50 protein-coding genes and 2 tRNA genes (1 of these 52 only partly in view) are annotated in these 56,889 nt (G+C 70.9%); 11 read left to right on the forward strand and 41 right to left on the reverse strand.

The genetic code is table 11. From position 1 onward, the window contains the following. Positions 1-32: 32 nt before the first annotated feature. From ACWCQM_RS24920 to ACWCQM_RS24945, 6 genes are all read right to left on the reverse strand, one after another. On the reverse strand, positions 33-863 hold the full coding sequence (locus tag ACWCQM_RS24920) for a shikimate dehydrogenase (protein WP_450917371.1): 831 nt from the start codon (positions 861-863) through the stop codon (positions 33-35). Then, complete coding sequence (gene mltG, locus ACWCQM_RS24925) at positions 860-2,587, reverse strand: endolytic transglycosylase MltG (RefSeq protein WP_450917372.1); 1,728 nt, start codon at positions 2,585-2,587, stop codon at positions 860-862. The genes ACWCQM_RS24920 and mltG overlap by 4 nt, the downstream gene beginning before the upstream one ends. Before the next feature lie 100 nt (positions 2,588-2,687). Beyond that, positions 2,688-3,161, reverse strand: coding sequence for a Holliday junction resolvase RuvX (gene ruvX, locus ACWCQM_RS24930; RefSeq protein ID WP_450917513.1), 474 nt, complete (start codon positions 3,159-3,161; stop codon positions 2,688-2,690). Between the two features lie 8 nt (positions 3,162-3,169). Next, the gene (gene alaS / locus ACWCQM_RS24935) at positions 3,170-5,839 is read right to left on the reverse strand and encodes an alanine--tRNA ligase (RefSeq protein ID WP_450917373.1); all 2,670 of its coding nucleotides are present in this window, start codon (positions 5,837-5,839) and stop codon (positions 3,170-3,172) included. Next, a complete protein-coding gene (locus tag ACWCQM_RS24940; RefSeq protein WP_450917374.1) occupies positions 5,839-6,135 on the reverse strand; it encodes a DUF6167 family protein in 297 nt (98 codons plus the stop codon). The genes alaS and ACWCQM_RS24940 overlap by 1 nt, the downstream gene beginning before the upstream one ends. A 7-nt stretch (positions 6,136-6,142) precedes the next feature. Continuing rightward, positions 6,143-6,592 carry a DUF948 domain-containing protein gene (locus tag ACWCQM_RS24945; RefSeq protein WP_450917375.1) on the reverse strand — a complete coding sequence of 150 codons (450 nt, stop codon included), beginning with the start codon at positions 6,590-6,592 and terminating at the stop codon, positions 6,143-6,145. A gap of 276 nt (positions 6,593-6,868) precedes the next feature. Between ACWCQM_RS24945 and ACWCQM_RS24950 the strand changes: the two genes are divergently transcribed. After that, positions 6,869-9,064, forward strand: coding sequence for an ATP-binding protein (locus tag ACWCQM_RS24950; protein ID WP_450917376.1), 2,196 nt, complete (start codon positions 6,869-6,871; stop codon positions 9,062-9,064). A 14-nt stretch (positions 9,065-9,078) separates the two neighbouring features. Here the strand turns inward: ACWCQM_RS24950 and rpsD are convergent, their stop codons facing one another. Next, positions 9,079-9,693: a 30S ribosomal protein S4 gene (gene rpsD, locus ACWCQM_RS24955; RefSeq protein ID WP_014157362.1), complete on the reverse strand. Its 615-nt coding sequence runs from the start codon at positions 9,691-9,693 to the stop codon at positions 9,079-9,081. Positions 9,694-9,881: 188 nt separating this feature from the next. Here rpsD and ACWCQM_RS24960 point away from each other — a divergent pair, with 188 nt between their 5' ends. Beyond that, on the forward strand, positions 9,882-10,583 hold the full coding sequence (locus tag ACWCQM_RS24960) for a DUF2470 domain-containing protein (RefSeq protein WP_450917377.1): 702 nt from the start codon (positions 9,882-9,884) through the stop codon (positions 10,581-10,583). A gap of 39 nt (positions 10,584-10,622) precedes the next feature. On the opposite strand, the gene ACWCQM_RS24965 is transcribed toward ACWCQM_RS24960, so the two are convergent. The 4 genes from ACWCQM_RS24965 to ACWCQM_RS24980 form a co-directional block, all read right to left on the reverse strand. Continuing rightward, positions 10,623-11,996: a replication-associated recombination protein A gene (locus tag ACWCQM_RS24965; RefSeq protein ID WP_450917378.1), complete on the reverse strand. Its 1,374-nt coding sequence runs from the start codon at positions 11,994-11,996 to the stop codon at positions 10,623-10,625. Between the two features lie 44 nt (positions 11,997-12,040). Further along, positions 12,041-12,676 carry a vitamin K epoxide reductase family protein gene (locus tag ACWCQM_RS24970; protein WP_450917379.1) on the reverse strand — a complete coding sequence of 212 codons (636 nt, stop codon included), beginning with the start codon at positions 12,674-12,676 and terminating at the stop codon, positions 12,041-12,043. Between the two features lie 332 nt (positions 12,677-13,008). After that, complete coding sequence (gene hisS / locus ACWCQM_RS24975; RefSeq protein WP_450917380.1) at positions 13,009-14,271, reverse strand: histidine--tRNA ligase; 1,263 nt, start codon at positions 14,269-14,271, stop codon at positions 13,009-13,011. Between the two features lie 15 nt (positions 14,272-14,286). Then, positions 14,287-14,973: an MBL fold metallo-hydrolase gene (locus tag ACWCQM_RS24980; RefSeq protein ID WP_450917381.1), complete on the reverse strand. Its 687-nt coding sequence runs from the start codon at positions 14,971-14,973 to the stop codon at positions 14,287-14,289. A gap of 148 nt (positions 14,974-15,121) precedes the next feature. On the opposite strand from ACWCQM_RS24980, the gene ACWCQM_RS24985 reads away from it, so the two are divergent. Together ACWCQM_RS24985 and ACWCQM_RS24990 are read left to right on the forward strand one after the other, a co-directional pair. Continuing rightward, positions 15,122-15,910: a peptidylprolyl isomerase gene (locus tag ACWCQM_RS24985; protein ID WP_450917382.1), complete on the forward strand. Its 789-nt coding sequence runs from the start codon at positions 15,122-15,124 to the stop codon at positions 15,908-15,910. 188 nt (positions 15,911-16,098) lie between these two features. After that, entirely contained in the window at positions 16,099-17,328 is a 1,230-nt protein-coding gene (locus tag ACWCQM_RS24990; RefSeq protein WP_450917383.1) for a DUF349 domain-containing protein, read from the forward strand. Positions 17,329-17,431: 103 nt separating this feature from the next. Here ACWCQM_RS24990 and ACWCQM_RS24995 read toward each other — a convergent pair whose 3' ends face one another. The 15 genes from ACWCQM_RS24995 to pgsA form a co-directional block, all read right to left on the reverse strand. Then, complete coding sequence (locus tag ACWCQM_RS24995) at positions 17,432-20,089, reverse strand: RelA/SpoT family protein (protein ID WP_450917384.1); 2,658 nt, start codon at positions 20,087-20,089, stop codon at positions 17,432-17,434. 170 nt (positions 20,090-20,259) lie between these two features. Beyond that, positions 20,260-20,817 carry an adenine phosphoribosyltransferase gene (locus ACWCQM_RS25000; RefSeq protein ID WP_450917385.1) on the reverse strand — a complete coding sequence of 186 codons (558 nt, stop codon included), beginning with the start codon at positions 20,815-20,817 and terminating at the stop codon, positions 20,260-20,262. Continuing rightward, positions 20,814-21,920, reverse strand: coding sequence for a protein translocase subunit SecF (gene secF, locus ACWCQM_RS25005; protein ID WP_450917386.1), 1,107 nt, complete (start codon positions 21,918-21,920; stop codon positions 20,814-20,816). The genes ACWCQM_RS25000 and secF overlap by 4 nt, the downstream gene beginning before the upstream one ends. Position 21,921: 1 nt before the next feature. Beyond that, complete coding sequence (gene secD, locus ACWCQM_RS25010) at positions 21,922-23,682, reverse strand: protein translocase subunit SecD (protein WP_450917387.1); 1,761 nt, start codon at positions 23,680-23,682, stop codon at positions 21,922-21,924. A gap of 147 nt (positions 23,683-23,829) precedes the next feature. After that, positions 23,830-24,315 (reverse strand): preprotein translocase subunit YajC, encoded by a 486-nt coding sequence (gene yajC / locus ACWCQM_RS25015; protein ID WP_450917388.1) that lies wholly within the window; start codon positions 24,313-24,315, stop codon positions 23,830-23,832. A gap of 168 nt (positions 24,316-24,483) precedes the next feature. Beyond that, positions 24,484-25,569: a Holliday junction branch migration DNA helicase RuvB gene (gene ruvB / locus ACWCQM_RS25020; protein WP_450917389.1), complete on the reverse strand. Its 1,086-nt coding sequence runs from the start codon at positions 25,567-25,569 to the stop codon at positions 24,484-24,486. 83 nt (positions 25,570-25,652) lie between these two features. Beyond that, the gene (gene ruvA, locus ACWCQM_RS25025; RefSeq protein WP_073751674.1) at positions 25,653-26,279 is read right to left on the reverse strand and encodes a Holliday junction branch migration protein RuvA; all 627 of its coding nucleotides are present in this window, start codon (positions 26,277-26,279) and stop codon (positions 25,653-25,655) included. Then, complete coding sequence (gene ruvC / locus ACWCQM_RS25030; protein WP_450917390.1) at positions 26,276-26,809, reverse strand: crossover junction endodeoxyribonuclease RuvC; 534 nt, start codon at positions 26,807-26,809, stop codon at positions 26,276-26,278. Before ruvC ends, ruvA begins: the two co-directional genes overlap by 4 nt. A gap of 112 nt (positions 26,810-26,921) precedes the next feature. After that, positions 26,922-27,674 carry a YebC/PmpR family DNA-binding transcriptional regulator gene (locus ACWCQM_RS25035; RefSeq protein WP_073751670.1) on the reverse strand — a complete coding sequence of 251 codons (753 nt, stop codon included), beginning with the start codon at positions 27,672-27,674 and terminating at the stop codon, positions 26,922-26,924. 61 nt (positions 27,675-27,735) lie between these two features. Further along, positions 27,736-28,329 carry a pyridoxal 5'-phosphate synthase glutaminase subunit PdxT gene (gene pdxT / locus ACWCQM_RS25040; protein WP_450917391.1) on the reverse strand — a complete coding sequence of 198 codons (594 nt, stop codon included), beginning with the start codon at positions 28,327-28,329 and terminating at the stop codon, positions 27,736-27,738. Positions 28,330-28,335: 6 nt separating this feature from the next. After that, positions 28,336-29,256, reverse strand: coding sequence for a pyridoxal 5'-phosphate synthase lyase subunit PdxS (pdxS, locus tag ACWCQM_RS25045; protein WP_450917392.1), 921 nt, complete (start codon positions 29,254-29,256; stop codon positions 28,336-28,338). Between the two features lie 135 nt (positions 29,257-29,391). Then, positions 29,392-29,937 (reverse strand): hypothetical protein, encoded by a 546-nt coding sequence (locus ACWCQM_RS25050; protein WP_450917393.1) that lies wholly within the window; start codon positions 29,935-29,937, stop codon positions 29,392-29,394. A 182-nt stretch (positions 29,938-30,119) separates the two neighbouring features. Further along, positions 30,120-31,280 (reverse strand): glycosyltransferase family 4 protein, encoded by a 1,161-nt coding sequence (locus ACWCQM_RS25055; RefSeq protein ID WP_450917394.1) that lies wholly within the window; start codon positions 31,278-31,280, stop codon positions 30,120-30,122. Further along, entirely contained in the window at positions 31,277-32,200 is a 924-nt protein-coding gene (locus ACWCQM_RS25060) for a phosphatidylinositol mannoside acyltransferase (protein WP_450917395.1), read from the reverse strand. The genes ACWCQM_RS25055 and ACWCQM_RS25060 overlap by 4 nt, the downstream gene beginning before the upstream one ends. After that, positions 32,197-32,868, reverse strand: a complete 672-nt coding sequence (gene pgsA / locus ACWCQM_RS25065) for a phosphatidylinositol phosphate synthase (protein WP_450917396.1) — start codon at positions 32,866-32,868, stop codon at positions 32,197-32,199. Before pgsA ends, ACWCQM_RS25060 begins: the two co-directional genes overlap by 4 nt. Before the next feature lie 277 nt (positions 32,869-33,145). Here pgsA and ACWCQM_RS25070 point away from each other — a divergent pair, with 277 nt between their 5' ends. Then, the gene (locus tag ACWCQM_RS25070; RefSeq protein ID WP_450917397.1) at positions 33,146-35,371 is read left to right on the forward strand and encodes an elongation factor G-like protein EF-G2; all 2,226 of its coding nucleotides are present in this window, start codon (positions 33,146-33,148) and stop codon (positions 35,369-35,371) included. A 156-nt stretch (positions 35,372-35,527) separates the two neighbouring features. Then, positions 35,528-37,198, forward strand: a complete 1,671-nt coding sequence (locus ACWCQM_RS25075) for a hypothetical protein (protein ID WP_450917398.1) — start codon at positions 35,528-35,530, stop codon at positions 37,196-37,198. 33 nt (positions 37,199-37,231) lie between these two features. Here the strand turns inward: ACWCQM_RS25075 and ACWCQM_RS25080 are convergent, their stop codons facing one another. Then, the gene (locus ACWCQM_RS25080; RefSeq protein ID WP_073751652.1) at positions 37,232-37,804 is read right to left on the reverse strand and encodes an HIT family protein; all 573 of its coding nucleotides are present in this window, start codon (positions 37,802-37,804) and stop codon (positions 37,232-37,234) included. A 66-nt stretch (positions 37,805-37,870) separates the two neighbouring features. On the opposite strand from ACWCQM_RS25080, the gene ACWCQM_RS25085 reads away from it, so the two are divergent. Next, entirely contained in the window at positions 37,871-38,551 is a 681-nt protein-coding gene (locus ACWCQM_RS25085) for a potassium channel family protein (protein ID WP_450917399.1), read from the forward strand. A 29-nt stretch (positions 38,552-38,580) separates the two neighbouring features. Here the strand turns inward: ACWCQM_RS25085 and thrS are convergent, their stop codons facing one another. From thrS to ACWCQM_RS25100, 3 genes are all read right to left on the reverse strand, one after another. After that, complete coding sequence (gene thrS / locus ACWCQM_RS25090) at positions 38,581-40,557, reverse strand: threonine--tRNA ligase (protein ID WP_073751648.1); 1,977 nt, start codon at positions 40,555-40,557, stop codon at positions 38,581-38,583. A gap of 101 nt (positions 40,558-40,658) precedes the next feature. Then, complete coding sequence (locus ACWCQM_RS25095) at positions 40,659-41,900, reverse strand: hypothetical protein (protein WP_450917400.1); 1,242 nt, start codon at positions 41,898-41,900, stop codon at positions 40,659-40,661. Further along, complete coding sequence (locus ACWCQM_RS25100) at positions 41,900-42,499, reverse strand: DUF4365 domain-containing protein (RefSeq protein ID WP_073751613.1); 600 nt, start codon at positions 42,497-42,499, stop codon at positions 41,900-41,902. The genes ACWCQM_RS25095 and ACWCQM_RS25100 overlap by 1 nt, the downstream gene beginning before the upstream one ends. A gap of 194 nt (positions 42,500-42,693) precedes the next feature. On the opposite strand from ACWCQM_RS25100, the gene ACWCQM_RS25105 reads away from it, so the two are divergent. Beyond that, complete coding sequence (locus tag ACWCQM_RS25105) at positions 42,694-43,419, forward strand: exonuclease domain-containing protein (protein ID WP_450917401.1); 726 nt, start codon at positions 42,694-42,696, stop codon at positions 43,417-43,419. Between the two features lie 60 nt (positions 43,420-43,479). Here ACWCQM_RS25105 and ACWCQM_RS25110 read toward each other — a convergent pair. Next, positions 43,480-43,551 (reverse strand) — tRNA-Val (locus tag ACWCQM_RS25110). 115 nt (positions 43,552-43,666) lie between these two features. Between ACWCQM_RS25110 and ACWCQM_RS25115 the strand changes: the two genes are divergently transcribed. After that, a complete protein-coding gene (locus ACWCQM_RS25115) occupies positions 43,667-46,081 on the forward strand; it encodes an SCO7613 C-terminal domain-containing membrane protein (RefSeq protein WP_450917402.1) in 2,415 nt (804 codons plus the stop codon). Positions 46,082-46,100: 19 nt separating this feature from the next. Here ACWCQM_RS25115 and ACWCQM_RS25120 read toward each other — a convergent pair whose 3' ends face one another. From ACWCQM_RS25120 to ACWCQM_RS25150, 7 genes are all read right to left on the reverse strand, one after another. Next, the gene (locus ACWCQM_RS25120; protein WP_450917403.1) at positions 46,101-48,845 is read right to left on the reverse strand and encodes an exo-rhamnogalacturonan lyase family protein; all 2,745 of its coding nucleotides are present in this window, start codon (positions 48,843-48,845) and stop codon (positions 46,101-46,103) included. Between the two features lie 58 nt (positions 48,846-48,903). After that, positions 48,904-49,494 carry a hypothetical protein gene (locus ACWCQM_RS25125; RefSeq protein ID WP_450917404.1) on the reverse strand — a complete coding sequence of 197 codons (591 nt, stop codon included), beginning with the start codon at positions 49,492-49,494 and terminating at the stop codon, positions 48,904-48,906. Between the two features lie 6 nt (positions 49,495-49,500). Next, positions 49,501-50,361 (reverse strand): carbohydrate ABC transporter permease, encoded by an 861-nt coding sequence (locus ACWCQM_RS25130; RefSeq protein ID WP_267076774.1) that lies wholly within the window; start codon positions 50,359-50,361, stop codon positions 49,501-49,503. Then, positions 50,358-51,350 carry a carbohydrate ABC transporter permease gene (locus tag ACWCQM_RS25135; RefSeq protein WP_450917405.1) on the reverse strand — a complete coding sequence of 331 codons (993 nt, stop codon included), beginning with the start codon at positions 51,348-51,350 and terminating at the stop codon, positions 50,358-50,360. The genes ACWCQM_RS25130 and ACWCQM_RS25135 overlap by 4 nt, the downstream gene beginning before the upstream one ends. Before the next feature lie 10 nt (positions 51,351-51,360). Continuing rightward, the gene (locus ACWCQM_RS25140) at positions 51,361-52,650 is read right to left on the reverse strand and encodes an ABC transporter substrate-binding protein (RefSeq protein ID WP_267076772.1); all 1,290 of its coding nucleotides are present in this window, start codon (positions 52,648-52,650) and stop codon (positions 51,361-51,363) included. Between the two features lie 210 nt (positions 52,651-52,860). Next, a tRNA-Val gene (locus tag ACWCQM_RS25145) sits at positions 52,861-52,932 on the reverse strand. 54 nt (positions 52,933-52,986) lie between these two features. Further along, positions 52,987-53,442, reverse strand: coding sequence for a TIGR02611 family protein (locus ACWCQM_RS25150; RefSeq protein WP_450917406.1), 456 nt, complete (start codon positions 53,440-53,442; stop codon positions 52,987-52,989). Positions 53,443-53,632: 190 nt separating this feature from the next. Here ACWCQM_RS25150 and ACWCQM_RS25155 point away from each other — a divergent pair, with 190 nt between their 5' ends. Then, entirely contained in the window at positions 53,633-54,046 is a 414-nt protein-coding gene (locus ACWCQM_RS25155) for an SsgA family sporulation/cell division regulator (RefSeq protein ID WP_003959770.1), read from the forward strand. 487 nt (positions 54,047-54,533) lie between these two features. Further along, entirely contained in the window at positions 54,534-55,091 is a 558-nt protein-coding gene (locus ACWCQM_RS25160) for a CGNR zinc finger domain-containing protein (protein WP_450917407.1), read from the forward strand. Between the two features lie 47 nt (positions 55,092-55,138). Here the strand turns inward: ACWCQM_RS25160 and ACWCQM_RS25165 are convergent, their stop codons facing one another. The 3 genes from ACWCQM_RS25165 to ACWCQM_RS25175 form a co-directional block, all read right to left on the reverse strand. After that, positions 55,139-55,294: a hypothetical protein gene (locus ACWCQM_RS25165; protein WP_198959817.1), complete on the reverse strand. Its 156-nt coding sequence runs from the start codon at positions 55,292-55,294 to the stop codon at positions 55,139-55,141. A 154-nt stretch (positions 55,295-55,448) separates the two neighbouring features. Then, positions 55,449-56,468, reverse strand: a complete 1,020-nt coding sequence (locus ACWCQM_RS25170; protein WP_267076769.1) for a LacI family DNA-binding transcriptional regulator — start codon at positions 56,466-56,468, stop codon at positions 55,449-55,451. Between the two features lie 307 nt (positions 56,469-56,775). Beyond that, positions 56,776-56,889 carry the 3' portion of a hypothetical protein gene (locus ACWCQM_RS25175; RefSeq protein ID WP_450917408.1) on the reverse strand. 348 nt of this gene lie beyond the right edge of the window, so 114 of the gene's 462 nt are visible here — the last part of the coding sequence; its start codon lies beyond the right edge, outside the window; its stop codon occupies positions 56,776-56,778.

The raw sequence follows: 56,889 nt of genomic DNA on the forward strand, positions 1-56,889 counted from the left end.
GGTGCCCACCACCACATCGGCGGTGGTCCTGCTCAGGTCCTGGATGATCCTCGCGTCGGTGAACTTGCTGTACTGGGCGTAGAACTCCTCCTGGCCAGACCGGTCATCTGTTCCACCTGGAGGACCGCCTGGTGGACGAGGAGGTCGAGGCCTCCCACGACACCGGCGCCCGTGGCCGCCCAGCGCGAGGCCAGGGCGGTCGGCCAGGGCTCGTACAGCACGTCGAAGAGGGTTCCGGGGGCCGGCGGGACCACGTCCGCCAGCGCGTCCGTGGTGCCGGCCGGGGTGGTGGCGATGACCAGGGGGGCGTGCAGCGCCTCCTCGGCCCGGGCCCAGTCCGCGACGCGGACGTCGGCCCCGAGGCGTTCGCCCCAGCCGCGCATCTCGTCGGCCCGTGTCGCGCTGCGCACATAGGCCGTGACGGGCCCGGTGCAGATCTCGGCGAGGGCGGCCAGCGCGGAGGACGCGGTCGCTCCGGCTCCGAGGACGGCCGCGGACTCCACCTTCTCGACCCCGCGCTCGCGCAGGGCCGCGATCATCCCGGGGATGTCCGTGTTGTCGCCGAGGCGCCGGCCGTCCTCGGTGAGGACCAGGGTGTTGACGGCCTCGACCGACGCCGCCGTCGGACTGATCTCGTCCAGCAGCGGGATCACCGCGCGCTTGAGCGGCATGGTCAGGGAGAGCCCCGCCCAGGAGGAGTCCAGCCCCTCGACGAAGCCGGGCAGCGCCGCCTCGTCGATGTCGAAGCTGTCGTACGACCAGCCCTCCAGGCCGAGCTCCGCGTACGCGGCGCGGTGCAGGGCCGGGCTGAGGGAGTGGGCGATGGGCGAGCCGAGGACGGCGGCGCGGCGGGTGGTGCTCACTGGTTGGCCTTGTTCTCTTCGTACTGCTTGCGGTTGCGCTCGTGCTCCTCGTTCGTCACGGCGAACAGCGTCTTGTCCTCGGTGACGGAGACGAAGTAGTACCAGGGGCCGTCGGCCGGGCTGATCGCCGAGTGCAGCGCGTCCGCGCCCGGATTGGAGATCGGGCCGAGCGGCAGGCCCTTGATGCTGTACGTGTTGTACGGATCGTCGATCTTCCGCAGATCGTCGACGGCTCCCACATCCAGCGTGCTCTCATCCCGGATGTAATTGACCGTGGAGTCGAATTCGAGCCTGCCGACGGTTTCGAGATTGTCAGGCTTGAGCCGGTTGTAGACGACCCTCGCGACCTTGTCGAAGTCGTGCTTGTACTTGCCCTCTTTCTGGACGAGGCTCGCCACGGTGATGACGTCGAGCGGAGAGTCCAGATTCAGCTTCTGGGCATTCTCCTCGAGATCGAGTTTCGCGTATTCCTTCTTGGCCCGGGTGACCATCTTCTTCAGCGCGTCCTCGGGCTTGGAGCCCTTGGGGACCGCGTACGCCGCCGGGAAGAGGAATCCTTCCAGCGGGTCCTTGATTCCCGGGTCGTCGTCCGCCCATTCGGGCAGCCCGAAGCTCTCGGCCTTCGTCTTCGCGACACCGGCGGTGGTGCCGGACTTCAGCTTCAGCCTCTTGTCGATCGCCGCGTAGACCCCGGTGGTGCTGGTTCCCTCGGGAATGATCATCGCGTCCTGGCTGGACGGGCTCAGCATCAGCTCGACAGCACTGTCGGCGGACATCTCCTTCTTCAGGAGATAGACACCGGCCTGAATGGACTTCCCCTTGGGATTTCCGTTCTGGGCGGAAATGAAGGCGTCGACCGATTTCACGACGCCGGCCTTCTTGAGGATGTTCGCGATCTCGTTCCCGAACGCGCCCTCGGGGATCTCGACCTCGACCGTGCTCGTGCCGTCACCCGCGTAGTCCGGGGCCTCGCCGAACTGGCTCTGGTAGTAGGAGTAACCGAAGTAACCCACCCCGCCGAGCCCGCCGACGAGGACCGCGGCGACGCCGAGGCACGCGCAGCCGTTGCGGCTCTTCTTCTTGCCCTTGCCGCGGCGGTCGCCGCCCCGCCGGGACTCGCGCGGGTCGTCGTCGTAGTCGTCATCGTCGTCCCGCGAGCCGCGCGACCCGCGGGATTCGCGCTCCTCGGCCGGCTCGTCCGCGCCGGTGAAGAAAGGATGCGTCTCCTCCTGCGGCGCGTCCGGGTCCCAGTCCTGGCCCTGCTGCTGGGGTGCCTGCTCACGGCGCCCCGGAGGCTGCGGCGGGGGGTAGGCCTCGGGGGTGCCGTAGTAGTCGGCCTGCTCGCCGTAGCCGCCGGAGTTGTGGCCGTACGGGGGCTGCTGCTGCGCCCCGTACGGCATCGCCGCCTGCTGGCCGGTGTCCCAGCCGCCGTTGTCGTACTGCGGCTGCTGCGGCTGCTGGTGCTGAGGGGGCTGCTGCTGGCCGTAGGGGTCGTACGGCTGCTGGTGCTGCTGCTGATACGGGTCCTGCTGCTGGTGCTGCTGCTGGTACGGGTCCTGCTGGTAGCCCTGCTGGGCGAACGGGTCCTGCGCGTAGGGCTGCTGCTGGCCTTCGTACTGGCCCTGGCCGTGGGCGGCCTGGTGACCTCCCCATCCCTGGTCCCCGTACAAGGGGTCCTCGGGATGCCACGGTTCGGAGCCGGGGCCCCGGCCATACTCAGTCATCGATCCCCTTGAGCCGCGAGACGACGCTCCGCCTCTTCGCTTTGCTGTGCGGTGTCTGTTCGAACACCGGCGCATCGCGCGGAACGTTACCGTATCGCGATCAGACAACCACTTCGACGCCCTCGCCCGGAGCAGTGCCTGACGCCCGTTCGGACTCCAGAGCGTTCTGAAGGATCACCACAGCGGCAGCCTGGTCGATGACAGACCGGCCCTTCTTGGACTTCACGCCCGAAGCGCGCAGCCCTTGAGTGGCCGTCACTGTGGTCATCCTCTCGTCCAGGAGACGTACAGGAATCGGTGCGATCGCACGGGCGAACACCTGGGCGAACGCACGGACCTTAGCGGCGGCCGGGCCCTCCCCGCCCCCGAGGGAGCGGGGCAGCCCCACGACGACCTCGATCGGTTCGTACTCCTCGACGATCTGGCCGAGGCGCCTGTGGGCGGCCGGGACGTCACGTCCCGGCACGGTCTCCACCGGCGTGGCGAGGATCCCGTCGGGGTCGCACGAGGCGACCCCGATCCGGGCGTCGCCGACATCGATCGCGAGTCGGCGTCCTCTGCGCATCTGCGTCATCTCCGGCGTCACGCCGTCTCGGTGACGAGGCGTTCGACAGCGGCGACGGCGTCACCGATGGCGTCCGGGTTCTGGCCGCCGCCCTGGGCGACGTCCGGCTTGCCGCCGCCACCGCCGCCGAGGGTCTTGGCCGCGGTACGGACCAGGTCACCGGCCTTGAGACCGCGCTCGCGGGCGGCCTCGTTGGTGGCGATGACCGTCAGCGGGCGGCCGTTGGCGGTGGTGAACAGGGCCACGACGGCCGCCCGGCCGCCCTGGATGCGCCCGCGCACGTCGAGGACCAGCTTGCGCAGGTCGTCGGCCGAGGTGCCGTCCGGCACCTGACCGGTGACCAGGGCGACACCGCGTACGTCCTTGGCGGACTCCACCAGTCCGGCGGCGGCGGCGAGCACCTTCTCCGCGCGGAACTTCTCGATCTCCTTCTCGGCGTCCTTGAGCTTGCCGAGCATGCCGGAGATCTTCTCGGGGAGCTCCTCGGGACGGCCCTTGAGCAGCTCCTGGAGCTGGGCGACGACCGTGTGCTCCTTGGCGAGGAAGTTGTACGCGTCCACGCCGACCAGGGCCTCGATGCGGCGGACCCCGGAGCCGATGGACGACTCGCCGAGCAGCTTCACCAGGCCCAGCTGGGCGGTGTTGCCGACGTGCGTACCGCCGCACAGCTCCTTGGAGAAGTCACCGATGGTGACGACGCGGACCCGCTCGCCGTACTTCTCGCCGAACTCCGCGATGGCGCCCTGCTTCTTGGCGTCGTCGATGGACATGACCTCGGCCTGGACGTCGAGCTCCCGGGCGAGGACCTCGTTGATCTTCTGCTCGACATCGGTGAGGACCGTGCCGGGTACGGCGGCGGGCGAGCCGAAGTCGAAGCGGAAGCGGCCGGGCGAGTTCTCCGAACCCGCCTGGGCGGCCGTCGGGCCGAGAGCGTCGCGCAGCGCCTGGTGGGTGAGGTGCGTGGCGCTGTGGGCGCGGGCGATGGCGCGGCGGCGGGTGTTGTCGATGGCGGCGTAGGCGGAGGCGCCGACGGTCACCTCTCCGACCTGGACCGAGCCCTTGTGGACCGAGACTCCGGGGACGGGCTGCTGCACGTCGCGGATCGTGATGACGGCACCGGTGTCGAGCCGGATCCGGCCCTGGTCGGCGAGCTGGCCGCCGCCCTCGGCGTAGAACGGGGTGCGGTCGAGGACGACCTCGACCTCGTCGCCCTCGGAGGCGGCGGGCGAGGGCACACCGTCGACGAGCAGGCCGACGATCTTCGACTCGCCCTCGATGCTGGTGTAGCCGGTGAACTCGGTGACGCCGGAGTTGTCGGCGACCTCGCGGTAGGCGGACAGGTCGGCGTGCCCGGTCTTCTTGGCCTTGGCGTCGGCCTTGGCCTTGTCCCGCTGCTCCTGCATGAGGCGGCGGAAGCCGTCCTCGTCCACCGAGAGGCCCTGTTCGGCGGCCATCTCCAGCGTGAGGTCGATCGGGAAGCCCCAGGTGTCGTGGAGCAGGAACGCCTTGTCGCCGGCCAGGACCCTGCCGCCGGCGGCCTTGGTCTCGGTGACGGCGGTCTCGAGGATGTTCGTGCCGCCCTTGAGGGCCTTCAGGAAGGCGGCTTCCTCGGCGAGGGCGACGGTCTCGATGCGCTTGCGGTCGGTGATCAGCTCCGGGTACTGCTGCCCCATGGTGTCGACGACGACGTCGACGAGCTCACGGACCACCGGCCCGGTGGCGCCCATGAGGCGCATGTTGCGGATGGCGCGGCGCATGATGCGGCGCAGGACGTAGCCGCGGCCCTCGTTGCCGGGGGTGACACCGTCGCCGATGAGCATGACCGACGTACGGATGTGGTCGGCGACGACCCGGAGGGAGACGTCGGAGCCCTGCTCGGCGCCGTAGCGGACGCCGGTGAGCTCGGTGGCCTTGTCCATCACGACGCGCAGGGTGTCGGTCTCGTACATGTTCTGCACGCCCTGCAGGATCATGGCGAGGCGTTCGAGGCCGAGTCCCGTGTCGATGTTCTTCGACGGCAGGTCGCCGAGGATCGGGAAGTCCTCCTTGCCGTCACCGGCGCCCCGCTCGTACTGCATGAAGACGAGGTTCCAGATCTCCACGTAGCGCTCGTCGTTGACGGCGGGGCCGCCCTCGACGCCGAACTCGGGACCGCGGTCGTAGTTGATCTCGGAGCACGGGCCGCAGGGGCCGGGGACGCCCATGGACCAGAAGTTGTCCTTCTTGCCCAGGCGCTGGATGCGCTCGGCGGGGACGCCGATCTTCTCGCGCCAGATCTGCTCGGCCTCGTCGTCGTCGAGGTAGACCGTGATCCAGAGGCGCTCGGGGTCGAGGCCGAAGCCGCCGTCCTCGACGGAGCTGGTGAGCGCCGCCCAGGCCAACTCGATGGCGCCTTCCTTGAAGTAGTCGCCGAACGAGAAGTTGCCGCACATCTGGAAGAACGTGCCGTGCCGGGTGGTCTTGCCGACCTCTTCGATGTCCGGCGTACGCACGCACTTCTGCACGCTGGTGACGCGCGGGGCGGGCGGCTTGACCTCGCCGAGGAAGTAGGGCTTGAAGGGAACCATGCCCGCGGGGACCAGCAGCAGAGTCGGGTCGTCCGCGATGAGCGACGCCGAAGGCACGACGGTGTGACCGCGCTCCTCGAAGAAGCTCAGCCAGCGGCGGCGAATTTCAGCCGACTCCATTAGTGGTCCTCATTCCGGTTGTTCGAGTTGTAGGGGAGTGTCCGATGGGGGACGAGTTCGGGGTCGTGCGGCGCCTCGATGCCGAGCGCCCCGCCCAGTTCCGCCTCGCGCCTGACCATGCCCTCACGCACGTCGAGGGCGAAGTCCTTCAGCTTGTGGCCCGCTTCGAGCGCCTTGTCGGCGGCCTGCGCCGCGAGGCTCTCCGGGGTCAGCTGGCGGATCTTGCGGTTGACCTTGGTGGTGGCCCAGACACCGGCGGCTGCGCCGGCGGTGAACCAGAACGTACGGCGGAACATCGCTGCGTCAGTCCTTCTGTCCGCGGGAGCTTCGGCCGGTCCGCTTCTTGTCGCGGGCGGACGGCACGGTACGGCCGACAATCACGGTGCGGCGGGCGGCCTTGCGGGCCGGCTCCGGCTCTCCGGCGGTGCGGCGGCCGATCGCCTGCCGTACCCCGTAGCCGAAGGCCGCGACCTTCACGAGCGGGCCGCCGAACGTGGAGGCGACGGTGGTGGAGAGCGCGGAGGCGTTGGAGGTGACCTCCTGGACGTCGCTCGCGATGGCGTCGACCTTGTCCAGCTGGGTCTGCGCGGAGCGCAGCGTTGCGGAGGCGTCGGCGAGCAGCGGGACCGCCTGCTCCGTCACGTCCGCCACCAGCGCGGTGGTCGCCTTGAGCGTCTGGGCCAGCCTCACCAGTACCACGGCGAGGAAGGACACCAGGATCGCCCAGAAGACAGCCACCAGGATGCCGGCCACCTCTCCACCGGACACAGTGCACCGCTCTCTGCTCGTCGTCCGCATCGGCCGGGGCATCTCCCGGCCGGCGTTCTGCCTGTCTCTGTTCGGCCGGCGCGCACTGCCACCACTGCCGATCGTCGTCCCCCGAGCCTATCGCGCCGGGCGTCACGCGCCGTACCGCATTACGGGCGGGCGGCGCGGCCGGTCGGGGTGACCGTGGCACGGGTCGTGGAACGGGCCCCGGGAGCGGGGAGATTGTACGGAGAGCTTATGTGCCAGTACTCTGCGTGTTTCATGCGACGCCCTCAGCGCCCCTCCCCCACGCCCGACGACGCGGAGCCCGTCCCCGTACGCGGAAATCTCCCGGCCGAGCTGGACGCCTTCGTGGGCCGCCACGACGAACTGGCGGAACTCGACTCGCTCCTGCGGGAGTCCAGGCTCGTCACCGTGGCCGGAGTCGCCGGGGTCGGGAAGACCCGCTTCGCGTCCCGGGTCGCGGCGCTCATGGAGAAACGGTACTGCGATGGCGTGTGGATCGCCGAGCTGTCATCGGTCCGCGATCCCGAGCTCCTCGAACACGCCCTGGTCGACGCCCTGGGGCTGACCGACCACACTCACCGGCCCCCGCGCGCCATTCTGATCGAACACTGTTCGGAACGCAGCCTCCTTCTGGTGATCGACGGTTTCGAACATCTGCTCGATGCGTGCGCCGGGCTGGTGAGGGAACTGCTGCGCCGGGCGCCGCGCCTCCAGGTGCTCGCCGCCGGGCGCCGGCCGCTGCGGGTGGACGGTGAACGCACCTTCCCCCTGGCGCCGATGGGGGACGACGACGCCATGGAGCTCTTCGCCCGGCGTGCCGCGGCGGTGCGGCCCGGCTTCCGGCTGACGGACGGTGACCGGGAGACGGCACGGGAGCTCTGCCGGCGCCTCGACGGCATCCCGCTCGCCCTGGAGCTGGCGGCTGGGCGGCTGCGGGCCCTGACCGTGGAGCAGGTGCTGCAACGCCTCGACGACCGCTTCCGGCTGCTGACGGGAGGCAGCCCCAACGCGCTCCCCCGCCACCAGACGCTGCGTACGGCCATCGGCTGGAGCCATGAGCTGTGCGCTCCCGAGCAGCGGATGCTGTGGGCGAGGCTCTCGGTGTTCGCCGGGCAGTTCGACCTGGAGGCCGTCGAGTACATCTGCGGCGGCGCGGGGCTGCCTGCCGACTCGGTGCTCGACGTCCTCGACGAACTGCTGGCCCAGTCCGTGGTGCTGCGCGAGGACTCGGCCCTCGGCAGCCGCTACCGGCTGCTGGACACCGTGCGGGAGTACGGCGCCGAGTGGCTGCGGGCGACCGGTGACGCCGACCGGCTGCGCCGCAGGCACCGGGACTGGTATCTGGGGCTCGCCACCTGGTGCGAGCTCGACTGGTTCAGCCCCAGACAGGCCGACGCCGCCGCCCGGATCGACAGCGAGCTGCCCAACCTCCGCCAGGCGATGGAGTGCTCGATGGAGAGCCCCGACGAGGTGCATCTCGCGCAGTACCTCGCGGGGACCCTCTGGTTCTACTGGACCGGATGCGGACATCTGTCGGAGGGCCGCCACTGGCTGGACCACGTCCTGGAGGAGGAGTCCCCCTACGACCACTCACGGCTGAAGGCCCTGTGGGTTCTGGGATATGTGGCGGTGCTCCAGGGGGACCCGGCCGGCGCGGTCTCCGCCCTCCAGGAGTGCCGCGAGGAGGGTGAACGCTCGGGGGACGCCGCCGCCGTGGCCTACGCGGTGCACCGTACGGGCTGCCTCTCGATCGTCACGGACGACCCGGGTCGCGCCGAGGAACTGCTGCGCGAGGCGCTCACGCGCTACCGGGAGATCGGCGAGCTGAACAGCAACGTCCTGATGGCCCAGGTCGAGCTGGGCATGGCCGTGGCCTTCCTCGGGGACCTGGACGGGGCCGCGGCGATCTGCGACGAGGTCCGCGAGATCTGCGAGGACCACGGCGAACGGTGGGCCCTGGCCTACGCGCTGTACGTCCTGGGCTTCACGGCGCTGGAGGCGGGACTGAGCGGGCGGGCGCGCCGGATGCTGGAGGAGGCCCTGTCGATCGGGCACACCTTCGACGATCTGCTCGGCACGGCCCTCTCGCTGGAGCTGCTCGCCCTGATCACGGCGGTCGAGGGCGACGCCACCGAGGCGGCGGTGCTCCAGGGGGCGGCGGACCGGATCTGGCCCTCGGTGGGGCTGCCGCTGTTCGGCTCCGCCCACTACGGCAGGCCCCGGCTGCAGTGCGAGGAGCGGGCCAGGGCGGCACTGGGCGACGTACGGTACGACGCCGCGCGCAGGACGGGCCGTCTGCTGGACACCCCGGGGGCGGTGGCCCGGGCGCTCGGCACCGGCGGGGAGGCGGGGGCGCTCCCCGCGCCGGGGCCCGGCGGCTCCGGCGCGGGGGAAACGCGAAGGCCCGCCGCCTCCCGTACGACAGGGAGGGGCGGGCCCGAGCTCGGTTGAGAGCTGCGCCTGCGTCAGCGGGCGTAGTACTCGACGACGAGCTGCTCGTCGCAGATGACCGGGATTTCCTTGCGGTTCGGGTCACGGTCCAGGCGGAAGGCCAGGGCCTTCAGGTTCACCTGGAGGTAGCGCGGGGTCTCGCCGTCCGTGTCGTAACCACCCTCGCGGGCCACCTGGAAGGGGACCTTGGAGCGGCTGCGCTCGCGGACCTGCACGACGTCGTCGGGGCGCACGCGGAAGGACGGCTTGTCGACCTTGCCACCGTTGACCTCGATGTGGCCGTGGACGACCATCTGGCGGGCCTGGTAGATGGTGCGGGCGATGCCCGAACGCAGGACCAGGGCGTCGAGGCGGCGCTCGAGCTCGACGACCAGCGCCTCGCCCGTCTTGCCCTCGGCCTTACGGGCGCGGTCGTAGGCACGCGCCATCTGGCGCTCGCTGATGTCGTACTGCGCACGCAGACGCTGCTTCTCGAGCAGACGGACCTTGTAGTCCGAGTTCTGCTTGCGGCCACGGCCGTGCTCGCCCGGCGGGTAGGGGCGGGCTTCGAAGTACTTGACAGCCTTCGGCGTCAGGGCGATGCCGAGGGCACGCGACTTCTTGACCTTGGGACGCGACTGGTTAGGCACGTTCTCCAGACCTCCGTTGTAGGTTAGGTTAGGCTTACCTTACTCAAGGAGATCGCATGTCTCGCCCTGGGAACACCACACACGTCACGGACAGCACAGACAGCGGCAGCACGACAGAAGGTGCTGCTACGACGGAAGGCCGATCTGATCGTGGTCAGCCGCGTCCCAGCGGGCTTGAAAACACTCGGATGCCGTCAGCAGCCGAGCGCACACGAACTCTCGTACAGAGTACCTGCTCCGCGGTGCTGCTCGTACCGGGGCTGTCGGTGGTCCACCCGGACCAGCTGATGCCCGACTCCAGGAGCGTCGGTCCCGAGGGGGATCTCTTCCTCGGATTCCCAGCGGATTCGCCGCTCGTACGGGCCGCGACGCACGCCCAGGGCGACGAACTGACCGCCGTTCTGGAGATCACCGACGTCGCACCGGTCTCCGTCCCGCACCGGATCCGCGGCCGGGCCCGCGTCGCCGGCTGGCTCACCTCCGTGCCGGGGCTGGCTCAGCCCGGCCGGATGATGCTCCGGCTGGAGTTCGGGGACGCGTCGATCGACGACCTGTGGGGATACGAGGAGGTCGAGCCCGAGGACTTCAGGGACGCCGTCGCCGATCCGATGGTGGACCACGAGGCCGAGCTGCTCCAGCATCTGCACGCCGCCCACGGCGAACAGATGGCGACGCTGTCCGCGCTGCTCGGTGAGCGCGCGGAGTGCGACTGCCCGGAGAACCGGCCGCAGGCCGTGCCCGTCGCACTCGACCGCTTCGGCCTGCGGGTGCGGTTCGTCGAGGGCGGCGGGGCCTGCTTCGACGCACGCTTCGAGTTTCCCGAGCCCGTACGCGACATCGCCGAGCTGCGCCGCGCGATGCACACGCTCTTCGAGGCGGCGGCCTGCTGAGCCGCGGCCGTCAGGCGGCGCACACCCGGTCCGCGGCCGTCACGAGGACGCGGGACCGTCCGGGCCGGTGCGGCCGAGCCGCTCGCGGACCCGGTCCGCCACGTCCGCGTAGCGCGCCTCCGCGCCGTACCGCGTGGGTTCGTAGTAGCGCCTGCCTCGGACGGCCTCCGGGGCGTACTCCTGGGCGGCGATACCGCCGGGGACGTCGTGCGGGTAGACATAGCCCTGGGCATGGCCCAGCTTGGCGGCGCCCTTGTAGTGGCCGTCGCGCAGATGGGCGGGGACGGGTCCCGCGAGGCCCCTGCGCACGTCCTCCTGCGCCGCAAAGATCGCGAGCGTCGCCGCGTTGGACTTGGGGGCGAGCGCCAGCGCGATCGTGGCGTGGCTGAGGGTGAGCGCCGCCTCCGGGAAGCCGATCATGGCCACGGCCTGGGCGGCCGCGACCGCGGTGGGCAGCGCCGTCGGGTCGGCGAGGCCGATGTCCTCGCTGGCGGAGATCATGAGCCGCCTGGCGATGAAGCGCGGGTCCTCCCCCGCCTCGATCATCCGGGCGAGATAGTGCAGGGCGGCGTCCACGTCGGACCCGCGGATCGACTTGATCAGGGCGCTCGCGACGTCGTAGTGCTGATCGCCGTCACGGTCGTACTTCACGGCGGCGCGGTCGACGGTCTCCTCGAGCGTCGTGAGCGTGATCTCCCGCTCGTGCGTGGTGAGGGCAGCTCCGGCAGCCGCCTCCAGGGCGGTCAGCGCGCGCCTGGCGTCGCCGCCGGCGATCCGCAGCAGATGCGCCTCGGCGTCCTCGGGCAGGGTGACGGCACCGCCCAGCCCGCGCTCGTCGGTCAGGGCCCGCCGCAGCAGCGCCCGCAGGTCCTCGTCGGTGAGCGGCTCCAGAGTGAGGAGCAGCGAGCGGGACAGCAGCGGGGAGATGATCGAGAAGTACGGATTCTCCGTGGTGGCCGCGATCAGCGTGACCCAGCGGTTCTCGACTGCGGGGAGCAGGGAGTCCTGCTGGGCCTTGGAGAAGCGGTGGATCTCGTCGAGGAAGAGGACGGTCTCCTTGCCGAAGCCGCCGGTGGCGCGGCGCGCGCCCTCGATGACGGCCCGGACCTCCTTGACGCCCGCGGTGATCGCGGAGAGCTCGACGAAGCGCTTGTTGGTGGCCTTGCTGACCACGTATGCCAGGGTCGTCTTCCCCGTGCCGGGCGGACCCCAGAGGATCACCGACGAGGGGCCCGCGGGGCCTCCGCTGCCCTCCCCCACAAGGCGGCGCAGCGGCGAGCCCGGCTTGAGCAGATGCTGCTGGCCGACGACCTCGTCCAGTGTGCGAGGGCGCATCCGGACAGCCAGAGGGCTGCTGGACGGGTCCTTCTCCTGGCGGTCTTCGGCTGCTGCGGTAAAGAGGTCGGGCTCCACGCTGTGAAGCCTATGTCACCCCACCGACAGACCCGCCTGCCGCGTCAGCTGGTCCAGAAGTCCCACCAGCGGGTCAGGATCAGCATGCCGATGATCCCGATCCAGAGCACCGGCGGCACCCAGTGGAACTCGCTGAGGGCGTTCCGCAGCCAGGCGGGCGCGGGCAGGATGCCGTGCTTGATGTTGTGCGTGGTGACGTAGCAGAACATGAAGATCGTGGCGACCCAGGCCAGGCAGCACCAGAGGCAGAGCGAGTTGATGTTGTACAGCGACTGGTACTGGAGCCAGGTGCAGAAGCCGACGCCGAACAGCGTGCCGGCGTTGAGGCCCAGCCAGTACCAGGCGCGGAAGCGGGCACCCGCGAGGAGGGCCAGGCCGATGCCGATGACCACGGAGTAGGTGGCGATGCCGAGCATCGGGTTGGGGAAGCCGAAGGCGGAGGCCTGCTCGCTCTTCATGATGTTACCGCACGCGACCACCGGGTTCAGGCTGCATCCCGGCGTGAAGCTCGGGTCCTCCAGCAGCTTGAACTTGTCGATCGTGATCACCCAGGCGGCGAGCAGTCCGGCGGCGCCGGTGATCACCAGCAGCAGTGCGAGCGCACGGCTGCCGCCGAAGGTCCTGGCTCCGTTGTCCTCGTCCTGTCGGGAGGAGGGATGATCTACCGCTGCCATCGTCATATCGCCGTTCCATCACTGAGTAGCCAGCCGGGCACGGTCATTGTGCCGCACAGCCGTCGTGGCCATCCGTTCGATCGGCATAAAGGTGTGCGCGCGAAGGGTCCGCTCTGCACGCCCGGACAGGCGGTCCCCACGGGGCGGGCGGGGGCACCGCTTCCCCGGCGCGTGACGGCCGTCCCGTACCCGAAATCAACCCGGAGGGTGAGTCCCCGCCCATGCTGTTGACGGCCGACGGGGCCAGGACGCCCCGCCCCCGCCCGTTCGGGCCGGGACGCACTGTGCCCGCCCGGTCGGGCCGGGCGGGCGGGCACAGGGGTGGAGGGGAGAGCGGGTCAGGCCAGCTTGGCCCGCACGGTGGCCACGAGGGCGTCGAGCGCGACCGCCTCCTGCTCGCCCGACTCCATGTCCTTGAGCTGGACCGCGCCCTCGGCGAGATCGCGCTCGCCGGCGACGAGCGCGTACCGGGCGCCGGAACGGTTGGCGTTCTTCATCGCGCCCTTCAGCCCCCGGCCGCCGAACGCGAAGTCCGTGGCGACTCCGGCCTTGCGCAGCTCGGTGACCAGACCGAAGAGCACCCGCCGGGCCTCTTCGCCGAGCGGGACGGCGTACACGCTGGTGGTGGAGGGGATGTCGAGCTCGACGCCCTCGGCCTCCAGGGCGAGCACCGTGCGGTCCACGCCGAGTGCCCAGCCGACGGACGGCAGGGAGGGGCCGCCGATCATCTCGGACAGCCCGTCGTACCGGCCGCCGCCGCCCACCGCGGACTGGGAGCCCAGGCCGTCGTGGACGAACTCGAAGGTCGTGCGGGTGTAGTAGTCGAGGCCGCGGACCAGCTTCTCGTCGTCCTCGTACACCACACCGGCCGCCGTCAGGAGCTCGCGGACCTCCTCGTGGTACGCCTTGCAGGCGTCGCAGAGGAAGTCGCGCAGCATCGGGGCGCCGGTCAGCTGCTTCTGGACGTCGGCCCGCTTGTCGTCGAGGACCCGCAGGGGGTTGATCTCGATGCGGCGGCGGGTGTCCTCGTCGAGGTCGAGGTCGCGCAGGAAGGTCTGGAGCGCCTCGCGGTAGACGGGGCGGCACTCCTTGTCGCCCAGCGAGTTCAGCAGGATGCGGAACTGGCTGAGGCCGAGCGAGCGGTACGCCTGGTCGGCGAGGATGATCAGCTCGGCGTCGAGCGCGGGGTCCTCGGTGCCGATCGCCTCGGCGCCCACCTGCGAGAAGTGGCGGTAACGGCCGGCCTGCGGCTTCTCGTAGCGGTAGTACGAGCCGGAGTACCAGAGCTTGACGGGGATGTTGCCCGCCTTGTGCAGGTTGGCCTCCAGCGCCGCGCGCAGTACGGACGCGGTGCCCTCGGGGCGCAGTGCGAGCTTGTCGCCGCCCTTGGTCTCGAAGGCGTACATCTCCTTGGACACGATGTCGGTGGACTCACCGACGCCGCGGGAGAACAGGGCGACGTCCTCGAAACCGGGCGTCTCGATGTAGCCGTAGCCGGAGTTCTTCAGGGGGGTGGAGAGCGCCTCGCGCACCGCGAGGAACTTCGCGGAGCTCGGGGGGATCAGGTCGTACGTGCCCTTGGGGGCCTGGAAGGTGCTCACGGTGTTTTTCTCTCGTCACATTCCTCGGCGGGGCGCGTCCAGGCCGTGCAGATACGGATTGGAGGCGCGCTCGCGGCCGATGGTCGTCTGGGGGCCGTGGCCGGACAGCACCACGGTCGAGTCGTCGAGCGGCAGGCACACACGGGCCAGCGACTCGAGCAGCTCGGCGTGGTCGCCGCCGGGCAGGTCGGTGCGTCCGACGGAGCCGGCGAAGAGCAGGTCGCCCGAGAAGAGGACCTGCGGGACATCCGCGGCCTCGGACATCCTGAACGTCACCGACCCCTTGGTATGGCCGGGCGCGTGCGCGACGCCGAACTCCATGCCCGCCAGCTTCAGCCGGGCGCCGTCGGCCAGCTCCTTGACGTCGTCGGGCTCGCCCACGGTCAGCTCGCCCATGAGCGGCATCCCGATGGAGCGGCCGAGGGCCTTCTCCGGGTCGCTCATCATGTAGCGGTCCTCGGGGTGGATCCAGGCGGGGACGTCATGGGCGCCGCAGACGGGGACGACCGAGGCGACGTGGTCGATGTGGCCGTGGGTGAGCACGACGGCGACGGGCTTGAGCCGATGCTTCTTCAGTGCTTCCTCGACGCCCTGGGCGGCCTGGTGGCCGGGGTCGATGATCACGCACTCCTCGCCTGCGGCGGGGGCGACCAGGTAGCAGTTGGTCCCCCAGGCCCCGGCGGGGAACCCGGCAATGAGCACGATCGTCCTTAGTGTTCGTCCGACGAGGAGGGCCGCGGAGGGGAAGGCGGCAGATCAGAGCCTACCGGCGCTCCTCATTCCACAGCTAACCCATATACCGTACGGGGCAATCCAGGCCCGATCACACGACGTACAAGGAGACCATCCGGTGGTCAGCAGCGATCAGCGGCGGCGGCAGCTCGCCCGGGAGAAGTTCGAGCGGCAGCAGCAGCGCCGGGAGGAGGCCCGCCGCAGGACCAGGCGCCTCACGGCGATCATCGCTTCGGCGGTGGCCGTGGTGGCCGTCATCGGCGTGGGCTCGTACGTCCTCATCGACGGTGACGACGCGAAGAGCTCCGCGGACGCGGCCGCGAGCGCGAGCCCCTCGGCCTCTCCCTCGGCGAGCGAGAGCAGTGCGCCCGAGCCCGAGATGACGATCGACAAGAAGGCGAAGTACACGCTGGCGCTCAAGACGAGCCAGGGTGACATCGGGATCGCCATGGACGCGGCGAAGACCCCGCACACCACCAATTCCTTCAAGGCCCTGGCGGACAAGAAGTACTTCGACGGTACGAAGTGCCACCGCCTGACCACGGAGGGCATCTTCGTCCTGCAGTGCGGTGACCCGAAGGGCGACGGCACGGGCGGTCCCGGCTACACGATCCCCGACGAGAACCTGACGGCGCTGGGCAAGGCGGGCGACGACGGGGCGGTGACCTATCCGGCGGGCACCGTCGCGATGGCGAACACCGGCCAGCCGGGCACCGGCGGCAGCCAGTTCTTCCTGGTCTACAAGGACACCAAACTCCCGCCCAGCTACACGCCGTTCGGCACCATGGACGCGGCCGGTCTGAAGGCCGTCAAGAAGATCGCCGAGGCGGGCGTCGTGGACGGTGCGGGTGACGGTGCTCCGAAGAAGACCGTCACCGTCGAGAAGGGGACCGTCGAGAAGGCCTGACGCCCGAAGTGGCCACCCTGCGTCCGTCCCCGGGGCGGACCGGAGAATTTCAGCCGCGCTGAGTGCGGACAGCCGGGTGGCCGGTCGCCTAGATTGGCGTTGTGGAGGGCGGGCGCTGCCCGCCCCAGGAAACTGTGGACGATGCACGGGGGGCGAACCCCCTCGATGCATCAGGTGGAGGAGGCGCTGTGAGCAGCGACCCGTGGGGCCGTGTCGATGAGACGGGCACCGTGTACGTGCGTACAGCCGAGGGCGAGCAGGTCGTCGGATCGTGGCAGGCCGGTTCCCCCGAGGAGGCCCTGGCCTATTTCGAGCGCAAGTACGAGGGCCTGGTGGTCGAGATCGGCCTCCTCGAGCGGCGGGTGAGGACCACCGACCTCTCGGCGAAGGACGCCACGGCTGCGATCGAGCACCTGCGCCAGCAGGTCGACGAGCACCACGCCGTCGGTGACCTCGCCGCGCTCGGCAAGCGGCTGGACACCCTCGTCGCGACGGTCGACTCCCGCCGTGAGGAGCGCAAGGTCCAGAAGGCGAAGCAGACCGACGAGGCCCGTCAGGCCAAGGAGGCGCTCGTCGTCGAGGCGGAGGAGCTGGCGCAGAGCGAGCAGTGGCGGTCCGCGGGTGAGCGCCTGAGGGCGCTCGTCGACACCTGGAAGGGGCTGCCTCGTCTGGACCGCAAGTCCGACGACGAGCTGTGGCACCGCTTCTCGCATGCCCGTTCCGCCTTCTCCAAGCGCCGCAAGGCGCACTTCGCCGCGCTGGACGCCCAGCGCGAGGATGCCCGCAAGGCCAAGGAGAAGCTGGTCGCCGAGGCCGAGTCGCTCTCAAGCTCGACCGACTGGGGCGCGACGGCGGCCCGTTACCGCGACCTGATGACCGAGTGGAAGGCGGCGGGACGCGCACAGCGCGAGGCCGAGGACGAGCTGTGGAACCGCTTCCGCGGCGCCCAGGACGTCTTCTTCGCGGCTCGCAGCGGTGTCTTCGCCGAGCGGGACGCGGAGCAGGGCGAGAACCTCAAGCTCAAGGAGGAGCTCGCGACCGAGGCCGAGAAGCTCGTCCCGGTGACGGATCTGAAGGCGGCCAGGGCCGCGTTCCGTTCGGTCAACGAGCGCTGGGAGGCCATCGGCCACGTCCCGCGTGACGCCCGCCCGAAGGTCGAGGGCCGGCTGCACGCGGTGGAGCGCGCGCTCCAGGAGGCCGAGGAGTCCGAGTGGCGCCGGACGAACCCGGAGGCGCGTGCGCGTGCCGCGGGTCTGACCGGTCAGCTCCAGGCGGCCGTCGACAAGCTGCGCACGCAGATCGACACGGCACGCGCCTCGGGCAACAACGCCCGGGCCGACAAGCTCTCCCGTGAGCTGGAGGGCCGTCAGGCGCTGCTGGACCAGGCGCTGAAGGGCCTGGAGGAGTTCGGCGGCTGAGCCTGCTGCCGTCCAGGCACCGTGGGAGGGGCTCCCGTACGCGTCATGCGTACGGGAGCCCCTCTCGCGTGTGGCTGCGACGCGGGCGCACGGCCGACAGCTCTCAGGGCCGACGGGCCGACGTCACCCGGTAGACGTCGTAGACGCCCTCCACGCCCCGTACGGCCTTCAGTACATGTCCCAGGTGCTTCGGGTCGCCCATCTCGAAGGTGAAGCGCGAGGTGGCCACCCGGTCGCGGGAGGTCTGCACGGCCGCCGACAGGATGTTCACGTGCTGGTCGGACAGGACACGCGTGACGTCCGAGAGCAGCCGCGACCGGTCCAGCGCCTCGACCTGGATGGCGACGAGGAAGACCGACGACTGGGTGGGTGCCCACTCCACGTCGAGGATGCGCTCGGGCTGCTGCGAGAGCGAGTCGACGTTCACGCAGTCCGCGCGGTGCACGGAGACTCCGCTGCCCCGGGTCACGAATCCGATGATCGGGTCGCCGGGAACGGGCGTGCAGCAGCGGGCCAGCTTGACCCAGACGTCCTCGACGCCCTTGACGACGACACCCGGATCCCCCTTGGACCGGCGCTTGCTGCGGCCGTGCGAGGGCGGCGAGCTCTCCGCAAGGTCCTCGTTGGCCGCGTCCTCGCCGCCGAGGGCCTGGACGAGCTTCTGGACGACGCCCGCCGCGGCGACATGGCCCTCGCCGATCGCCGCGTACAGCGAGGAGATGTCCGGGTAGCGCATCTCGTGCGCCAGCGTGACCAGGGAGTCGCCCGTCAGGATGCGCTGGATCGGCAGGTTCTGCTTGCGCATGGCCCGCGCGATGGAGTCCTTGCCCTGCTCGATCGCCTCGTCCCGGCGCTCCTTGGAGAACCAGGCCCGGATCTTGTTGCGCGCCCGGGGCGACTTGACGAACTGGAGCCAGTCCCGGGAGGGTCCGGCGCCCGCCGCCTTCGAGGTGAAGACCTCCACCAGGTCGCCGTTGTCGAGCGTCGACTCCAGGGGGACGAGCCGTCCGTTGACCCGTGCTCCTATCGTCCGGTGGCCGACCTCCGTGTGGACCGCGTACGCGAAGTCGACCGGCGTCGCGCCGGCGGGCAGCGCTATCACGTCGCCCTTCGGCGTGAAGACGAAGACCTCGTTGCGCGAGAGGTCGAAGCGCAGGGACTCCAGGAACTCGCTGGGGTCCTCCGTCTCCTTCTGCCAGTCGAGGAGCTGACGCAGCCACGCCATGTCGTTGACGGTGTCCTGGCCCCGGCCGCCGCCCGTGTTCTTGGGGACGTCCGTGCGCACCTTGGAAGCGCCCGCGACGGCCTCCTGCTTGTACTTCCAGTGCGCGGCGATGCCGTACTCGGCGCGGCGGTGCATGTCGAACGTACGAATCTGGAGCTCGACGGGCTTGCCGCTGGGACCGATCACCGTGGTGTGCAGCGATTGGTACATGTTGAACTTGGGCATCGCGATGTAGTCCTTGAACCGCCCGGGCACCGGATTCCACCGGGCGTGGACGGTGCCGAGCGCCGCGTAGCAGTCGCGGACGGTATCGACGAGGACGCGGATGCCCACCAGGTCGTAGATCTCGGCGAAGTCGCGGCCCCGCACGATCATCTTCTGGTAGACGCTGTAGTAGTGCTTCGGCCGGCCGGTGACGGTGGCCTTGATCCGGGCGGCGCGCAGGTCGGCCTGGACCTCGTCGGTCACTATGGCGAGGTACTCGTCGCGCTTGGGCGCGCGCTCGGCGACGAGGCGGACGATCTCGTCGTACATCTTGGGGTAGAGGATCGCGAAGGCGAGGTCCTCCAGCTCCCACTTGATGGTGTTCATGCCGAGGCGGTGGGCCAGCGGCGCGTAGATCTCAAGGGTCTCGCGGGCCTTCTTCTCCTGCTTCTCCCGCTTGAGATAGCGCATGGTGCGCATATTGTGCAGGCGGTCGGCGAGCTTGATGACCAGGACCCGCGGGTCCTTGGCCATGGCCACGACCATCTTGCGCACGGTCTCGGCCTGGGCCGCCTCGCCGAACTTGACCTTGTCCAGCTTGGTGACGCCGTCGACGAGCAGCGCGACCTGGTCGCCGAAGTCCTTGCGCAGGGTGTCGAGGCCGTACTCGGTGTCCTCGACGGTGTCGTGCAGCAGCCCGGCCATCAGCGTCGCCGGGTCCATGCCGAGCTCGGCCAGGATCGTGGTGACGGCGAGGGGGTGGGTGATGTACGGGTCGCCGCTCTTGCGCTTCTGGCCGCGGTGCCAGCGCTCGGCGACCTGGTAGGCCTTCTCGATCTGGCGCAGCGTGGCCGACTCGATCTTGGGGTCGTTGCCGCGGACCGTGCGCAGGAGGGGTTCGAGGACCGGGTTGTACGGGCTGGAGCGCTGCACGCCCAGACGGGCGAGGCGGGCCCGGACCCGGTTGGAGGAGCCGCCGGAGCGGGCCGTCGCCGGCGGGGGTGCGGCGGCGGGCTTGGCGGCCGGGGGCTTCGCCGGAGTGGGGGCGGGAGCCGGTGCCGGGGGCTGCGGCGCGGGCGATCCGGTGGCGGGCTTCGCCGGGGGTGCCTGCTTCGCCGCGGAGGGTCCGGGCGCCGCCTTCGTGCCGGGCGGCGGGGCCGGCTTCGCCGGTGTGGCGGAGGGCTGGGGAGCCTGGGCGGGGCCCTGCGTGTGCTCGCCGGCAGGCCCGGGCTCGGCCGCTGCCGCGTCGGGCCGCGCCTTTCCGGGCGTGGCGGGGGCCGCAGCGGGCTTATCGGGCTGCGGGGCGGCGACTGGCTGGACCTCGTCTGGCAAGAGCGCTCCTCGTGCGGATCCGGGCTACCGGAAAGCCCATGGTAACGACCCCGGGGCGGGTCCTCGCCCGGGGAGTGTGGATCCCCTCACCACACGGGACGGGCACCCGGATGTTCCCGGGTGCCCGTCCTGTTGCGTCCCTGCACGCGCTGTGACCGCGCGGCTGCGGCTCAGAGGGTGATCAGAGCCTCCAGCGGGGCGTCACGCAGCCCCGTCTCCAGCCGGGCACGGCCCGCGAGGAAGCCGAGCTCCATGAGGACCGCCACCCCGGCGACCTGGGCACCGGCCCGCTGGATCAGCTCCAGCGAGGCCTCGGCGGTGCCACCGGTGGCCAGGACGTCGTCGATCACCATGACCCGGTCGTCGGCGGACAGGTCCTCGGCGTGGATCTCGATCTCCGCGGTGCCGTACTCCAGCTCGTAGGCCTGCCCGAGCGTGGCTCCGGGGAGCTTCCCGGCCTTGCGTACCGGTACGAAGCCGATCCCGGCCCGCACGGAGACGGGCGCGGCCAGGATGAAGCCGCGCGCCTCCAGGCCGACGATCTTGGTGGCGCCGTGGCGTACGCACAGCTCCACGAACCAGTCCGTGAGCGCGGTGAAGGCCACCGGGTCCGCGAGCAGCGGGGTGATGTCCTTGAACAGCACGCCCGGCTTCGGATAGTCCGGAACGTCACGGATCCGGCTGAGCAGGAGCTCCCGGGTCGTCTCGTCGATGTCCGTGCTGGTCATCGGCGGTTCCTCGGGGTCCGGCCGTGTCCGCCGGGCTGGCGGCGCTGGCCGATCACGGCGCCTGCGGGCTCGCCGTCCTCGACGTCCTGCTCCCGGTCGTCACGCTCGTCCTCGACGGACTCGCCCTTGGCCGCCGCGGCGGCACGCTTGGCGAGGATCCGCTTCTTCAGTGCCTTTATCTGCGGCTCGCGCTCCTTGAGGTCGGCCACCAGCGGGGTGGCGATGAAGATCGAGGAGTACGCACCGGCGGCGAGGCCGACGAAGAGGGAGAGCGAGATGTCGTTCAGCATGCCGGCGCCGAGGACACCGCCACCGATGAACAGCAGACCGGCGACCGGCAGCAGCGCCACGACGGTGGTGTTGATGGAGCGCACCAGCGTGCCGTTGATGGAGCGGTTCGCGATCTCGCTGTAGGTCCAGCGGGTCTGCTTGGTGATCCCGTTCGTGCCCTCCTTGAGGCTGTCGAAGACCACGACCGTGTCGTAGAGGGAGTAACCGAGGATGGTCAGCAGACCGATCACGGTGCCCGGGGTGACCTCGAAGCCGACGAGGGCGTAGACACCGACCGTGATGGTGATGTCGTGGATCAGCGCGATGAGCGCGGCGACGGCCATCCGCCATTCGAAGGCGATGGCCAGGTAGACCACCACGAGGACCATGAAGATGCCGAGGCCCGCCCAGGCCTTGTTGGCGATCTGCTCGCCCCAGCTGGGGCCGACGAGGTCCGCGTTGATCTGCGCCTCGGGGATGCCGAGGTCCTCGGAGAGCTGGGCCTTGATCTCGTCCGCCTTGGCGGTGTCGACCTCGGTGATCTGGATGCGGAGCCCGCCGTTGCCGAGCTCCTGGACGATCGCCTCGTGGCCGGAGGCCGCGACCGCGTCCTCGTGGGCCTGGGAGACGGAGACCTTGGCCTTGGTGTCGGTCGTGAAGACCGCGCCGCCCTTGAACTCGATGCCCATGTTCAGGCCGCTGACCGCCAGGCCGAGGATGGCCGTGATGGTGATCAGGATCGAGACGCCGTACCAGATCTTGCGCTTGCCGATGAAGTCGTAACCGACCTCGCCACGGTAGAGCCGGGCGCCGAGATTGCCGAGTCGCGACATCTCACGCCTCCTTCGGGTGGTCGGTACGGACGTTGACGCGGCGCGAGCGGCGCAGCGGCGGCTTGGCGCCGAGCCGCTTCGGGTCCAGGCCGGACCACGGGTGACCGCTGCCGAAGAACTTCGTGCGGGCCATCAGCGTCATGACGGGCTTGGTGAAGAGGAACACCACGACGACGTCGAGCAGGGTCGTGAGGCCGAGCGTGAACGCGAAGCCCTGGACCTTGCCGACCGTGACGAGGAAGAGCACGGCCGCGGCGAGGAACGAGACGAAGTCGGAGACCAGGATGGTGCGCCGGGCACGGGGCCAGGCACGTTCGACGGCCGGACGGAGCGTGCGGCCCTCCCGGATCTCGTCCCGGATGCGTTCGAAGTACACGATGAACGAGTCCGCGGTGATACCGATCGCCACGATGGCACCGCAGACGGCCGGGAGGTTCAGCGCGAAGCCGATGGCCGGGCCGAGCAGGGCCATGATCGTGTACGTCAGGATGCCGGAGGCCAGCAGGCTGAGGAGCGCGATGAGCGCCAGGCCGCGGTAGTAGGCCACCAGGTAGATGACGACCAGGGCGAGGCCGATGGCGCCGGCGATGAGGCCGGCCTCCAGCTGCTCGCCGCCGAGCGCGGCGGTGACCGTGGTGACGGTGTCCTCGCTGAAGGACAGCGGGAGCGCACCGTAGGAGAGGACGTTCGCGAGGTCCTCGGCGGACTGCTGGGTGAAGCTGCCGGAGATCTCGGCGCTGCCGCTGAGCGTCTCGTTCACCTGGGGCGCGGAGACGACCTCACCGTCGAGGGAGATCGCGAACTGGTTCATCGGCGACGTCTGCGTCGACAGCTTCTTGGTGATCGTCTGGAACTTCTTGGAGCCCTTGTCGGTGAACTCCATGGAGACGAGCCAGATGCCGCGCTGCTGGTCGAACTGGGCCTTCGCGTCGTCGACGTCCGTACCGGAGACCTCGGCGGGGCCGAGGAGGTACTTGGCGTCACCCTCGGAGCTGCACGCGACGGTGGGGTCCTCGGGCTTGACGCCGTCGCCCGCCTTGGCGCGGGCGGCCGTGTCGGTGCAGTCCAGCGCCGTGAACTTCTTCTCGAGCGCCGCGGTGGCGGCGTCGGGCGTCTCGGTCGCGGCGGGGGTCTCCGAGGACTCCGCCGCACCGGAGGCGCTGGCGGAGGGGGTCGGCGTGGCGTCCTTCTTCAGGGCGTCGGTGACGGCACGGCCCTGGGTGGTGGCGCTCGCCGAGGGCGTCGCCTTCGAATCGGAGGCCGTTTCCGGGTCGGTCGCCTTCGCGCTGGGCGTGGCGCTCGCCTCACCGGAGCCGCTCGCGGACGGGCTCGCGGAGCCTTCGGGCGTCGGCGCGCCGCTGGTGACCGTGAGCACGGGCCGGAAGTAGAGCTGGGCGGTCGTACCGACCTGCTCCCGGGCCTGCTTCGAATTCGTCCCCTTGGGGATGTTCACGATGATGTTCGACGCGCCCTGCGTCTGAACCTCGGCCTCGGAGACACCCAGACCATTGACACGGCGTTCGATGATGCTGACCGCGGTGTTCATGTTGGTCTCGTTGATCGCGTCAGGCTTGCCGGGCTGGCTCTTCGCCTTGAGCGTGATCGAGGTGCCGCCTGCCAGGTCGATCCCGAGCCGGGGCGTGGTGTGACCGGACAGGAACATCCCGCCGGTCAGCGCGACCATGGCGATGAGGATCAGAGCCAGGGCGCGGCCCGGCCTGCCCTGACCGGTTGAGCCCCGGCCTTTCTTCGGTGCTGCCACCTTTTCGTTTCTCCCTGTCCAACCGCCCCGCGCCGGGTATGCGCCCGAGCGGCCACTGAGTGATGTGGGGACCCGACCCCGCAGAAGGGTCCACGGCCCGCGAGACGCCGGACACCCGCAGGCGTCCGGCGTCCGGGGAACGTGGAACTACTTCGCGTCGCTCTCGCCGTCGGCCTTGGCGTCCTTGACCTCGGAGCCCTTGGCGTCGGCGTCCTTCGGCGCGGCGTCCTCGGCCTTCTTGCCGAGGTCGATCTTCGCGTCGTCGTCGGCCGCGTCCGCCGCCACGGTCTCACCCTCGGTGAGCGAGGAGGCGTCGTCCGGCACCACGGTGCCGTCGGTCTCCAGCTCGTCGTCGCCGTGGACGATGCGGTTGTACTCCGCGTCGTCGAGGACGGCACCGATGGCGTTCTTGGCGTAGACGGCGTGGACGCCGGGCGCGACCTCGAGGAGAACCGTGTCGTCCAGGACCTCCTTGACGGTGGCGTACATGCCCCCGATCGTCCGGACGCCGGTGCCCGGCTGCATTTCGTTGCGCATCTGCGCAGCCGCCTGCTGCTTCTTCTTGGCGGACCGGGTCATCAGGAACATGGCCCCGATGAGCACGATGAAGGGGAGGAGGGTCACGAGACTCACGGGACGGAACTTCCTTCGCACGACCACGCTGGATCAACGCGGCCTGGTCTACGGGGGTGGGTACACCGACCTGTACGGGCGGCATCGGCGGAGTCTAAGCGAGTCCGCATCATTGGAACAACGTCCAGCATCGCACCGTGGTTCCCCTCCTGGCCAACCCGTCCTGTGTCACGCCCCGAACAGGCCCTGTTGTCCCTTTACGCCGTGCTGCGGGGGCACCAGCCCGAGGTGGGCCCAGGCGGCGGGGGTCGCGACCCGGCCACGCGGCGTCCTGGCGAGCAGTCCTTCCCGTACGAGGAAGGGCTCGGCGACCTCCTCGACCGTCTCGCGCTCCTCCCCCACCGCCACCGCGAGGGTGGAGAGCCCGACGGGGCCGCCGCCGAAGAGCTTCAGCAGGGCGCCGAGCACGGCACGGTCCAGCCGGTCCAGGCCGCGGGCGTCGACCTCGTAGACCCTCAGGGCCGCGGCGGCGATGTCCCGGTCGATCCGGCCCTCGGCCTTGACCTGGGCGTAGTCCCGGACGCGGCGCAGCAGCCGGTTGGCGATACGGGGGGTGCCCCGGGACCGGCCCGCGATCTCGGCGGCGCCCGCCGGGTCTATGGCGACGTCGAGCAGTCCGGCGGAGCGGTGGATGACCCGCTCCAGCTCGGTGGGGGCGTAGAACTCCATGTGCCCGGTGAAGCCGAAGCGGTCGCGCAGCGGGGGCGGCAGCAGCCCGGCCCTGGTGGTCGCTCCGACCAGCGTGAACGGCGGGAGCTCCAGCGGGATGGCGGTGGCGCCGGGGCCCTTGCCGACGATGACGTCGACGCGGAAGTCCTCCATCGCCATGTAGAGCATCTCCTCGGCGGGCCGCGACATGCGGTGGATCTCGTCGAGGAAGAGGACCTCGCCCTCCTGGAGCGAGGAGAGGATCGCCGCGAGGTCCCCGGCGTGCTGGATGGCGGGGCCGGAGGTGATCCGGATCGGGGCGCCCATCTCCGCGGCGATGATCATGGAGAGGGTGGTCTTGCCGAGGCCGGGGGCGCCGGAGAGCAGGACGTGGTCGGCGGTGGCTCCCCGGGCGCGGGCGGCCTTGAGGACCAGGTCGAGCTGTTCGCGGACCTTCTCCTGGCCGACGAATTCATGGAGGTCCTTCGGGCGCAGGGCGGCCTCGACCGCGGTGTCCTCGCCGTCCGCGACCCCGGCGACCAGGCGGTCGTCCAGCCGCTCGTCGGCCAGGTCGCCGGTGTCGGGTCCGGTCTCGTCCCAGTTCATCTCGTCAGTCCCGCCTCGGGTGTTTCGGTACCGGTCCGTGCGGTGTTCCGGCCGGCGTACGGGGGCGTGCAGGCCCCCCGGGGTCAGCGTGCGCGGTTGAGTGTCTGCAGTGCGGCGCGCAGCAGCTGCGGCACGGGGGCCTGGCCGCCCTCGGCGAGCGCGGCCTCGGCCTGCGGTGCCACGGCGCTCACCGCCTCGTCGGCCTCGCGGGTGGCGTATCCGAGGCCGATCAGGGCGGCCTGCAGCTGATCGCGCCAGGAGGAGCTGACGGCGGTGCCGATGCCCTGCTGGCCGATGTGCGCCCCGACCGGCTCGCCGAGCCGGTCCTTGAGTTCGAGGAGGAGCTTCTGGGCGCCCTTCTTGCCGATGCCGGACACGGCGGTGAGGGCCTTCTCGTCCCCGGTGGCGACGGCGATGCGCAGGGCGTCGGGGCTGTGGGTGGCGAGCATGGCCTGGGCGAGCCGGGGGCCGACACCGCTGGCGGTCTGGAGCAGCTCGAATACCTGACGCTCGTCGTCGTCGGCGAAGCCGTAGAGGGTGAGCGAGTCCTCGCGGACGACCAGGGAGGTGGCGAGCCTGGCCTCCTTGCCGATCCGCAGGCCGGCGAGGGTGTCGGGCGTGCACTGGACGGCCATGCCGATGCCGCCGACCTCGATGACGGCCGTGGCCGGGGCGAGGGCGGCCACCGGGCCGGAGACGAAGGCGATCATGCGGTGCGGCCTTTCAGCGTGCGGTGGGCGGCGACGGCCTGCTGCAGTCGGTTCTGCGCGGGTGCGCGCCAGATGTGGCAGATGGCGAGGGCGAGGGCGTCGGCGGCGTCGGCGGGTTTCGGCGGCGCGTCGAGCCGCAGCAGCCGGGTCACCATCGCCCCGACCTGGGCCTTGTCGGCGCGCCCCGACCCCGTGACGGCGGCCTTGACCTCGCTGGGGGTGTGCAGGGCGACGGGGATGCCGCGGCGGGACGCGCAGAGCATGGCGACCGCGCTGGCTTGGGCGGTGCCCATCACCGTACGGACGTTGTGCTGGGCGAACACCCGCTCCACGGCGACGAACTCGGGCCGGTGCTCGTCGAGCCAGCGCTCGATGCCCTGCTCGATGGCGACGAGCCGGTGGCCGAGCTCCGCGTCGGCCGGGGTGCGCACGACTCCGACGCCGGCCATCGTGAGCGGCCGGCCCGCGACTCCCTCGACGACTCCGACGCCGCACCGGGTCAGCCCCGGGTCCACTCCCAGCACCCGCATGAAAGGGCCCCCTCCGCCGTTCGGTCACCTGTTCCCGCAGGCTATCGGGTCGCACCGACAATGCGACGGGCCGACGGGGTGTGTCCCGTCGGCCCGTCGCGGTTCAGCGCCCTCAGGCGTCGACCTTCTCCATGACCTCGTCGGAGACGTCGAAGTTGGCGAAGACGTTCTGCACGTCGTCGCTGTCCTCCAGCGCGTCGATCAGCTTGAAGATCTTGCGCGCGCCCTCTTCGTCGAGCTCGACCTGCATGGTCGGGACGAAGTTGGCCTCGGCCGAGTCGTAGTCGATGCCGGCCTCCTGGAGCGCGGTGCGGACCGCGACCATGTCGGTGGCCTCGCTGAGCACCTCGAAGGTGTCACCGAGGTCGTTGACCTCCTCGGCACCCGCGTCGAGCACCGCGCCGAGCACGTCGTCCTCGGACAGCTCGGCCTTGGGGACGATCACGACGCCCTTGCGGTTGAACAGGTACGAGACCGAGCCCGGGTCCGCCATCGAACCGCCGTTGCGGGTCATGGCGACGCGGACGTCGGAGGCGGCACGGTTGCGGTTGTCGGTGAGGCACTCGATGAGCACCGCGACGCCGTTCGGACCGTAGCCCTCGTACATGATCGTCTCGTAGTCGGCGCCACCGGCTTCGAGGCCGGCACCGCGCTTGACCGCCGAGTCGATGTTCTTGTTCGGGACCGAGCTCTTCTTGGCCTTCTGGATGGCGTCGAAGAGAGTCGGGTTGCCGGACACGTCGGCGCCGCCCGTGCGGGCCGCGACCTCGATGTTCTTGATCATCTTCGCGAAGAGCTTGCCGCGCTTGGCGTCGATCACGGCCTTCTTGTGCTTCGTCGTAGCCCATTTAGAGTGGCCGGACATCTGCCTTCTCCTTCGCGTCACCAAAATCGATCCGAACCCGAGAGATCCTACCGGGATCGAATCAGCCCACGGCGCGCACCATGTCGGTGAAGAGCGCGTGCACACGGTGGTCGCCCGTCAGCTCCGGGTGGAACGACGTCGCCAGGGCGTTTCCCTGGCGTACGGCCACGATATGGCCGCCGTGCACCGCGACGACCTGCGCGGCCGCTCCGACCGACTCCACCCAGGGGGCCCGGATGAAGACGCCCTCGACGGGTCCGCCAGGCACTCCGTCCATCTCGACGGCCGCCTCGAAGGACTCGTTCTGCCGCCCGAAAGCGTTACGGCGCACGATCATGTCGATGCCGCCGACCGTCTCCTGGCCGGAACGGGGATCGAGGATCTTGTCGGCGAGCATGATCATCCCGGCGCAGGTGCCGTAGACCGGCATCCCGGCGGCGACCCGCTCGCGCAGCGGTTCCAGCATGCCGAAGAGGACGGCCAGCTTGGACATCGTGGTGGACTCACCGCCGGGTATGACGAGACCGTCGACCTCGGCGAGCTCCTCGGGCCGCCGGACCGGCCTGGCCAGGGCGTCCGCCGAGGCCAGGGCGATCAGGTGTTCCCGTACGTCGCCCTGGAGAGCCAGGACTCCGATGACAGGGGTGTCGGTCATCCGCGCTTACCAGCCGCGGTTGGCGTAGCGCTCGCCCTCGGGCAGCGTGTCGCAGTTGATGCCGACCATGGCCTCGCCCAGGTTGCGGGAGGCGTCCGCGATGATCTTCGGGTCGTCGTAGAAGGTGGTGGCCTTCACGATGGCGGCGGCGCGCTTGGCCGGGTCGCCGGACTTGAAGATGCCGGAGCCCACGAAGACGCCCTCGGCCCCGAGCTGGCGCATCAGGGCTGCGTCGGCGGGGGTGGCCACGCCGCCGGCCGAGAACAGGACGACGGGCAGCTTCCCGAGCTCGGCGACCTCCTTGACCAGCTCGTACGGGGCGCGGAGTTCCTTGGCGGCGGCGTACAGCTCGTTGTTGTCGTAGCCGCGCAGCCGGGCGATCTCGTTCTTGATCTGGCGCAGGTGCCGGACGGCCTCGACGACGTTGCCGGTGCCGGCCTCGCCCTTGGAGCGGATCATGGCCGCGCCCTCGGCAACGCGGCGCAGGGCCTCGCCCAGGTTGGTGGCGCCGCAGACGAAGGGGGTCGTGAAGGCGAACTTGTCGCTGTGGTTGACCTCGTCGGCCGGGGTGAGGACCTCGGACTCGTCGATGTAGTCGACACCCAGGGACTGGAGCACCTGGGCCTCGACGAAGTGCCCGATGCGGGACTTGGCCATGACGGGGATGGAGACCGCCTCGATGATCTCCTCGATCATGTTGGGGTCGGACATCCGGGCCACGCCGCCGTCCTTGCGGATGTCGGCCGGCACCCGCTCCAGGGCCATGACGGCCACGGCGCCCGCGTCCTCGGCGATCTTCGCCTGCTCGGCGTTGACGACGTCCATGATCACGCCGCCCTTGAGCTGCTCGGCCATGCCGCGCTTGACTCGGGCGGTGCCGGTGGCCGGGGTCTCGGTGGACTGCGGGGTGCTGGGAAGCGTGGACACGGAAGGACCTCACTGGGGTGGAAGAACTGGATTCTGCAGACCTGAGCAAACGCTCCGGAAGCAGTCCACAGCAAGGGCCAATGAGCACCCTGTGGATCGTTCTGAGCCCCGCGGCTCCTCGACCTGATGCCGTCCTCAGCTGCCGGGGCGGTCCGCCAGGGCGACCGGCGGCTCGTCGTCCATCTCGAACGCGAGCGGGAACGGGGCGTGCCCCGCCAGCCGGAACAGCCGCACCGTGCGGTGCCTGCGCAGCGCCCGGGCGGCGCGCACCGCGTCGTTGTGGAAGCGGCGCGCCATCGGCACGCGGCGTACGGCGGCGGCCAGCTCCTTCGCCGCGTCCTCGCCGCCCGGGACCTCCTTCACCGCGTCGACCTGCGCGGTCTCGCCGAACACGGCCCGCAGGGCGGTGCTCAGCTCGCTCTCGGCGACCTCGCGCTGCTCCTCCTCGGCCTGCCGCGCCGCGTGCGCCGCCTCGTACAGGACGATGGACGCCGCGGGGTCCAGGACACCGGAGGTGGCCAGCTCCTGGGTGACCGAGGCGCGTCGCAGCAGCTGGGCGTCGAGTGCCGCGCGGGCCGCGTCGATCCGGGCGTGGAGCCGGTCGAGCCGCCCGGCGGTCCAGCTGAGGTACAGGCCGATCGCGACGAGCGCGGCGACGGTCCAGATGAGGATTTCGATCACGGGCGGAAAGGCTACCGTCGGCGGGCCCCGCCCGGACCGCCGGTACGCCCCGGAGCCCGCTGCATGCCCCCGGACCGGTACACCCCCGACCCCGGAACGCCCCGCACCCGCCGGTACGCCCCGGAACCGGACCGCCGGTAGGCCCCGGAACCGGACCCGCACATACGCCCCCGGTGCGGCCGTCAGTCCCTGGCGAGGCCGAAGCGCGCCCGCAGCCCGGTGCGCTCGTCGGTGTCCACGGCCGCCGCCCCGTCCGTGACCGTCTCGTACACCGCGAGGATGTCCGCGCCGACCGTCGTCCAGTCGAAGCGGCGCACATGCGCGCTGCCCCGCTCCCGCAGCCCCTCGCGCCGCCCGGGGTCGCCGAGCAGCCGGATCGCCGCGGCGGCCAGCGCTTCCGCGTCCTCGTTGGCGAACAGGTCGCCCGCGGCGCCCTGGTCGAGCACCTGCGCGAAGGCGTCCAGGTCGCTGGCGAGCACCGGCGCGCCCGCCGAGAGCGCCTCGACCAGGATGATGCCGAAGCTCTCGCCGCCGGTGTTGGGCGCGACGTACACGTCGACGCTGCGCAGCAGCCGTGCCTTGTCCTCGTCGCTCACCATGCCGAGGAATTCGACGCGCTCCCGCATCTCCTTGGGCAGGGAGGCGACGGCCTCCTCCTCATCACCGCGTCCCGCGACGAGCAGCCGGGCCTTCGGGCGGGCGGCGAGGATCGCGGGGAGTGCCTTCATCAGGACGGGCAGTCCCTTGCGCGGTTCGTCGATGCGCCCTATGAAGCCGAGCGTGCCGCCCTGCCACTCGGCCTTCGGCTCGGCGCCCGCGAAGAAGTCCACGTCGACGCCGTTGGGGATGACCACGGCGTCCCCGCCGAGGTGCTCGACCAGGGTCCGCCGGGCGTACTCGCTGACCGCGATCCGCGCGCTGATCTTCTCCAGCGCGGGCTGGAGGATCGGGTACGCCGCGATCATGGCACGGGAGCGGGGGTTGGACGTGTGGAAGGTGGCCACGATCGGCCCCTGCGCCGCCCAGCAGGTGAGCAGACCCAGCGAGGGCGCGGTGGGTTCGTGGATGTGGATGACGTCGAAGGTGCCGTCGTTGAGCCAGCGCCGCACCCGCGCGGCGGAGAGGAAGCCGAAGTTCAGCCGGGCGACGGAGCCGTTGTAGGGGACGGGCACGGCCCGGCCGGCGGACACGACGTACGGCGGCAGCGGCGTCTCGTCGTCGGCGGGTGCGAGCACCGAGACGTCGTGGCCGAGGCGGATCAGGTGCTCGGCCAGGTCGCGGATGTGGAACTGCACCCCGCCCGGCACGTCCCAGGAGTACGGGCAGACGATGCCGATCTTCACGGAGCTTCTCCCTGGGGTTCCAGATCGGAGATCCAGAGCCGTTGCAGCATGTGCCAGTCCTCCGGATGCTCGGCGATACCGGTGGCGAAGGCGTCGGCCAGCGCCTGTGTCATGGAGGACGTCTTCTCGGCGCGATCGCCTGACTCCGGTACGGCGACGGGCGGATGGACCCGTGCCCCCATGACCGGCGTGCCGTCGTACCAGAGGGTGACGGGCAGCAGCAGCGCGCCGGTCTGCTGGGCCAGCAGCGCGGGGCCCGCGGGCATCCGCGCGGTGTCGCCGAAGAAGTCCACCTCGACGCCGGAGGCCGACAGATCGCGGTCGGCGACGAGGCAGACCAGTCCGCCCGCGCGCAGCCGGCGGGCCAGCATGCCGAACGCGGCGCCCCCGTTGTGCGGCAGGACCTCCATGCCCAGGCCCTGGCGGTAGGCCACGAAGCGGTCGTAGAGGGTCTCCGGCTTCAGCCGCTCGGCGACCGTCGTGAAGGGCACCTTCAGGTCCGTGGTGACCCACGCGCCCGCCAGGTCCCAGTTCCCCAGGTGGGGCAGCGCCAGGATGACGCCCTGGCCCGCGTCCAGTCCCTCCGTGAGCCGGTGGGCGTCGGTGACGTCGATGGAGTCCTTGATCCGCTGCGGGCTCCAGGTCGGCAGCCGGAAGGACTCCATCCAGTACCGCATGTACGAGCGCATGCCGGCCTTGGACAGCTCGGCGAGCCTGGCCGCGTCCGCGTCCGGCACCACCCGGGCGAGGTTCGACTCCAGGCGCAGCACCGACTTCCCGCGCCGCTTCCAGACCTGGTCGGCCAGGGTGCGGAAGAGCGCGGCGGCCGCGGGCTCGGGAAGCTTCTTGACCGCGCCCCAGCCGAGGCCGTACAGCCCGTCCGTGAGGCGTTCCTTCAGGTCGGATCCGGTGCCGCTCACTGTGCGGACTCGCTCCCGCCCTGGGCGGCGGCCGCCGCGGCGTCGGCCTCGGCCGACTCCCTGCGCACGGTCACCACCCGCTGGATCAGCGTCACGAGGCTGCCCGCGGCGACGATCCACAGCGCGATCGGCAGCAGGACCTGGATGCCGGGCACCCCGAAGCCGTGCAGTCCGGCGAGACCGGCGGCGACCAGCGAGATCACGAGCCGCTCGGCGCGCTCGACGAGGCCGTTCACCGCGACCGGCAGGCCGATCGACTCGCCGCGCGCCTTGGTGTACGAGACGACCTGGCCGCTGGCCAGGCAGAAGATCGCGACCGCGCAGAGGACGTTGTCGTCACCGCTGCCCGCGTACCAGAGCGCGAACCCGGCGAAGATCGCCCCGTCCGCGACCCGGTCGAGCGTCGAGTCCAGGAACGCGCCCCACCGGCTGGAGATCCCGGCCTGCCGGGCCATGTTGCCGTCGACCAGGTCCGAGAAGACGAAGACCGTGATCACGATCGTGCCCCAGAAGAACTCCCCCATGGGGAAGAAGACCAGCGCACCTGCCATCACTCCGGCCGTGCCGACGAGAGTGACCGCGTCGGGGCTGACCCCGAGGCGGAGCAGCAGAGCGGCGAACGGTGTGAGGACACGCGTAAAAAATGCACGCGCGTACTTGTTCAGCATGGCCTTCCCGAGGTTCGGTGGGCGCCGTGCGACCCCTTCGGCCACCGGCTGGCCCATCGTAGTCACGAGCCGTGCCGGGCCGGGCCGGGGCACCCCGTCCCGCCGGATGTCCCCGAAGTCACGCCTCCCCGTGCGCGACGTATGGACGGCACCGGACACCGGTGAAAAGCTCGAAGGACCGCGGGCGTCGCCGGAGCCGCCGCGACGGCTCCGCCCCGCCCGTGCATCCACTCCCCGGACATCGCGGCACTGCGCCACCTATCGGGAGGCACGCATCATGGGCGACAGGACACATGCACACACCGGGGCCGCCGGCAGGGCGCCGACGGCCGGCCGGCCCGCTTCCCTGCGGAACGTGGTGCTGGTCGGCCACAGCGGCTCGGGCAAGACCACGCTGGTCGAGGCACTCGCGCTGACGGCCGGGGCGCTCAACCGGGCGGGCCGGGTCGAGGACGGGGCCACCGTCTCCGACTACGACGAGATCGAACAGCGCCGACGGCGTTCCGTACAGCTCTCGCTGGTCCCCGTCGAATGGGGCGGCCACAAGATCAATCTGCTGGACACCCCCGGCTACGCGGACTTCGTCGGGGAGCTCAGGGCCGGTCTGCGCGCGGCGGACGCGGCCCTCTTCGTCGTCTCGGCCGCCCAGGAGGCCGACGCCGTGGCGGGGACCACCCGCGCCGTCTGGGAGGAGTGCGCGGCCGTCGGGATGCCCCGCGCCATCGTGGTCACGCACCTGGACACCGCGCGCACGTCATTCGAGGAGATGACCCGGGTCTGCGGCCGGATCTTCGGCAACGACGACCCCGACGCCGTACTCCCCCTCTACCTCCCGGTGCAGGGCCCGGAGGGCCCCGACGGACACGCCCCGCTCACCGGGCTCACGGGACTGCTGACCCAGCGGATCTTCGACTACTCCTCGGGCGAACGGCAGGAGAACCCGCCCGCCGGGGAGCAGCGGGGACCGCTCCAGGACGCCCGCAACCGGCTCATCGAGGGGATCATCGCCGAGAGCGAGGACGAGACCCTGATGGACCGCTACCTCGGCGGCGGCGAGATCGACGTGGCGACCCTCATGGGCGACCTGGAACGCGCCGTGGCGCGCGGCTCCTTCCACCCGGTCCTCACCGCCGCCCCGGCCGCCGAGGGCGCGGCCCAGGGCATCGGCACCGTGGAGCTCCTGGACCTGATCACCAAGGGCTTCCCCTCTCCCGTGGAGCGCGCCCTCCCCGCCGTCAGCACGCCGGACGGCACCCCGCGCCCCGCCCCCGCCTGCGATCCCGGGGCGCCGCTGGTGGCCGAGGTCGTGAAGACGGCCTCCGACCCCTATGTCGGCAGGGTCTCCCTGGTCCGTGTCTTCTCCGGCACCCTCCGTCCCGACGAGACCGTGCACGTGTGCGGCCACGGGCTCACCGAACCCGGCGGGGCGACCCGTCCCTTCCACGAGGCCGATGTGCGCGTGGGGGCGCTCACCGCGCCCTTCGGCAAACAGCAGCGCCCCCTGGACCAGTGCGTCGCCGGTGACCTGGCCTGTGTGTCGAAGCTGGGCGGGGCGGAGACCGGCGACACCCTCTCGGGCACCGGTGAACCCCTGCTGATGGAGCCCTGGAGCATGCCCGACCCCCTGCTCCCGCTGGCGGTGCGCGCCCACGGCAAGGCCGACGAGGACCGGCTCTCGCAGGGCCTGGCGCGCCTGGTGGCCGAGGACCCGACCATGCGCCTCGAACAGAACCAGGACACCCACCAGGTCGTCCTGTGGTGCATGGGCGAGGCCCACACCGACGTCGCCCTCGAACGCCTGCGCAGCCGGTACGGCGTCCAGGTCGACGCCGAGCCCCATCGTGTCCCCCTGCGCGAGACGTTCGCCTCCCGGACCGTCGGGCGCGGCCGTCACGTCAAGCAGTCGGGCGGCCACGGCCAGTACGCCATCTGCGAGATCGAGGTGGAGCCGCTGCCTCCCGGCACGGGCATCGAGTTCGTCGACAAGGTGGTCGGAGGCTCGGTACCGCGCCAGTTCGTCGCGTCGGTGGAGAAGGGCGTACGCGCCCAGGCGGCCCGGGGGGTCGCGGCGGGGCATCCGCTCGTCGACGTACGCGTGACCCTGCTCGACGGGAAGTCGCACTCGGTGGACTCCTCCGACGCCGCGTTCCAGACCGCCGGCGCGCTGGCGCTGCGCGAGGCAGCCGCCGACACCCGTATCCAGCTGCTCGAACCCGTCGCGGAGGTCGCCGTGCTGGTCCCCGACGACTTCGTGGGGGCCGTGATGAGCGACCTCGCGGGCCGGCGCGGCCGGGTCGTCGGCACCGAACAGACCGCCGGGGAGCGGACGCTCGTGCGCGCCGAGGTCCCCGAGATCGAGATCGGCAGGTACACCGTCGACCTCCGCTCGCTGACGCACGGCACCGGGCGGTTCGACCGGGCGTACGCCCGGCACGAACCCATGCCCCCACAACTCGCCGATCGCCTCCGCGAATCACAGGAAAACACCGCAAAAGTCAGCTAGCCGACCGGATATGGCGACTTCCGCCCGCCCCGGCCACGTCGTCCGGGCGGGCGCACGGCCCGGACGATAGTCTGTGGTCCCAGCTCAGAAGGTGTGCGACGTACGGTAGTTGGGAACAGCCGCAGGAGCAGGCCGTGCGGGCGAGTGGGGGCGACAGTGGCCAACGACGGATTCGATTTCTCTCCTGGAGCGCAGATCCCGCTCCAGGGTTCGGGCGGACAGGCGGTGGCGACCAACGCCCTCGCCTCCGCCGCGTACCGCGACAGCGACGTGGCGGAGATCCTGAAGGCCAACAGCGAATGGCACAAGTCCGAGGTGAAACCGGGCGAGTCCAAGCTGTTCAAGTCCGACTACTTCAAGCCGAATCTGGGCGAGGCCTACTCCAGGGCCGTCCAGGAACGCATGCTCGGCGGCGGCCGGAACGCGCTCATCCAGTCCTTCGGCACCGACCCGCAGACCGTCGTCGAGCACTGCCTGTCCGCCACCCGGCTGCGCAAGGCACGTGACACCAAGCTCACGCTGATCACCGCCGTCTGCGGGTTCCTCTTCCTGCCGGGCATGCTGCTGTGGGTGCTCGCCTTCCGGCTGCGCGACTCGCTCAACAAGTCCAAGGACAAGTTCTTCCAGGCACTGGGCGGTGTCCTGCTCGTCGTGCTCGGCGCCGCCGCCGCGTTCTTCCTGATCGCCATGCCGCTGACCGGCTTCCTGGCCCTCTATCTGCGCGCCGCCGCCGTCGCCCCGCTGATCGGCTGGCTGCTCGCCAAGCGGGTCGCCGAGACCTCGACCAAGGACCTGCGGGCCCGCTGGGAAGGGCTGCTCTCCGGCTCCGGCGTCAGCGCGAAGATCCCCGAGGCCGTGCCCAAGAACCCCAACGAGACGGCCCGCGAGGCCCTGCGCCAGGGCCTGGAGAAGCTCTCGGCCGAGCAGCAGTCCAACTCCGTCTTCTACGCCGGTCCCAAGGGCGTCCTCGGCATGGGCACCCGCTGGGGCAGCTGGCAGCTCGCCGAGGAGCTCACCCCCGAGGACCCCACGAAGGAGATCCACCAGTTCCGCAGCTGGGATGTCGTGCGCGCCATCCACGACCAGCTGAAGATGCTGGAGCGCGGCCCGCTGAACACCGGCGGCTTCCCCACGCCGTCCGTGAAGCACTGGATCGTCTCCCCCGTCGGCGAGAACGCGGACTCCGTCTCCCGCCCCCAGGGCGAGGACGTCGCCACCTTCCAGGTCAAGCCGCACGAGATACAGCGCATCTGCAACCACCAGCAGTTCGGCAGCGGCGACCGCCACTACCTGGGCGTGCAGTTCGTCCTCTGGGACGGCCAGCTGGTGATCACCATGCTGATCAGCGTCACCGTGCTCCACGAGACCCTGCGCATCGAGGTCACCGGGCACGCGCTCGGCCCCGTCCACGGGCTCTTCCTCACCAAGCCGGAGGCACCGACCAAGACGGTCAAGAAGGCCGTCAGGTTCTGGGAGACCCGCAAGATCTCGCTCCCGCTCGTCAAGGCGAGCGAGGTCGTCAGGCTCGCGCTGCGCGCGCCCTTCACCTGGTACCCGCCGCTGCTCGACTACCTGGGCGGCAAGATCGTCCTGCCCGAGCCCTTCGGGCTGCGTCACGCCTGGGCGGCCAAGCCGTGGGGCCACCGCTTCATGGCGGACGACGCCATGCGGACGGCGACCCCGGTCCTGCGCGTCGTCCACTCGGCGACGATGCGGGTCCTGAAGGAGCACGGCGTCGACACCGAGCGCTTCGACAACCGCTCCATGATCCTCAGCGGCCTGGTCCAGGACCCCGCCCCGAGGAAGGCCGACGTCTACGACGCCTGACCGCCCGGGGCGGGGTACGGGCGGACTGGGGGCTCAGACTGACGGCAGCTCGGCCGGCCACACACCGGCCAGCATCGTCCGGGTGTCCCCCAGCAGCTGCGGGAGCACCTTCGTGTGACCGACGACGGGCATGAAGTTGGTGTCCCCGCCCCAGCGGGGCACCACATGCTGGTGGAGGTGCGCGGCGATGCCCGCGCCGGCCTCGGCGCCCTGGTTCATCCCGATGTTGAAGCCGTGCGCCCCGGAGGCGGCCCGCAGCGCGACCATCGCCCGCTTGGTGAAGTCGCCCAGCTCGGCGGTCTCCTCGGCGTCCAGCTCGGTGTAGTCGGCCACGTGGCGGTAGGGCACGACCATCAGGTGCCCGCCGTTGTACGGGTACAGGTTCAGCACCGCGTAGACCTTCTCACCGCGCGCGATGATCAGCCCGTCCTCGTCCGACTTCGACGGAATCTCGCAGAACGGACAGCCGTCCCCGGCCCCCGGGCCGCTCGGCTTGCTCTCACCCTGGATGTAGGCCATCCGGTGGGGCGTCCACAGACGCTGGAACGCGTCGGGCGTCCCCACTCCGATCTGCTGCTCCGGCTCACTCGTCATGCCGGTCAGCATATTGCTTCACTCCCGCCGCGCGTGTCGCCGGGGCGGTCCCGGCCGCCGCACGGCGATGCTGACGCCATGAGCGACCGCCCCACGGCCCCCGTCCCCGACCGGCTCAAGGATTGGGAGCAGCGAACCGAGGTGCCGCTCTTCGTCGCGGCGCTGGTCTTCCTGGCGGGTTACACGGTCCGCGTCCTCGCCCCCGTCGGTGCCCAGCCCTGGCGCGACATCGCCCTCGCCCTGGTCGCCGCGACCTGGCTGCTCTTCACGGTGGACTACGCCGTACGGCTCCGGCTCAGCGGCCTCGGCGGGCGCTTCGTCCACGTCCACTGGCTGGACACCGTGGTCCTGCTCCTGCCGCTGCTGCGCCCGCTGCGCATGGTCAAGGTCTACACGGCTGTCCAGAAGCACACCGACAGGCCGAGGCTGAGCCTGTACGCACGGGTGATGACGTACGCGGGCCTGACCGCCGGGCTGCTGGGCTTCTCCGCGGCGCTGGCGGTCTACTACCAGGAGAAGGGGGCCCCGGGCGCCTCGATCCGTACGTTCGGCGACGCGGTGTGGTGGGCGTGCGCGACGCTCACGACGGTGGGATACGGCGACGCCGTGCCGGTGACTCCGGCGGGCCGGGTGATCGCGGCGTTCCTGATGGCCTGCGGGCTGGCGCTGCTGGGGGCCGTGACGGGGTCGTTCTCGTCGTGGCTCGTGGAGGTGTTCAAGCGGGAGGACGAGAAGCAGAGGCCCCCGGGGAGCGCGTAGCTCTCCGGGGGCCTCTCCGCGGCCGTGGGTCAGACCTGCACGCGGCGCTCCACCACGTCGAGGAGCTTGGCGATCGCCTCGTCGCGCGGGATGCCGTTCTCCTGCGAGCCGTCGCGGTGGCGGAAGGACACCGTGCCGGCGTTCATGTCGTCGTCACCGACGATGACCATGAACGGCACCTTGGCCTTCTGGTGGTTCCTGATCTTCTTCTGCATCCGGTCGGAGGAGGCGTCCACCTCGACCCGCAGCCCCTTCTTGCGCGCCTCGGCGGCGAACTCCTGGAGGTACGGGATGTGGGTGTCGCCGATCGGGATGCCGACCGCCTGGACCGGGGCGAGCCAGACCGGGAACGCGCCCGCGTAGTGCTCCAGCAGCACGGCGAAGAAGCGCTCGATGGAGCCGAACAGGGCGCGGTGGATCATGACCGGGCGCTGCTTGGAACCGTCCGGGCCGGTGTACTCCAGGTCGAAGCGCTCCGGGAGGTTGAAGTCGAGCTGCACGGTCGACATCTGCCAGGTCCGGCCGATGGCGTCCTTGCACTGCACCGAGATCTTCGGGCCGTAGAACGCGGCGCCGCCCGGGTCCGGGACCAGCGGGAGGCCCTGCTTCTCTGCGACCTGGCGCAGCGTCTCCGTGGCCTCCTCCCAGACCTCGTCGGAGCCGACGAACTTCTCCGGGTCCTTGGTGGAGAGCTCCAGGTAGAAGTCGGTCAGACCGTAGTCACGCAGGAGGTTCAGGACGAAGGTGAGCGTCCGGTCGAGCTCCTCCGCCATCTGCTCCTTGGTGCAGTAGATGTGCGCGTCGTCCTGGGTGAAGCCGCGCGAGCGGGTCAGGCCGTGGACGACGCCCGACTTCTCGTAGCGGTACACCGTGCCGAACTCGAAGAGGCGCAGCGGCAGTTCACGGTAGGAGCGGCCACGCGCGTCGAAGATCAGGTTGTGCATGGGGCAGTTCATCGGCTTGAGGTAGTAGTCCACCCCGTCGTCGAGCTGCATGGGCGGGTACATGCCGTCGGCGTACCAGTCCAGGTGGCCGGACTTCTCGAAGAGCTTGCCCTTCGTCGCATGGGGGCTGTAGACGAACTCGTAGCCCTCCTCCTCGTGGCGGCGCCGCGAGTAGTCCTCCATGGCCCGGCGGATGATGCCGCCCTTGGGGTGGAAGACGGCGAGGCCGGGGCCGATCTCGTCGGGGAAGGAGAACAGGTCCAGCTCGTTGCCGAGGCGGCGGTGGTCGCGCTTGGCGGCCTCCTCCAGGAACTCCAGGTGCGCCTTGAGCTCGTCCTTGGTGGGCCACGCGGTGCCGTAGATGCGCTGGAGCATCGGGTTCTTCTCGCTGCCCCGCCAGTACGCCGCCGCGTTCCGCATCAGCTTGAAGGCCGGGATGAAGCGGGTGGTGGGCAGATGCGGACCCCGGCAGAGGTCCTTCCAGCACAGGTCGCCGGTCTTGGCGTCGAGGTTGTCGTAGATGGTCAGCTCGCCGCCGCCCACCTCGACGTCCGCGCCGTCGTCGGTGGAGGCGGAGCCCTTGATGCCGATGAGCTCCAGCTTGTACGGCTCGTCGGCGAGCTCCTCGCGGGCGGCCTCGTCGGTGACGACCCGGCGGGAGAACCTCTGGCCCCGCTTCTGGATCTCCTGCATCTTCTTCTCGATGGCCTTGAGGTCCTCAGGCGTGAACGGCTTCTCGACGTCGAAGTCGTAGTAGAAGCCGTCCTTGACCGGCGGGCCGATGCCCAGCTTGGCCTCGGGGAAGAGCTCCTGCACGGCCTGCGCCATCACGTGCGCGGTGGAGTGCCGCAGGATGTTCAGGCCGTCCTCGGAGGAGATCTCGACCGGCTCGACGGTCTCGCCGTCCTTGAGCTCGTACGCGAGGTCCTTGAGCTCACCGGCGATCCGCGCGGCGACGACGGTGCGCTGCCCGGGGAAGAGCTCGGCGGCCGTCGTGCCCGTCGTCACCACGTGCTCTTCCCGCTCGGAATCGCGTTGGATGATCACACGGACGTCTGACACCGGTCTCTCCTGACTGAGGGGGTGCGTCGCATTCCTCGTGCGCGCGCAAGAGGAATCGTACCGAGCCGGGGGGCCTCGACGCGAAAGGGATACCGGGCCGCCTACTCCTCGTCCCCCGTGCACGCCTCCTCGAAGAAGTCGACGTTCTCCTGGAGCGACTTCATCAGCCGGTCCCGTTCCGCCTCGTCCACCTGGACCGGGGCGACCTGTGAGGCGCCGGTGAGCCGCCGGAAGCCGCCGCGGTTCTCCAGCCTGCCCTCCACTCGCAGGGGCAGTCCCACCAGGTGGGCGTGGCCGGCGATCCGGTAGGCCTCCTCGTCGAGCTCGATCCGTACGTGCGCGACCTCCGCCCCCGCGAGCACCCTCAGCCGTACGACGCCCGGGCCGCGCGGCCCCGAGCGGCGCAGCCGGACGACGGCCCCGGTGATCCGTACTGGCACCGCGGGCTCGTCCTGGAGATAGCGCACCCCGGCGAGCCGGAGGGCGGGCAGGTCGCCCGGTGAGAACTCGACGGGCTCGGGGCTCACCGGGCAGCCGTCGGGGGGTCCTGCGGCGGGTGCCCAGGCCAGGGTGATCCTGGCGCCCTCCGCTCCCCTGACCAGGGCGACGACCGCCTCGGTCAGCTCGCGGCTGACCCCGGCGGCGACGGCGGCGTCGAAGGCCTCCATGCCGCCGGTGGCGCGCTGGTAGTCGACGGCCTCCCGGGTGGCATGAAGGGCGGAGTAGAGCTGTACGGCGACCTCCCGCCCCTCCGCGACGGGGACGAACGCGGTGAGGCCGCCCCCGCCGCCCGCCGGGCCGACGAGGGTGCCGTCCAGCGCCCTACGGGCCTTCCTGAGGTGGCGCGCCCCGTGGTAGCCGGCCCGGCCGCGCACGGCGAGCGCTCCGGCCAGGAGGATCTGCCGGGCCGCCGCGCGCAGCTGGTCGCTGCCGGTCCAGTCGGCCGCCCCGGCGGTCTCCTCGGGCACCTCCCGCCACCAGCGGATCTCGTCGCTGGGGACGGTGAGGGCGACGAGGATGTCCCGGGCGGACGGGGCGGCGCTGCGGGCGAGCGCGGTGAGGGCCTCGGCGAGCAGGTCCTCGCTGTCGGGGAAGGCGGTGCTGTCCGGGACGAGCAGGCTGGTGCCGCCGGTGGCGGAGCCGGGCGGGACCCAGCGGCCGTAACGGCCGTGGGCGCCTCCGCGGCGGTGCCAGCCGTGCCTGCGCAGCAGTGCGGCGAGGACGGCGGGGTCGACGCGTGCGGGGTCCGGGAACGGGCCGCCTCCGGCTTCCTCGGCGTACGGGTGTGCGCGCGAGCCCGCCGGGACCGTTCCTCCGGTGGGCTCGTCCGTCGAGCGGTGCATCAGGGTCTCCCTCCCGCCCCGACCCGGGCCATGATGTCGCAGAGCGCGCGGTCGTCGAAGATCCGCGAGGTCGGGATCCGCACGGTGGTCCGGTACCTGCCCGTCACCGGGTGGCCGGCCAGGTTCGTCCAGTAGCAGCAGTGCCTCAGGTCGAGCCGGTCGTGCCCGGCCCGCAGCCAGTCGTCCTGGCTGCGGGGCACGAGCATCACGACCAGGATCTTGTGCACCGAGACCGGGGTACGGGCCAGCTTCACCAGATGGGCGTTGTCGAGGGTGAAGGAGAACGCGGCGCCGGGCGGGTGCGCGGGGATCTGGTAGGTGCATTTGAGCTGCACCTTGATGGTCACTTCGTCGTCGACGGTGTGGTCCGGGGCGCCGTGGCTGACGTGCCAGTCGATGCCGTTGTCGGGAAAGGGCTGCGAGAGCGAGCAGCCCGCCGCCGCGGCCACGGCGTGGAGGTAGCCCACCTGGAGGGTCTCCATGCAGGCGGTGGTGGCGAGTGTGCCGCGCAGCGGTGGTGCGTTCCGCTGCGACGGCGGCTTTCCCCCGTGGTCCTCGGTGCGGGCGGGACTCCCTGGGTTCGGCTGCGCGAGCGCCATGGCTCCGTGCCTTCCGGGCTGTGCCGACCGGTTGCCCGGTCTCCGCTGCCGGGCTGGTCAACTTCCGTGCCCGTCCCATGTGTTGTCACCGCAGGAGAGGGCCCGTAAACGGCGTATCAGGCATAGGGCGCGGGTATCACCGAACCGGGCAGAGGTATCCCGCCATCTGCCGCGCAGGCGCGAGGAGTTCGGGGATGATGCATTGGTTCGAGGGGCCGCTGGCGGCTTTTGACACCGAGACAACAGGCGTGGACGTCGAGGAGGACCGGATCGTTTCGGCCGCGCTCGTCCTCCAGGACACCGCGGGCGGACGGCTCCGCGTCACCCGCTGGCTGGTCAATCCGGGGATTCCGGTGCCGCCGGGCGCCACCGAGATCCACGGGCTGACCGATGACCATCTGCAGCGCAACGGCCGGTGGCCCGCGCCGGTCGTCGAGGAGATAGCCCGGGCGCTGGCGGAGCAGTTCGTGACGGGCCGGCCCCTGGTCGTGATGAACGCGCCGTTCGATCTGACGCTCCTGGACCGGGAACTCAGGCGCCACCGGGCGTCGTCGCTGGCCGGGTACCTGGGGACCAAGCCGCTGTGCGTGCTGGATCCCCGGGTGCTGGACAAGCACCTGGACCGCTATCGCAAGGGCCGCCGCACGCTCACGGACCTCTGCGAGCTGTACGGGGTGACGCTGGACGGCGCGCACGACGCGGCGGCCGACGCGGCGGCCTCGCTGGAGCTGGTGCGCGCGGTGGGGCGGCGGTTCTCCGCCCGGCTGGAGCGGCTGTCACCGGCGGAGGTGCACTCGCTCCAGGCGGTGTGGCACGCGGCGCAGGCGCGCGGGCTCCAGGCGTGGTTCGAGAAGAGCGGTGCGCCGGAGACGGTGGACCCGGCCTGGCCGCTGCGCCCGGAGCTGCCCGCGGCGGCGTGATCCGTCTGCGTACGCGAAAGCCGGTCCGTCGATGACACTGACGGACCGGCTCTTCCCGGGTGGGCGATACTGGTTTCGAACCAGTGACCTCTTCGGTGTGAACGAAGCGCTCTCCCACTGAGCTAATCGCCCGGGAACGGGTTGAACCATACAGGGCCCGGCGCCCCTGGTTCAAACTCCTACTCAGTGGCGGATCTGAGTATCCGGGCCCATGCACCCGGATGTGGCCGCCGCCACACTCCCGTACATGGAACATGTGCCGCCGCCCGCAGAGGAATTGGCGCTCCTCGACCGTGAACTGGCCTGGCTGGACGCCCGCCGGCTCCAGTTGCTGAACCGCCGCGCCTGGCTGCTCGGGGTGCTGGGTACGCCCGTCGTCCCGCCGGGCCCCACGACGCCTGCCGCCCGGCCGTTCGCCGCGCCGTTCACGCCTCCGGCCCGAGAGGCTCCGGCGCACGGCACGCAGAACGTGCTGCTGGTCCTCGGTGGTCTGCTGCTGACGGTCGCGGCGATCGCCTTCACCCTGTTCAGCTGGGGCGAGATGGGGATCGCGGGCCGTTCGGCGGTGCTCGCGGCGGTGACGGCCGGCGCGCTGGTGGCGCCCGCGCTGCTGCTCGGCCGCAAGCTGCCCTCGACGGCGGAGGCGGTGGCCTCCCTGGCCCTCGTGCTGACGGTGCTGGACGCGATCGCGCTGCACTCGGTGGCCGCTCCGGACACGGACGGGCTGGTCTTCTCGGCGGTGGCGTCGGCGGTGCTGGTGGTGGTGTGGACCGCGTACGGGCTGCTGCTGGGCCGGTTGCGGGTGCCGCTGCCCTCGGCCGTGGTGGCGGGGCAGCTGCCGCTGGTGTTCGCCGCCTGGGCCGCGGAGGCGTCCGCGGCGGGCTTCGGCTGGGCGCTCATGGTGACGGCCGCCGCGGATGTCGCGGTGGCGCTGTGGGGGCGAGGGCTCGCGGTGCGGGCCACGGCGTGCGCCGGTGCGTTGCTGACGGGGCTGATCGCGCTGGGGCTCGGCCTGGGGCTGTCGGTGTCGGCGGGTGGCGCCCCGGAGGCCCTGGCCCCTGGCGCCCTGCTTCTGGCCGGTGCCGCGGTGGCGGTGTCCGGGGCATGGCGCGCGCCGAAGGCGATGGCCGTGCTCGGGGGTGTCGTGGCCGGTCTCGCCTCGGTGGCCGCGGTGGGCGGTGTGCCGGCCGCTGAGCTGCCGTGGGGCTGGGCGGTCGTGGTGTATCTGGTGTGCGGGGCGGGGCTGTCGGTGGTGCTGCGGCTGCGGGTCCCCCGGCCGGTGGGCCGGGGCGTCCTGGCGGCGTCGGCCGCCGTGATCGCGGGCGCGGTGCTGTGGGCGATGCCGGTGGTGGCCGCGGTGCTGCTGGGGCCGGCCTCGCTGTCGGCGGGGGTGTGGTCCCGGGCGCCGGAGGGATTCCGGGAGGCGCTGGGGCCCTCGGCGCCGTGGTCGGCGTCGGCCTCCTCACCCGTGGTGCTGGCGCTGGCCGCGGGCCTGGCCGCCGCACTGTACGTCAGGTGGCCGGCGGCCGTCCCCCGTGACGGGTGGCGGATCGCTGCCGGAGCGGGTGCCGCGGTCCTGGGCTGGGGCGCCGTGCTCGCGCTGCTCGCCGTGGCGGATGTGCCGTACGCGGTGGCGGTCGCCGCGGAACTGCTGCTGGTGGCGGCGCTGCTGGCGGCCGCCGTGCGCCGGGGAGCGGACGCCCTCGCGGTGCTGTGCCTGGTGTGCGCGGCGGCCGGGGCGGTGAGCGCGGGGTTGCTCGGGCTGGCCGCCGAGCCCGCGACGTACGCGGCCCTCGTAACCCTGGCGGTGCTCCTCGCGGGTGCGGCGGCCATGTCGGCGGTGCCCGCCGTGCGATCGGTCCTGGCCTGCGGCGCGGTGCTGTGCGCGACGGCACTCGCGGTGGCGGCGGGGGCCTCGCTCGGGTGGAGCGCTCCGCACACGGCCCCGCTGGTACTGCTCGTGACGGTGGCGACCGTGCTGCTGGGGGCGCGGCTGAGCGTGCCCGCCGTGGCGGTGCCGGTGGAGCTCACGGGTGCGTTCGCCGCGCTGGTGGCGGTGGTGCTGGCGGTGTCCGACCCGCCGTTCCTCTCCCTGGTGCTGGGTCTGTGCGGGGTGCTGGCCACGGGCGCGGCGCTGCGGAAGGAGCGCCGCCGGGCGGCCGGGTATCCGGCGGCGGTTCTGTTCGTGGCCGCGGCCTGGGTGCGGCTCGCGGTCTCGGGAGTGACGGACCCCGAGGCGTACACGCTGCCGGTCTCGGTGGCCGCGTTCGTGGTGGGGTATCTGCGCCGGCGCCGGGACCCGGCCGCGTCCTCGTGGGTGGCGTACGGTCCGGCCCTGTCCACGACGATGGTGCCGAGCCTGGTCGTGGCGTGGGCCGATCCGCACTGGATGCGGCCCCTGCTGCTGGGCGTCGCGGCGCTGGTGGTCACGCTGGTGGGCGCCCGGCTGCGGCTCCAGGCGCCCCTGGTGCTGGGCGGTTCGGTGCTGGCGCTGGACGGGCTGCACGAGCTCGCCCCGCACGTGGTGCAGGTGCTCGACGCGCTCCCCCGCTGGGTGCCCCCGGCGCTCGCCGGGCTGCTGCTGCTCGCCGTCGGTGCGACGTACGAGCAGCGGCTGCGCGACGCGCGCCGGGTGCGGGAGAGCTTCGGGCGGATGCGTTAGCCCTCGCGTCCGGACGGGCCTACGGCATCTTGTCGCCGACGAGCGCGAGGTTCTGAATGGCCGCCAGGCCGTACAGGGCTGTGGTGTTGGTGCTGACCCAGGCCGCCTCACTGCCCGGTACGGGCCCGGTGGGCCCTTCGATCTTCTTGGTGCTCCAGTCGGTGCTCTCCTTGTAGTCCCAGGCGTCGGCGCTGCTGTAGAACTGCTTCCAAGCCCGGGTGGCCAGGGTGACGTCGCCCGTCTGCACGGCGGCGTAGGCGTCCTGGCGCGAGTGGCCCTGGAACAGCAGGAGCGTGCCGAAGTTGCTTCCGTAGCGCGCGGCCTGTTCGGCCTTGGTGGCGTTGAAGTAGCGGCAGTAGTCGATCCAGGCGGCCTTGAACGCCGGCATGTCGATCATGTCGATGAGTTCGGCGTTGAGTTCGACCAGGCCGAACATCGCGGACAGGTGCGAGACGCCGACCGCGGGCGCGTCGGCGATGGCGAACTTCCCGGTGTCGAGGTCGTACAGCCCGGTGCCCTGGACGAAGCCGTTGGGCTGGGCCGCGATGGTCTCCATGGTCGACAGGACCCGGTCCCTGGCCTTCTCCCACTTGGGGCCACGTCGTTCCCACTCGGTGAGCCAGGCGGAGACGAGGCCGCTCCAGTCCGTGCCGAAGCCGATGGACAGCGCGTGACGGTCCGGGGTGTAGGGCTCGGTGCGGATCTTGCGGATGGGGTCGAGGGCCAGGAAGGTCTCGTCGGAGTCGACGTTGGCGTGCATGAGGTCGCCGACGCGCTCGTCCGCGGTGAGGAAGTAGAACATGCGCCGGTAGGTGGTGTTGGCGATGCGCTGCTGCTTGGCGCTGTCGGCGTAGTGCTGGACTCCGTGGCGGGTGCCGAGGCCGGCCCATTTGCCGAGGTGGTAGACGTCGACCTCACCGGTGTGCCGGGTCATGGCCTCGGCGAAGCGGTAGATGTCGGCGCGGCCGGAGCGCATGTAGGCGTACCAGAGCCAGAGGTCGGGCGAGAGCTCGGAATTGTCCCAGGCGTAGCCGCCGACGTCGTAGCACCACTGGTGGCGGGTGGGGTCGTAGGTGTGCATGATGTCGCCGTAGTCCCAGAAGCCGTACCAACGGCGCATCTCCACCTGGTCCTTGTAGTACGTGAAGAGGAAGTCCAGGTGGTCCTCGATCTTCGACTTCGCGGCGGTGGAGCGGTCGGGTTCGGCGAAGAGTCCGCCGAACACCTTCGCCTTGACGAGCTGCTTGGGCGGGGCCGCGAGCTGGGGCGGTGTGCGTACGGCGTCGACCTGCTGGGCGAGCACCTCGGGGGCCGGGGTGGATTCGTTGGCCCAGAAGAGGAGTTCGCTGGTCCTGGCGATGCCGTAGGGGGTGCCGAAGCCGGGTTCGTAGTCCTCGTAGGTGATGTTGAGGCCTTCGACCTGCTCGGGGTAGGTGTCCTGCCCCATGCCGTCGTGGTAGAAGCGCAGGTCCATGGGCTGGGCTTCGGGCGACCAGAGCCAGAGGGTGACCTCGGCCGCGTCGGTGTGCGCGTCGCGGATGTCGAGCTGGGCGGGGTGCTTCTCCCAGAAGTCGCGCAGCCCGAAGGAGAATCCGCCGCTGGGGCCGCCGACGTATCCGAAGCCCGAGGCCCGCCTGCCGCCGCCCGCGCCGATCCAGCCGTGCCCCTTCTTGGTGCGCTTGCGCAGGCCGAAGCCGTCGGCGGAGAGCTGGGAGAGGGTGTAGTCGCCCCACTCGGGGATGTACTGGAGGCGGGTGGTGACCCGCTGGTCCCAGGTGGCGGGGTCGGGGAGCTTCTGGCCGGCGAACTGCGCCTCGCGGACGGCCGCCCCGGGGTCGCGGCGCAGCCCGGTGATGCCCTTGACGGCTTCCCGCAGGAGTCCGGTGCCGTCGCCGCCGATGCGGATGTGGCGGTCGTAGGACGCGTCGCGCATGGGCACGGTGAAGCGCACGCCGAGGCCCCGCACGAAGTCGCCGCTCGCCTTGCCGGGCTCCACGGTGCCGTCGTAGGTGATGGTGTGCACCATCCGGAACGATTCGGCGCCCGCGTAGAAGTAGAAGCGTACGGAGAAGGGCATCCAGGACCGCGAGCCCTTGCGGTGCTTGCCGTCGATGCGGACGACGGCGCGGACCGGTCCGTCCTGCTCGACCTCGGCCTCCTCGACGACGCTCTCGAAGCGTTCGTACTTCTCGCTGCCCTGGTCGCCGTCCTCGATCTCCCCCTGGCGTACGAGGACGAGGCGGCCGTCCCGCGCGATCTCGGTGGAGCCCCGGGTGACGGTCTTGACGAGGGCGGAGCCGCTGGTGCCGAGCTTGGCCGTGATCACCCCGGTGGAGACGGTGATGACGCCCCCCTTGCGGGCCGCCGTGACCTTCTTGGAGGGGGCGGCCGGGGAACCGGCGGTGAGGGAGAACTTCTTGGCGGTGACCTCCGGGCCGACCGCGTGCGCGGTCCACTTGAGCGAGCCGTCCGGCCAGTAGCCGATCGGCCAGGTCTGCACGGGGACGTCCTTCCCGTCCTCCGTGGCAAGCGCGAACGTCTGGTCCTCGGCGTACTGCCCCTTGGGCCAGGGGACGCCGAGCGTGGAGCCGGGTGCGGCGCCGAGGCCGCCGGACTCCAGCCAGGTCAGGTCCACCGGCTCGGCGGCCTGCTCCGCGCTCTGGGCGGCGGAGGCGGATGTGGTGCCGAGGGACCAGCTGAGCTGCGCGGCCGCGCCGGCCGCTGCCGCGGCCTTCAGGAGCGTTCTGCGGGGCATCCTGGACATGGTTGTGCCTCTCTCCGTGCGGGGGATCGGGACAGGAGACGTACGGGTGTTCCGCGGGTCAGCGCGAGAGCCGGCGCGCGTGCACCGCGGTGGCCGCGGCGGCGACGGCCCCGACGACGGGGACGGCCAGCGGCAGGATCATGGCGCCGGACAGCGCGACGACGGCCATCCCGCAGACCAGCAGGAGGGAACCTGCCGGGTCGCGGACCGTGTCGCGGCCGGCGTCGGCCAGGAGGGTGCGCCAGAGGGCACCGGGCTTCCAGCAGGTGGCGGCGCGGAGCACGGCCACCAGGAAGCCGATCAGGGCGAGGATGCCGACGGCGCCCACGAGGGGGCCGCCGGGCAGCCCGGCACGCACGGCCGCGAGGTCGAGCCAGAGCAGGGCTCCGGCGGCCCACACGGCCGCGCCGACGAGCCACCCGCCGCGGGCGGCGGACCGGGCGTCGGCGGCGAACTCGCGCAGGCCGCCCTGTTCGCCGTCGAGATAGCGGCGCAGGTGCCGGGTCCCCGCGGCGAACGCCGCGGGGAAGGTGAACAGCGGCAGGGCGGCGACGGCGATCCACACGCCGACGAGCAGGCATTCGGAGAACAGGGCGAAGCGGTCCATCACGCGCGTGCGCCCGGCCCGGGTGCGGGTCTTCGTCGCCATGGTGCGTCAGCCCTTCAGGCCCGAGGTGGCCATGCCGTCGATCAGATAGCGCTGGAAGGCCACGAAGAAGGCCAGCACCGGCAGGAGGGCCACCAGGGACATGGCGATCATGCCTCCGTAGTCAGCCACGGCGTCCTGGTCGATGAACATCTTCAGGCCCATCGAGACGGTGTACTTGTCCGGCTCGTTGAGGTAGAGCAGCGGGCCCATGAAGTCGTTCCAGGCGTTGATGAAGGTGAAGATCGCACTCGTGACGAGCGCCGGCCGGCAGAGCGGCATGACGATGGACCAGTAGGTCCTCAGGTGCCCGCAGCCGTCCAGCCGCGCCGCCTCGTCGAGCTCCTTGGGCAGGCCGCGCATGAACTGCACCATCAGGAACACGAAGAAGGCGTCTGTGGCCAGGTACTTGCCGATCAGCAGCGGGGTGAAGGTGTTGATCAGCTCCAGCTTCTGGAACATCACGTACTGCGGAATGATCAGCACGTGGTACGGCAGCAGCAGCGTGCCGATCATGATGGCGAACATGGCGTTGCGGCCGGCGAACCGCACCTTCGCGAAGGCGTAGGCGGTCAGCGAGCAGGACAGCACGACGCCGACCACGGAACCGAGGGCGATGTACGCCGAGTTCAGGAAGAACGTCGAGATCGGGATGTCGGCGATGCCCTCGGTGAGCCGGGTGTAGTTGTCACCGATGGGGTCGGCCGGGAACAGGTCCAGGGCACCGATGATCTCGGCGCTCGGTTTGAAGGAGGCCCCGACCGTCCACACCACCGGATACAGGACCACGGCGAGGATGACCAGCGCACCGAGGTGCCAGGCGATCGCGCCGGGCCCCCGGCGCCGTACGGCAGCTGTCAGGAGACTCATCGGCCGCCCTCCTCGTAGTGCACCCAGCGCTTCTGGGACCAGAACAGCACGGCGGTGACCAGGCCCACGGCGACGAGCAGCAGCCATCCCATGGCGGAGGCGAAGCCCATGCGGCTGTTCACGAAGCCTTGTTCGTACAGGTAGCAGGTGTAGACGAGCGTCGCGTCGGCGGGTCCGCAGCTGCCGTTGCTGACGATGTAGGCCGAGCCGAAGACCTGGAAGGAGTGGATGGTCTCCAGCAGGACGTTGAAGAACAGCACCGGCGAGATCATCGGCAGGGTGATGTGGAAGAACCTGCTCCAGCGCCCGGCCCCGTCCACCTCGGCCGCTTCGTACAGCTCGCGCGGGACCTGCTTGAGGCCGGCCAGGAAGATGACCATGGGGGCGCCGAACTGCCAGACGGTGAGGGCGATCAGCGCGTAGATGATCATCGCGGGGTCGCCGATCCAGCCGCCGACCTCGATGCCGAACACCTTCTGCGTACGGTCGACGAGCGCGTCGTCCGAGAACAGCGCGCGCCAGACGATGGCCGCCGAGACGCTCGCGCCGATCAGGGAGGGAGCGTAGAAGGCCGCCCGGTAGAAGGACTGGCCCCACCGCTTCTGCGCGAGCAGCATGGCGACGGCGAGTGCTGCGGCCAGTTTGATCGGGGTGCCGATCAGGACGTACCAGGAGGTGACCTTGACCGACTGGCGCCAGCGGGGGTCCGCGAACATGTCGGTGAAGTTCTGGAGGCCGATCCAGCGGGGCGCTTCGAAGAGGTTGTACTCGGTGAACGAGAGGTACAGCGAGAAGACCATGGGCCCGGCGATCAGGAACAGGAAGCCCGCGATCCAGGGCGACATGAACAGATAGCCGGCCAGGTTCTCCCCGCGGTTGTGCCGCTTGGGGGCGGCGGGCGGCGCGCTTCCTCCGGGACCGCTCCGCTTCTCGGCGGGCCGGTCGTCCCCGGAGGCGAGCACGCCCGGGGAGGTGTGGATGTGAGTCACCGCTTTCCTCTCAGTTCGCGGCGAGGGCGGTCTTCGCCTCGGAGAAGAACTGCTGCACGGAGTCCTTCGGCGAGGTCTTGCCCAGGGCCAGGTCGGCACCGATGCGCAGGAAGGCGGCCTCGACGACGTCGGCGCCCGCCGGGTGCGGGGTGATGGGCTCCAGCACGCCCGCCTCGGCGATCGCGGTCTCGTACGCGCCGATCGCCTTGCTGGGGGCGTCTGCGGGCTCGTACGCCTCGAACTGCGAGGTGGTCGCGGGCACTCCGCGGTCGTAGCCCATGATCCGGGCGACCTCGGGGTCGTGCGTCATGAAGCTGATGAAGGTCGCCACCTCGGCCGGGTGCTTGGTGCGGGCGGTGCCGCTCAGCATCAGCGAGCCGAGGTACTGGCCGGTCTTCTTGCCGTCGGTGCTGGGGATGGGCGCGAGACCGTAGCTGCTCTTGCCCTCGGCGCTGTAGCGCACCGAGAAGTTGTCCCAGGTGAACTCACCGGCGGACAGGCCCTTGGCCGTCGCGGAGGCCGGCTTGAGCTGCTCGACCTTCTTGGGGTCGGCGTAGATTCCCGCCTTGACCCGCTCCAGCGCCTCGGTCCAGTACGGCAGCAGCTCGGCCTCGCCGAAGCCCATGCCGTCCTCGGTGAAGAAGGCCTTGCCGTTCTGGCGGAGGATCAGGTCGTAGAGGTACATCACCCCGTGCGGCCCGGCGTCGCCGGCTATCTTCTGGCCGTTCTTGATCTTCTGGAGACCGGCGTACCAGTCGTCCCAGGTCCAGCCGATCTCGGGGGTGATGCCCGCCTTCTCGTAGACCTTCTCGTCGATGACCAGGGCCATCGAGTTGCTGCCGACCGGCACACCGAGCAGCTTGCCGTCGATCTCGGCGAACTTCTCCAGTCCGGAGCGGAAGCCGGTGAGATCGAGGTTGCCGGCCTTCGCCTGCGGGTTGAGGTCGAGGAGGACGTTCTTCGCCTCGTACTTGCGCAGGAAGGTCACGGCGTTCTGGATGACGTCGGGCGGGTTGCCGCCGGCCGCCTGGGTGTTGAACTTCTTCCAGAAGTCCGGGTACTGCTGGAAGTCCGTCTTCACCTTGATCTTCGGGTGCTTCTTCTCGAAGAGGGTGATGCACTGCTGGATCTTCTTCGCCCGGTCGTCCGCGCCCCACCACGCGTGCCGGATGGTGACCGGGCCCCCCGAGCCACTGCCTCCGCCCGAGCCGCACCCGGCCGCTGTCAATCCGAGACCGGCCGCCGAGAAGCCGGCCAGCTTCAGCATCTGCCGACGGTCGATGCCGCTGTTCCGAGACATGGCTCGCCCCCATCCATTCGCATTGAATCGTTTTAGAAAGCGCTTGCTGGGTCAAAGTAAGGAGCCACACCCAGCACGTCAACGGTTCGGACGAAAATTCGGCGGCCTGACGACGGGCCGAACAGAACGGGCCTCGGGGGCCGCGCCACGCACGCGGAAACGCCGATGGCCCGGAAGCTTCTCTGAAGCTTCCGGGCCATCGGTCCGGGGTGGGCGATACTGGGTTCGAACCAGTGACCTCTTCGGTGTGAACGAAGCGCTCTCCCACTGAGCTAATCGCCCCGGTGCACGGCAAACATTACCCCATGTCAGCCGGGCCTCCGAACCATCACCTGGTCACTGGTCGATCTTCCACGGCATCACGATGCCGAACTTCCAGACGTAGATCCCCACCAGCACCGCGATGATCACGAGCCCGATCGTGGTGAGGATGATGTTGCGCCGCCGGACCTTGGGGTCGAGGGCCCGCTCGGCGGCCTCGGTGACCTTGCGCCGGGTCCAGCGCAGGACGAGCTGCGCCCAGACGAACTCGGTCGCCCAGATCGCCATGCCGCCGAAGATCACCAGCCACCCGGGGCCGGGCAGGGGCAGCATCACGATGCCCGCACCGACCACGGCGAGGCCGATGACAAAGATCCCGACCTGCCAGCTCAGATGAAGCACTCGCGAGGCCCTAATGAAACCCGGCGCACGCGATCCCAGCTCGCGTTCCGCCGTCCTGCCGTCCCCCGTGGCGGAGTCGTCGGCCACCGTCGCGGCGACCTCTCTCCGCTCGTCACTCTCCGCGTTCATGGAGCCCAACCTACCGGAACCGCGATCGTCACCGGAATGGACGCATGACCCAAAGTTACACACCGCTGTACGAGCGACCCGAAGCGACACAAATAGGTCAGAGGGGTTTACAACGCCACCGTAGGTGGCATGTCGATTTCGCCGACGTGCGAATCCCCGAGCGCACACTGAGCGAAAGGCCCTGGCGCTTATGAACACCACGGTCAGCTGCGAGCTGCACCTGCGCCTCGTTGTGTCGAGCGAGTCCTCACTGCCTGTACCCGCGGGCCTGCGGTATGACACGGCCGATCCCTATGCCGTGCACGCCACCTTCCACACCGGAGCGGAGGAGACGGTCGAGTGGGTTTTCGCCCGTGACCTCCTTGCCGAAGGGCTGCACAGGCCCACCGGCACCGGAGACGTCCGCGTCTGGCCATCACGTAGTCACGGCCAAGGCGTCGTCTGCATCGCGCTGAGCTCCCCGGAGGGAGAAGCCCTGCTGGAAGCCCCGGCGCGGGCCCTGGAGTCGTTCCTGAAGAGGACCGACGCCGCGGTTCCGCCGGGCACCGAGCATCGTCACTTCGACCTCGATACGGAGCTCTCACACATCCTGGCCGAGAGCTGAGCCAGGCAGAGAGCTGCGGGACGCCGTCCGACTCGGGGAGACGGCGTCGCGCGGACAACCTCATAGGGCTGACACCGGCGCCGTCGCCGCGGAACCCACCGCGGCGGCGGCGCCGGCGCGCGTTCGGGGGCGGCGCGCGTTCGGGGGCGGCGGCTGTGCCGGGGCACGGTCCGGCACAGTCGCCGGGCACACGGTCGGGGGCGCGAGAGCAGCCACGCGAGGGTGAGGGTGGCCACGCGGGCACGCGGGCACGCGGATGGGGCGGCCGGTGCCACATCCGCACCATCCGCGTCACCCGCCCCACCCATGGAGCCGCGGAACGCCGCAGGGGCGCCAGGAGCGCCTTGTGGGCCCGGGGCCGCCCCGGTCGCCCGAGGGGCCGCCCCAGCACTCGCAAGCCCGCACCGGGCCGTGGACGCCTTCGCCGAGCCAGTAGAGTCAGCCCGCATCGGCGGGCGCCCGCCCGCCGGAGGCCAGGGAGCAAAGCGTGCTGATCCCACACGACACCCGGATCGCCCTCGAAACGGTGGTCAATCTGGTGAACACCGCGCCGGAGAGCGACGCGGGCGACGGTCTCGCCGACATCGCCACGCTCTACGGCTTCGCGGAGCGCCACCGCATCAGCGGCGTCGGCGACCTCGGCGAGAAGGACCTGCGCGCGGTGCACGACGTGCGGAGCAAATTCGCCGAGATATTCGCGGCGCCCGACGCCCGCACCGCGGCGGACCTCGTGAACGGCCTGGTGGCCGCCGCCGGCACCACCCCGCAGCTCACGAACCACGACGGCTACGACTGGCACGTCCACTACTTCGCGCCGGACGCCTCCATCGCCGACCACCTCGCGGCCGACTGCGGGATGGCCCTGGCCTTCATCGTGGTGGCGGGCGAGCAGGAGCGGCTGCGGCGCTGCGAGGCGCCGGACTGCCGGGACGCCTTCGTCGACCTGTCGCGCAACCGCTCCCGGCGCTACTGCTCCAGCCGCACCTGCGGCAACCGGCTGCACGTCGCCGCCTACCGCGCCCGGCGCCGCGAGGCGGCGGGCTGACCGCCCGGAGGACCGGCCCCGGCCGGAGCCTCGGGGCCGTGGGCGCCTCACAGCAGTAATAGATCGTGCAGGGCGGCCATCAGCAACAGGCCGCCGACCACCGTCAGGAAGATCATCAGGGGCGGCTGGGACAGCGCGAAGAGGCAGCCACGCGGCTCTTCGGCAGGGGATGCGGGGGCGTCGCCCCGGGAGGTGTCCACCATCTCGTGGTGATCATGACGCAGAGCGGGCCCACTTGGCGATCAACAGACCCTTTTGCAGGGTGAGTTCACCCGCTCCGGGATACCTGAAATCGCTTCCGCGTCCGAACGCCCCCCACCTGTTCGCGCGACGCGCCCCTCCGGCGCCCCCGGACGGTCAGCGCGGGGCGGCGCTGGAGGCGCGTACGACGAGTTCCGGCTGGAGCACCACGCTGCGGTGCCGGTGGCTTCCGTCCTCGTCGTCCGCCTCCTCCAGGAGCAGCTCCGCGGCCATCCGTCCCATCACCACCGCGGGCTGCCGGACCGAAGTGAGCGGTACGGCGGCGGCAGCGGCGAACTCGATGTCGTCGTACCCCACGATGGCGACGTCCTGCGGCACCCGCACACCCGCGGCGTACAGCGACTGCAGGACACCGAGCGCGAGCAGGTCGTTGGCGCAGAAGACCGCGGTGGGACGGGGCACGAGGCCGAGCAGCCGGGCCCCGGCGTCACGGCCCGCCGCCACGTCCAGGCGATCCGAGGGGATCTCGACCAGGGCCTCGGGGCCCAGTCCGGCCTCGGTGAGCGCCGCGAGGGCGCCTTCGCGGCGGTCCCGGATCTGGTGGAGGTCGCCCGGTCCGCTGACGTAGGCGACGGAGCGGTGACCCGCCGAGACGAGGTGCCCGACGGCGAGCATGCCGCCGCGCACGTCGTCGACGGAGACGGCGCAGGCCTCGGTGGACCCCGCCACCCGGTCGACCAGCACATGGGGAATCCGGTGGCGCGCGAAGGCTTCGAGGTTTCCGCCGGTGGCGTCGGCCGGGGTGACCAGGACTCCGCAGACCCGCTGCTCGGCGAAGAGCCCGAGATATTCGGCCTCCTCCTCCTGGCTCTGGCCGCTGTTGCAGACCATCACGCCGAGACCGGCCTCCCGCGCGGCACGCTCGGCGCCACGGGCGATGTCCACGAAGAACGGGTTGCCCATGTCCAGGACCAGCAGGGCCATGATGCGGCTGCGGCCCGCCCTGAGCTGCCTGGCCGACTCGCTGCGTACGTATCCGAGCTCCTCGATCGCCGCGAGCACCCGGGCGCGGGTGTCGGGGAGCACCGCCTCGGGGCGGTTGATCACATTGGAGACCGTGCCCACCGAAACTCCGGCCTGCCGGGCAACGTCCTTGATCCCTGCCACACGCCCCACTTGTCCTGCCCCACTGATGCGTTCGGCCGCCGCGCGTCGGCGCCGGGTCTCCTGGTCTGCGGACGGACGACCGGCGTGGTCCGTCGCACCGTCGTCCCGACCGCGCCCATGGATTGAATTGTTTCAATCCCGTTGGGACGCTAACCGCATCCCCGGGATACCGTCAAGATCGGAACGGCGCAACCCGAATATACCGACGTGCACGGCTCCTGCGGCCCACTCGGCGCCGGCTTCCGGCATGAATCGATTCATGCTCTCGGCGTCGCGACGGCCCTCAGCCGCCCTGGCCGGGGGCCTCCCCCGGATCTCAGATGCCGTGCTTCTTCAGGATGGCCTCGATGTCGCTGAAGTCGTCACCGGGCGCGGCCGCCTTCTGCCGCTTCTTCTCCTGGCCGCCCTGCGCCTGCGGGGCCGCCGCCAC

This window comes from Streptomyces sp. NPDC002125 (genome assembly GCF_053593715.1).

What these genes read in the sequence shown, in the direction of transcription:
- mltG (WP_450917372.1), bottom strand. Translation starts at nt 2,587, where the DNA reads ATGACTGAGTATGGCCGGGGCCCCGGCTCCGAACCGTGGCATCCCGAG.
- ruvX (WP_450917513.1), bottom strand. Translation starts at nt 3,161, where the DNA reads ATGACGCAGATGCGCAGAGGACGCCGACTCGCGATCGATGTCGGCGAC.
- alaS (WP_450917373.1), bottom strand. Translation starts at nt 5,839, where the DNA reads ATGGAGTCGGCTGAAATTCGCCGCCGCTGGCTGAGCTTCTTCGAGGAG.
- ACWCQM_RS24940 (WP_450917374.1), bottom strand. Translation starts at nt 6,135, where the DNA reads ATGTTCCGCCGTACGTTCTGGTTCACCGCCGGCGCAGCCGCCGGTGTC.
- ACWCQM_RS24950 (WP_450917376.1), top strand. Translation starts at nt 6,869, where the DNA reads ATGCGACGCCCTCAGCGCCCCTCCCCCACGCCCGACGACGCGGAGCCC.
- ACWCQM_RS24960 (WP_450917377.1), top strand. Translation starts at nt 9,882, where the DNA reads ATGCCGTCAGCAGCCGAGCGCACACGAACTCTCGTACAGAGTACCTGC.
- ACWCQM_RS24970 (WP_450917379.1), bottom strand. Translation starts at nt 12,676, where the DNA reads ATGACGATGGCAGCGGTAGATCATCCCTCCTCCCGACAGGACGAGGAC.
- ACWCQM_RS25000 (WP_450917385.1), bottom strand. Translation starts at nt 20,817, where the DNA reads ATGACCAGCACGGACATCGACGAGACGACCCGGGAGCTCCTGCTCAGC.
- secF (WP_450917386.1), bottom strand. Translation starts at nt 21,920, where the DNA reads ATGTCGCGACTCGGCAATCTCGGCGCCCGGCTCTACCGTGGCGAGGTC.
- ruvB (WP_450917389.1), bottom strand. Translation starts at nt 25,569, where the DNA reads ATGAACTGGGACGAGACCGGACCCGACACCGGCGACCTGGCCGACGAG.
- ruvA (WP_073751674.1), bottom strand. Translation starts at nt 26,279, where the DNA reads ATGATCGCCTTCGTCTCCGGCCCGGTGGCCGCCCTCGCCCCGGCCACG.
- ruvC (WP_450917390.1), bottom strand. Translation starts at nt 26,809, where the DNA reads ATGCGGGTGCTGGGAGTGGACCCGGGGCTGACCCGGTGCGGCGTCGGA.
- ACWCQM_RS25035 (WP_073751670.1), bottom strand. Translation starts at nt 27,674, where the DNA reads ATGTCCGGCCACTCTAAATGGGCTACGACGAAGCACAAGAAGGCCGTG.
- pdxT (WP_450917391.1), bottom strand. Translation starts at nt 28,329, where the DNA reads ATGACCGACACCCCTGTCATCGGAGTCCTGGCTCTCCAGGGCGACGTA.
- pgsA (WP_450917396.1), bottom strand. Translation starts at nt 32,868, where the DNA reads ATGCTGAACAAGTACGCGCGTGCATTTTTTACGCGTGTCCTCACACCG.
- ACWCQM_RS25070 (WP_450917397.1), top strand. Translation starts at nt 33,146, where the DNA reads ATGGGCGACAGGACACATGCACACACCGGGGCCGCCGGCAGGGCGCCG.
- ACWCQM_RS25080 (WP_073751652.1), bottom strand. Translation starts at nt 37,804, where the DNA reads ATGCTGACCGGCATGACGAGTGAGCCGGAGCAGCAGATCGGAGTGGGG.
- ACWCQM_RS25085 (WP_450917399.1), top strand. Translation starts at nt 37,871, where the DNA reads ATGAGCGACCGCCCCACGGCCCCCGTCCCCGACCGGCTCAAGGATTGG.
- ACWCQM_RS25095 (WP_450917400.1), bottom strand. Translation starts at nt 41,900, where the DNA reads ATGCACCGCTCGACGGACGAGCCCACCGGAGGAACGGTCCCGGCGGGC.
- ACWCQM_RS25100 (WP_073751613.1), bottom strand. Translation starts at nt 42,499, where the DNA reads ATGGCGCTCGCGCAGCCGAACCCAGGGAGTCCCGCCCGCACCGAGGAC.
- ACWCQM_RS25105 (WP_450917401.1), top strand. Translation starts at nt 42,694, where the DNA reads ATGATGCATTGGTTCGAGGGGCCGCTGGCGGCTTTTGACACCGAGACA.
- ACWCQM_RS25115 (WP_450917402.1), top strand. Translation starts at nt 43,667, where the DNA reads ATGGAACATGTGCCGCCGCCCGCAGAGGAATTGGCGCTCCTCGACCGT.
- ACWCQM_RS25120 (WP_450917403.1), bottom strand. Translation starts at nt 48,845, where the DNA reads ATGTCCAGGATGCCCCGCAGAACGCTCCTGAAGGCCGCGGCAGCGGCC.
- ACWCQM_RS25125 (WP_450917404.1), bottom strand. Translation starts at nt 49,494, where the DNA reads ATGGCGACGAAGACCCGCACCCGGGCCGGGCGCACGCGCGTGATGGAC.
- ACWCQM_RS25130 (WP_267076774.1), bottom strand. Translation starts at nt 50,361, where the DNA reads ATGAGTCTCCTGACAGCTGCCGTACGGCGCCGGGGGCCCGGCGCGATC.
- ACWCQM_RS25140 (WP_267076772.1), bottom strand. Translation starts at nt 52,650, where the DNA reads ATGTCTCGGAACAGCGGCATCGACCGTCGGCAGATGCTGAAGCTGGCC.
- ACWCQM_RS25150 (WP_450917406.1), bottom strand. Translation starts at nt 53,442, where the DNA reads ATGAACGCGGAGAGTGACGAGCGGAGAGAGGTCGCCGCGACGGTGGCC.
- ACWCQM_RS25155 (WP_003959770.1), top strand. Translation starts at nt 53,633, where the DNA reads ATGAACACCACGGTCAGCTGCGAGCTGCACCTGCGCCTCGTTGTGTCG.
- ACWCQM_RS25165 (WP_198959817.1), bottom strand. Translation starts at nt 55,294, where the DNA reads ATGGTGGACACCTCCCGGGGCGACGCCCCCGCATCCCCTGCCGAAGAG.